This window comes from Caballeronia sp. LZ001 (assembly GCF_031450875.1).
GTDB lineage: Bacteria > Pseudomonadota > Gammaproteobacteria > Burkholderiales > Burkholderiaceae > Caballeronia.
Window position 1 is genome coordinate 56374 of the sequence record NZ_JARTVX010000006.1, and the last position, 57671, is coordinate 114044.

A 57671-nucleotide genomic window follows, 5' to 3' on the forward strand; every position below is an offset into this window, starting at 1 on the left:
GCAGTACCTCGCGGACCTCTGGCTGCGTTACGCTGATTATCAAGAATCAGTTATCCTCTACGATTCAGCCCGCGCGTTCCACTCTAGTCTAAATTCAAACATGGCCTGATAAGGGTAGTTATCCAAATGTCCGTGTTTTCACGTCGTCTGCGAAGGCCCGCCGCTCCGGGTCGCGACGAGGAATGGCCGGTATGGAAGCGTCGAAAGGCCAGCACGACCCGTCCTGGCCGGTCACGGTCGATAGGCCATGTCAACGCAGTCCGCATGCTGACGCGCAAACCGTCAGCCGCGCAGCCAAGGAACAAGGGATGCTGCGAGCACTTGTTTCTTCCAACTTCCGGACCGGCCATGAAAATCCAATTGAAGCATCTCGATCAACAGACGATCGTCCTCACCGGCGCGACGAGCGGGATTGGTCTAGCCACGGCGCGGCGCGCCGCGAAGGCAGGCGTGCGCCTTATGCTGATCGCCCGCGACGAGACAGCGCTCGCCGTGCTTGCCGACGAACTTACACGCGACGGTGCGCCCGCAGTTGCGTACACGCCCGCGGACGTCGCCGACGAAAGCCAGCTTCAGGCCGCCGCCGATGGCGCGATCGACCGATTCGGGAGCTTCGACACCTGGATCAACAACGCGGGCGTCTCGGTCTATGGCCGCATCGCCGATGTATCGCTCGAAGACCAACGTAAGCTCTTCGAGACAAACTTCTGGGGCGTCGTGAACGGCTCGCGCGTGGCTCTAAAGCATTTGCGTGAACGCGGCGGTGCGCTCATCAATCTGGGCAGCGAACTGTCGGACGTCGCGGTACCGCTGCAAGGTCCTTACGTCGCGTCGAAGCACGCGGTGAAGGGCTTCACGAACTCACTGCGCCTCGAATTGAAGAATGAAAAGGTGCCCGTTTCGGTGACGCTTATCAAACCGGCGGGCATCGACACGTTGTTCGTAGAGCATGCGAAGAATTACCTTGACGAAGAGCCGAAGCTGCCGCCGCCGGTCTATGCGCCGGATATCGTCGCAAAGGCGATCCTTCACGCGGCCGTGCATCCGGAGCGCGACATTTATGTTGGCGGCGCGTCGCGCGCGATGGCGGGCTTCGGCCAACGCGCGCCGCGTCTCTATGACGCAATCACGAGCCTGCTTGGCGTGAAGGCGCAATCGAAGGGCGAACCGAAACAAAGCGGCGACGCGCTCTATGAACGCGGCGGCGACTTGCGGGAACGCTCGGGCAAGAATGGCCGCGTACGCGAATTCAGCCTGTACACCGACGCGCGGCTGCAACCGGCGGGCGCGCGGGCTGCATTTGCCGGAGCGGCTGCCGTGCTGCTCGTGATGATGGCGCGGCGCTACGTGCGCCAGACGCGCGACGCCTATTGACCAATTAGGAGCTGATCACGCACCGACTGAGTCGCAGTACCGCCGCCGCAAGCCTCGCATTCGCATTCGTCGCGCGATCCTCGCTCGCACAAGAGCCACAGGGCGATGCAGCCGCGAGTGCGCGCGGCTGCGACTGGTCGCGTAATTCGAACATCAGTTCACGGGTCTAACGGTCTCGCCGACGGGCCGGATCTTCGTCAACTTCCCGCATTGACGGATGTGACCCAGGCCATCCACGAGCCCGCGTCGTCGCCAGCATCACTTCGTTGGTTAATCCCTTGCATGGCAGCTGGTGTACCGATTGCTCGAATGTACGCGCAGGACGGAATAAATCAAGAAGTCAGAGAGACAGATACATGGATATCCCGAGGCAGGTCGTTTCGTTCTTAACTTCACGAGGTCTCAAGCTGGCTACCGCCGAGTCCTGTACTGCAGGCTTAATTGCATCGCTTATATCGTCGGTGCCAGGCAGCGGTGCCTGCCTGGATGTTGGCTTCATTACCTATTCGCCTTCCGGTAAAGCGGGATTCCTCGACGTTCAGGAGTCGACAATGGACAGGTACGGCTTGACCAGTGAAGAAGTCGCAAAGGAGATGGCAGAAGGGGCACTTCGCCTTGAGGCGTGTTGTGCAGATGTTTCTGTCTCCAATACGGGGGTGGCCGATGGAAACGCGGGTGATGTTCCCGCACCCGGTACCCAGTGTTTCGGGTGGGCGTTCAAGTTCCAAAATGGCAAGATCGAGTGCGTGACTGAAACGAAGATTTTCAACGGCGAACGTAACGACGTTAGACGTGCTGCGGCGCTCTACGCCTTGTCACGCATCGAACACCACTTCAACGGCCTGTCGAGCAGCTCATAGGAGTTCGAAATGCAGCAAGAAGATAACGATTGGAGAGCTTGGCAAAAGGAAGTGATCACCGAGCTCAACGTTCCACAAGATTTCGACGAAGACCTTGAGCGTGAGCGACGCGTGACATTCTTGTCGAACTACCTCGCCTCGCAAGGCTTGAGAACATATGTGCTCGGGATCAGTGGGGGTGTCGACTCTTTGGTTGCCGGCCGATTAGCGCAGTTGAGCGTTGAACGCCTTCGGGCACGCCGATATGAAGCACATTTTGTTGCCGTCAGATTGCCGTATGGGGTTCAACGCGATGAGCATGACGCCCAACACGCATTGGAATTCGTTCGACCCGACGAAGTGCTCATCGTCAATATCCAAGGCTCGGCTGACGAGATGCTCCTATCGCTCGAGCATGCGGGCGCTCAATACGCTGATGAATATCAAAGGGACTTCGTGCTGGGCAACATCAAGGCCCGCGAGCGAATGATTGCTCAGTATGCAATCGCAGGCACTCGACAGGGCGTGGTAATCGGCACTGACCACGCCGCCGAATCGTTAATGGGCTTTTTCACTAAATATGGTGACGGGGCGGCCGATGTTTTGCCCCTTTCGGGTCTGACCAAGCGACGTGTGAGGGCACTGGCGCGGTCGATGGGCGCAGAAGAACGGCTTGTCAGCAAAGTTCCGACTGCCGACCTGGAAACACTTACGCCACAGCGTCCCGATGAAGACAGCTATGGCATCAGCTATGAGAATATCGATGATTTCCTGGAGGGCAGGGACGTCGGCTCTGAAGTCGTGGCCACAGTGCGCCGCTTTTATACCGCCACGCGACATAAACGCTCGCTGCCAATAACGGTACCTGCAGCATAAAGAGTAGTTCCCACGTTCGTTCGGATGACTTTCTGGCGGCTCAGCCGGATGTGTTCATTGTTCGGTGCACAGAAACGGACTCGATCCCAGGCAGGCTCATCGCTCGCGCGGCAAATCGTCTGAATCCAGACGATGCGCCTTCGCACTCGAACTCTAGCGCTTTGCTCTCGCGCCTGCAGACGAGTCCCTCTTCCGCCATCAGACACAGTAAGGTTGCTCTCAGAGCAGGCGTGCCGCTTGCCACACAAACGGCTACTTTTGCGCGCAGCATGGAACCTCCTCATCGAAGCTGAGTGCTGCGACTGACCCAATTTCCCCGTCACTCTGGTCTAGACGCTTCCGGCCGGCTGGCACCAGCTCCGGCGTCGCTGCGACAGGCGGGAGTGGCCTGAAGTCGCTTACTCGCTCGTTCAACGTCTGCTGGATAATCGATTTCGTCAGCCACCGGATCGAAACCAGCGCATCGGTATGCTTGCGTGTCTTGCTGGACCGCCTCGCGCGCCGACCTGCCGCCTGACGAACAGCCGCTCGCAGACAGGGCGCCCATGGCAAGGAAGCTGGCCATGACAAGCGTAAAGTTGCTTTGAAAGAAGTCGCTGCGACCGAACTCATTTAACGAAAACATATTCAGTGGTGGATCCGTTCGATTGAAATGAGATGCTCAACACGGCCACCGTTGCGGTCCGCCGATTCCACGCACCCGTGATAGACCATTGTCCATCCCTCGCGGAGATGGATCACAGGTCGATTGCCTTCCGCTCGACTGTCAATACCGCCGAGGCCACCGGCGGGCGCGGGAACGTTGTTCACCAATGTAGCGTTAGTGCCGATCACATTATCGTGTTGAGGCGATAGGTCTCGTTTTGCCTCGAGGCCCTTTCCGTCCGTGTCGACCGTGTCGTCGGATGCCTCCATATTTGCGTTATCGACAGAGACGACACGAGACTTGGCGCGCTCGATCGGGTCTGCTGACTGCGTGGTCACCGAGTCAAGATCAATTCCGGGTAGCGGATCGGACTCGCCATTTGCATATGAAGCAGGAGGGCTTTCTTTCCCCGCATGTTCATTTTTCATCACTTGCGGATCGGCGCGGGCGGTTTCTGTAGCAGGCGTCTCAGATGGCGTACGTGCCTGGATTTCCTTCTGCTGCGATTGAGTCGGATTCGATTCAGCGTTGTTCACGGGAATACCGCCGGTTGCATGAGGTTGCGGGAAAGAGAAGCTGAGCGGCTCGGTCGCCCGCTCGACGAAGAGTGAACAGCATTGCGTGTGCCGCAGACGATCATTTTCTAGAGTGTGGAGCGTTAGAGAACCCCTAGATCCCTACGGCACACCGGTTGCTCGTTAGAAGTGCTTCCAAACCGAACGCTAGGAGCTCAAAAGTGAAATTCAATATGGTCCATTTTGCGGCACTGATGTCTGCGCTTGTCGTTGCGGGACCTTCCGCGTTCGCGCAAACGCAGGCCGCCAGCACCACGCAGGCGAACGACCTTCCTGCGATCGATAAAGCCTTTGTGCAGGCGGCTTCCGAATCGAGCTCAACCGAAATCGACACGGCGAAGCTTGCGAGCAAGCAGTCGCAAGATAAAGACGTCAAGGACTTTGCGCATCACATGATGCTCGATCACACAAAACTGACCGTCCAGCTCAAAATGGCCGCGCCTCATGGCGTGGCGGTCCCGAAGGACAATTCGGACACGACGGTACTCGATACGCTGAAGCCGCTCAAGGGCAAAGCGTTCGATACGGCCTATATAAAAACCGTTGGCATCGAAGGACATGAGAAGGCCGTCGCCGCGTTCCAAAAGGAAGCCCAGGAAGGCCAAAACGCCGATTTGAAGAAAGCCGCGCAGAAAGCATTGCCCACTATTCAACATCACCTGGAGATGGCGCAGGCGCTTGCGGCCAAGAAGGGCGTGCAATAAACGGGAGGCGCTTCCAAGACGCTAGCTACTTTTTTATCGTCAACTGGGGGCAAGCAGGTGCTGCCCGCCAGTTACTCATTCGGAATGCATTCGCCGGGGTAACGCAATGTTATCGGCAAGCACACTTGAAACCGCGTTCGATATCGGCGGGGACTTTGCTTGGTTTGGGCGAACGCTAGATGCAGGCGTGCACGATCCCGCAGTACTTGAAGGGTTTGCTGCAGGACGCGAGCATTTCCGAGTTCCCCAACACCGCCCGGACCGGTTTGTGTCGAAGTGGCTGCAACTGCGCATCAATGCCTACAAACGGCGTCGTATCCTAGACGCAGGGGTAACACCTTCGTATCTGAGGCGAATTGACGTGCCTTTCTGCCCGATCACCTTATTGCCTCTCACACACGGAGCACTTTGCGATACAGATTGGTCAGTTGATCGTATTGACAACGATGGCGCGTATGCGCCGGGCAATCTGATGGTTATGTCAGTTAAAGCGAACAAGGCAAAAGGCGCAATGAGTTACCAAGCGGTAGCTGAGGTGGCCTCGGCATGCGCGACAGGCAATGCAGCTGCCGCAGACATACGTCGATTATCTGCATCGGGGTGGGCACGGCTCGCATGTCATGGTTGGCGCCGCCGATGTCGCCGAAGTCGAATCATCGCTTGGCCCCCTTTTAACGACAATTCCTGAAGACTCTCGTGTTCCACTTTACTATGTACTACAACAAATGCTGCTGCACTCCGCACTATGTGCATCAAAGCGTAATCAAGTTCTGAAAGACCTCAATCGTCTCCAGCCATCCGCGGAGCGGCGCCTAGCACTTCGCTGCGCAGCGGAACGGCTGTCGATCGCTTTGAAGTCTGTCGATTTCCCGTACGATGCGCTAGCCGACGCGCTCGTGCAGCGTCAACTTCGAGGATGGTTCCAGGCCGTACCTAGCGCCTGCCTACCGGCGCTACTGAAACTTTGCGCTTCCCATGGTGCCGAGCAATGCGAGCCGACGCTGCCAGCTGCTTGGTCAATACAGACACACGGCAAGTTCTAAAGCCGGGAATGAAGCGCGCGCTTCGCGGTTTATTTAGCCATGCGAATCGCTATTGCCGCGACGCGGCATGCGGATTGCAGTTACTGACGTGCTCTTACCCAAACCCTGTCTTGGAGAGAATCATGGCTGCTGCAACCACCCTTAACGACCTGTTTATTCATGCTTTGTCCGACGTTTACAGTGCAGAAAAGCAATTGACCAAGGCGCTTCCAAAGCTCGCGCGAGCGGCAACGAATCCAGACTTGGCCGCCGCGTTCAAGACGCACTTGGAAGAGACGCAGGGCCAGATTGATCGAATCGACCAAGTAGTCGAGCTATCTGCGGTCAAGCTCAAGCGCGTCAAGTGCGTCGCGATGGAGGGCTTAGTCGAAGAGGGGCAGGAACAGATTGAGGAAATCGAAAAGGGGCCGATCCTCGATGCGGCGCTCATTGCCGCTGCGCAAAAAGTCGAACACTACGAAATTGCGACCTACGGAACGCTTGCCGCGCTCGCCAAGAAGCTTGGCTACAACGATGGCATGAAGCTTCTTCTTGAAACGTTGGAAGAAGAAAAGGCGACGGACCAGAAGTTAACGCTGCTTGCAGAGCAAGAGCTTTCCGAAGAAGAAGTCGGCAAGTGAATCGTTGAGGCTAGTGGTCCTTGCAGGGCAGCTGCTGCGATGGGCAGCCAACGATGTCCAAGTACAGAGGGTGCTGGTTGACTCTGTTAAACAAACTAACCGTCGCCACCCCCAGCCAAAGACGAGACCATGCGCGTCATTGGCTTCATATCCGTGAAAGTTTGAGGAGCAAATTATGCCAACAGTGACATCGAACGGAACGGTAGTCGTACGTCGCAACCCGGTTGATTGGATTACCGGAGCTCTGGCGGTCATTGGAGCTATTAATTGGGGGTTAGTTGGGCTAGCGCACTTCGATCTGGTCGCCGCTATTTTTGGTGCCGGGTCTGCCGGCGCACGGATCGTTTATATCTTGGTGAGTCTGGCCGGGGTGTACTTACTCATTCGAGCATTTGTCCCGAACCGTAGCCATGCTCTCGCTAATCACTGAGCGAGCTTCAGTGCGCGCCCCAGCTGCCACTCTCTACGTATCTGTCAGCGCATCCCGTCTTGAGTGTCGGGGTGCATGATGCGAAGGTTTCGCCATCGTAATGGCGGGAGTGATGCGATGGACTACGACGTGATGGGGCGAGCTGTCATGCGAACGGGGGCTCGGCGCCCTCGCCAAGGCGAAGCATTCTGGCGAGATGGTCTCCGCATGGAAGATGAGCGGCGTTGGCACTCGGCGCTTCTGTCGCGAACAAGGTCTTGCCGTCAGCACTTTTGGATTGTGGCGCAAGAAGCTTACGGGCGGGACGTCTGCAACGAGTCCGCTGGCCGTGACGGCCGACGCCGCGTTCGTCATTGCTCGCCTCGAAGGTGAGCCTGCGGCGACACCATCATCTGCTTCCGCCGATACGCCATCGTTATCGACGCGTGCGCGATAACGTCACGCGATCATGAACGGCAGGCTACATGGCCTTACCGCGGCCATCAGCGTGAATGTTTCCAGTTCGTGATTCACGTTGTCCGCGCGTTCGAACAAACGCTGAAGATTCGGATGCGAGCCGGTGAAAGTGCCAAGCAGTTCTTCGCGGCTGCTCTTGGCGTTCCATCGACCCAGTTTTCCGTCTCCGCTACGGCGACGAGGTTCACCGCCTGTCCGCATCGCACGTAATAGGGTAGCTGGGCGACCATTGCAGCGCCTGTGCCGCAAGTCCCGGCCTGCTTTGGGTCTTGGCGATTTCAAAGAACCGACGGCGGCAATGCGCCCAACAACCGACCGCGATGATGTCGCCGGTCTCATAAAGGGCCTCGTGCTGCTGTATGCGTCGGCCTACAAGTAGCCCTAGTAAGTTTTCAGGTAACCCTGGGGATGCGAGCCCGCCCGATTCAGCGAACTCGAACACGACCGCCGGAGGGTGATCTCCCCAGACGCCATTCTCCTCGCGTCGGCCCGCACCCAGATAGCCCCATAATCGAGCGGTGCGGGTGGTCTTGCGGCCCTTCTCAAGTAAAGGCAGCGTCGTGTCGTCGACGTGCATGCGCGGCGCTTGGTGACCACGTGAGCATGCGGTCCCAACCAGAACGACGAATCCGGGCTGACGATGTGTTTTCCGCGCTACGTCTCGTGACTAGATTTCAACGCGGCCACCGCGGGCCTGCGCGTCAACCGATACCAAGGCTCTCTCATCGTCCGACATGTTTGCTTCTTTGGTTGGCATCGTAAAAGTTCCTTCATGGCGAGCGCAAGGCCTATCGCTTCGTTCTGTTCCGGCGTCAAGTTTCGAGCTCCGACGTGCTCTCGACGATAAAAAATCATTGTTGCGTAGACGTCTGCAACAGCCTTTCTTTTGGGCCGACAGCGAAGTCATCCGTCGCCCTCTGCCGTTCAATCTGCAGGTCCTTGCAGGGTCATCGCTCATCAGCGGGTATCAAAGAGACCGCGGTAGCAGACGAGGCGCATCGATTGCGGTATTGCGAGTTTGCCAGACGGAGAGTGCGCCATGCGTGTCCATCACCTCAATTGCGTGTCGAGCTGTCCGCTTGGCGGCAAGCTATTCGACGGCCAGACGCCGGGCCTGCTTCGGCGCGGCGAGCTGACGTGTCATTGTCTGCTGGTTGAATCGGATCATGGACTCGTCCTGATCGACACGGGCTTCGGCCTCCGCGACGTTGCGAATCCGCAAAGCCGTCTGAGCACCTTTTTCCTGGCAATGCTCAAGCCCGACTTTCGGGCCGAAATGACGGCGGTACGGCAAATTGAAAACTTGGGCTTCGGTGCATCCGACGTGCGTCACATCCTTCTTAGCCACCTTGATTTCGACCATGCCGGCGGACTCGACGATTTCCCGAATGCAGCGGTGCATATGTTGCAAACCGAACGCGATTACGCAGCCCGTCAGAAAACCTGGCTAGACCGTCAGCGCTTTCGTCCACAGCAATGGTCCACGCAACATAACTGGACGGTTCACAGGCAAAATGGTGGCGATGCATGGTACGGCTTCGAACGCGTGTTGCCGCTGGCAGATTTCGGCGACGACATTGCATTCATCCCGCTGCGCGGGCATACCTTTGGGCATGCGGGGATTGCGGTGCGAACGGACAACCGCTGGCTGTTGCTTGCGGCGGACGCCTACTTTTACAACACAGAAATGAATGCTCAACGGCCTCATTGCACACCGGGACTTGCGTTCTATCAATGGCTCATGGACAAGGATGGCGTTGCAAGGAGACGCAATCAGGCGCGCTTGCGTGCACTTTGCAACGATCCGTCCGCCAGCGACATTGAAGTGTTTTGCAGTCACGATCCAATCGAATTCGAACGATTGTCGGGCCGTTCACCGGGCGTGCCCGCCGAAGCGTGGATCGGACGATGAGTGCGCCAGCCGCGTCGACATCGATCGAAGACTCGATGCGTTACACCGTTTTTCGGCCGACGCGCACCTGATGCACGCGGGGTAACTAATGACCGGCGTCGGAGCCACGCGTGCAATGGCCATCGAGCTTTCTCCGGTGATGAAAACTCGCTACGAGAAAACCAGTTCTATTCTTCCTGGCCAACTGCCTCGGACACTTCCGCCGGCATTTCGAACTCCTGCTCGGTCAAATTATCCAGCTTGCCTAGCACTTCGTCGCTTGCTTCATTGCCACGGGCGGTCTTTTTTTCGCGGAGAACGCCCGCTCGTCCGTAGATGCAAGGATGATCAAGCATCCGGTTCAACCCTGTAACGGCGCATGTTAGGACGGAGACGGCGAGCAAGCGCGAAGACGCCCAGCGCGGCGATCGCTGCGGACGCAAACGGAAACGTTGCCGCCGTATTCACGGCGATTGCGGCTGGCTGGCTCCGAGCGACAAGCTGCATTCTGCGGGTCGTCATGCGTTGACCGAGTTGCGAGAGTTTCGGTCCGAGCGCGCGTTCAGCAGTCGGCAGCAGTACGGTTTCCTCGTCCGCCACATGGTGCATCACCTCGCGCATGAGTTTCATGAAGCCGGCATCGTAGGCAGCGTCGCCAGGATCCGTCGACCGCAGTCTCGCGATGTCCGCGCGCATCTCGTCATGCTCGGGCTTGCTCTTCGCGAGAACATCGTCGCCGGCGATCGCCGCGGCAAGCGCCGGATAGAAAATCTCTTCCTCGAGTTGCGCATGAATTCCAAGCGCGGTGCAGGCGAGTTCGACGATGGCCTGCTTGCGCCACGCGGGCGTATCGACGTGATAGCGATGAAATGCCGCCATCACGTGCGTGTGGTCCATGCGAATCATGGTCGTGATGGAAGGAGAAAAAGACGTGATCATTCTGGACTCCGTCGGGCGCGATGCGCCGCTGTTGTGGAAGAAGTTGCACCTGTCAGTGCTTGTCCGGTAGCGCGTAGGCAATGACATAATCGCCAAGTTTGGTCAGGAAGGAACCGTGACCGCCCGCCGCGATGACGACATACTGCCTGCCGTTCGCTTCGTAAGTCATCGGCGTCGCCTGACCTCCCGCCGGCAGTCGCGCTTGCCAGAGCTGCTCTCCGGTGTCGGTGCTGAACGCGCGTAGATAGTCGTCTGCCGTTGCGCCGATGAAGAACACGTGGCCGGCGGTCGTCACCGGTCCGCCAAGCATCGGCATTCCCATCCTGAACGGGACCGGAATAGGCGATGCATCGCGCGTGGTGCCTATACGCTTTTTCCAGATGACCTTGTTGGTGTTGAGATCTAGAGCGGCCACATAGCCCCACGCAGGCTGCTTGCAAGGCAGATTGATCGGTGAGAGGAACGGGTTGAGTTCCACGCCAAACGGCACGCCATATTGCGGCTGAATCCCGACCTCAGTACCGGTTCCAGCCTGCCCGGCCTGCGGAGGCGATACCGGGTTATGCGGGCCGCGCGGCACGAGTTTGGACACGAAGGGTAGTGCGATAGGATTGGCGATGACCAGTTTGCGGTCCGGGTCAACCGCGAGCCCACCCCATTCGAACATGCCGAGATTGCCAGGAAACACAAGCGTGCCCTGCTCGGAGGGGGGCGTAAAAATACCTTCGTAGCGCAGCCGATGAAACATCACCCGGCAAACGAGCTGATCGAACATCGTTGCGCCCCACATGTCCGCACCGGTCAGATTTTGCTTGGGCCGGAACGTCAGATCGGAGAACGGCTGCGTGGGCGAGACGTGGTCGCCCTTCGCGGCGCCCTGCGGCACGGGACGTTCAGGCGCGGGCACGATGGGTCTTCCGGTACGGCGATCGAGCACAAAGATATTGCCGGTCTTGGCGGGGGCATAGATCACAGGCAAAACTTGTCCGTTGGCATCGCGAATGTCCGCGATCGTTGGTTGAGCAGGCAGGTCCATGTCCCACAGATCATGATGGACTGTCTGATAGAACCAGGCGAGCTTTCCCGTTGTCGCATTGAGTGCGAGCAGGCCGCTTGCAAACTTCTCTTGCTCGCGAGTACGATTGCCGCCCCAGATGTCAGGCGTTGTAACGCCCATTGGCAGGTAGACGAGATCGAGTTGTGGATCATAAGCGGCCGGCGCCCAGGAGTTCGGAGAATTCGATGTATAGCTGGCCTGGTCACTTGGAATTGCGTTCGGCTCTTGCGCGCCCGGATCGAATGCCCACAGCAGTCTGCCTGACTCGACGTCGAAGCCCCGAATGACACCCGACGGCTCGCGATTGCTGTAGTTGTCCGTGACCGCGCCGGCGACGACGATCACTTTGGATGTGACGATGGGCGGCGAGGTCGGCTCGTACTGTCCGGGCGTCTTCACCGGCTGCAAATGCTGCAGATCGAGCATGCCGTCGCTGGCGAAGGCGTGGCAGCGCTTGCCCGTGTCCGCGTCGAGTTCGAACAGACGCCCGTCGTTGACTGGCAGGACGATGCGCCGAGCACAGATCGCGAGCCCCTTCGTGTTGCCTTGCCGCCGTCCCGATGTGCCAGCCGGCGTCTCATAGTAGGACACGCCGCGGCAGGTGACATGCTGGAAGCTGGGGTCAGGTTTGAGCTTCGGATCGAAGCGCCACAGCTCCTTCCCCGTTGCACCGTCGAGCGCGATGGCGTTTTGATGCGGCGTACAAAGATAAAGCGCGCCATCAACGGCGATGGGCGTCACCTCGTCGGTGATTTCGAGGGGATCGTCGAGGCCTTTTCTGTCTCCAGTGCGAAAACTCCATACTTGCTGCAAGTTCTGCGCGTTGTGCTGATCGATTTGCGTCAATGGCGAATAGCGCGTTCCGCCTTGAGTATTGCCATAAGCGAGCCAGTCGCCGGGACGATGCACCCGCGACGCATTCACTGCGTCCACTCGCACGGGCACGGCGGCCGATGCCTTTACGGTACCGTCGATCTGTTGCGGGTCGTTGAAGGCAGCCCACACCAGCGCAACGCCCGCCAATACGATGGAGCCGCCGAGCGCGAATCCGGCCTGCCGCGCCGGTGACCGGAAGCGACGAAATACGAAGGGCAACAGCAGCCATATGCCGACTAGCACCAGCACATCAAGACGCGGCGCGAGCGCCCAGAAGTCGAAGCCCGCTTCGACGACGGCCCAGATCAACGTGGCAATCAGCGTCAGCGCATAGAGCCACAATGCAAGCGCGCTTCTGCGCCTGATGAGCCAAGCGACGACTAGCATTACCACGCCGGCAACGACGTAATACGGCGTGCCGCCGACGACGACGAGCCAAGCGCCGCCGATGCCGAGATAAAGCCCTGCGAGCACGAAGAATGCCCATGTCAAATGGACAGACCATGACGGATGCATTGTTCCTGCCTGCCGGAGCGCAGCGCTTTCTTGATCGGTGCTCATGGATAGACTCTCGGAAATGACTCTGGCCAGCGAAGGTTATGTCCCGCGCAGATGAGAAGAGCAGTCGCTGTGCCGTCAGCGGCGCGTGCAGCACGGAATGCTCTGTCTGTGGCCAAGCCATCGCCACGACATGACGCTCAGTGCTTGCCCGCTCCCTGTTCGTCTCGCCGTCGACGTTGCTCGCTCCGGCGCGCTCGGACACCTCGCAACCGGCTTACCGACCACCGAAATTGTCGTGGGATGCTGGGGAGGTCGCTTACATCATTGATCCAGGTACAACTCGCGGGTATTCGCCTCGTGACATGAAAGCGATCCGCTTCGATCCACGTTGGCCGGTGCAACAGCCGTCGAATCGCGCGTGCATTTCGCTTCGCAATTCATCGAGGTGTTATGCCGACTCTGCTCTTTTTTATCCTGTTCCGCTCCTATCCCTACAACTGGAGAAGCATGGACGCTTCTTGCAACGTGCGAGCTTGTTTTGAGCTTTTTGCCGGTTCGTCGGACGGATGTTTCCTCGTTGCCATTCGGGCATCGTTGACCCGATCACGAGCCGCCGATCCCGATATGCATTCGACGTTTCCGGCTTTGAACGTCATCTGACAATGTATGGCGTCAAATGGTCCCGCAGCCGCACATTGCTGCTCCGGCTGACGGACATACTCGCCGCGCGAGGGCGTTGCGATCTCTCGTGCGGGTTGACCGGCGGCGTTCTAAACCACTCAGGTTTGACAATCGGACTTGCGCTGACGACGTCGGCTGTCGCGTCCGGATCGTGCGCGCCTGCTAGCTCGTACGGAAGCTCACTGCTCGGTGCCCGAGTTCATAATTCGATGGCGGCTCTGTTCGATTCCATCATTCTGGACGGCCTGTCTGTCTCGCTCCTGCGCAAACCAGCGGCATTTGGTTTGTCATTTGAACTAGTCGTCGACAGCTGAAGGATCGATACAGGCGAGGGCATGGTCGCATACCGTTGTACGCTGCGGCGTTTCAAGGTCGCGTGCGGATGCCGTTCGAATTCACCGTGTCGTCTACGGCGTGGACGCAGGGAGTGCTAGATCTCGGCGAAGAGGTTCGGAAGCATGCAAGCGCGAGCAGGGCAAACCGACGATCTCTGTTGGTCAAGCGGCGACATCGCGTGCGCCTTTCGTCCTTATGGGATGCAATACGTACAATTCGTATGGGGTACGAAAGAACGGAGGCCCGCCTGACAGGCGAAAGGGCTGCGCAAGGCACGCGCGTCGCGTCGTTCCTCTCGATGCACATTCCGTCGGGCTTACCCAATGCGGCAAAGTTATAACCCCACCCAGACGAGCGATAGCAATGGCAACCACAACAGGTAAGCGACCCAAGCTGATCCTGTTTCCGACCATGCCAAAACTGTCAATCCGCAGGCGCCCGAAACGATGATTTCGTCGTTTATACGTCGGACAGGGGCACACAGGCGAGCGGATTTTACTGGCACGTTGAAAGTGATTCGTGCTACGGATGATGCCGAGAGGCTGGGGGCCGCGATCGTCGCCGCTCTTCTCGCGTATCCGGAGCTGTAGCAGTGAACGAATAGAAAGCCGGGCGGGGCATTAGAGCGTCCGCATCCTTGCCGGATGCGAACAAAGCCACCAGTGCGACTGTATCGGGCTGCCCTAAAAATGGTCGTCCAGGCCGACGCAGGTCCCCTGGATCTGCAGGGAACCTCGCATCGAAACGATTTAAGGAAGGCACCGCGCCGATTTAGCATATCGTCCCGCAAAGCGAGTCTGTCCCAAACTCGCCGGCGCCGATGCAGGCGCTTTATCCAAGATAATGAGCGCGGCCCTTGAAATCAGAGCCGGCATCGTGCGTCTGTCAAGAGTCTGCAATCCCGGCTGGGTTGCAGGTCAAAAAACATGACCGTTCAAAATATCGAAGCCAAAGGTCAAAAAGCACGCGTTACGTACGCGAACGTTTTGTCCAACTGTTCGATAATATGGTTCGTTGCATAGATTCGTTCGAGCCTAGTCAATTTTCGAGGGTCAGTAATGGCCTCGATTGTGTATTGTCTTCAACGCAACGAAAGCGGTTTAGAGTTCGAGCGCGACTTGATCGATACTGATACGGCGGGATACCTCGTTGATATGAGTCTCGTATTCGTGGAACGGTGTTCCGTGAGCGTCGCTGCTGCCTCCCGACCAGCCTTCCAACGCGCTATGCGGCGAATTTTGCTTGGCGACTGTTTCATTACAACGGAGCTGTGGAGCTTCGGCAACAGCATTTCAGACGTCGTCAGTACCTTCGAGTTACTTTTGAATCGCGACATCCAAGTCATATGTCTTGCATACGGAAAAGAGGATTTGTGTGCGGCACAAAATTATGGTTTCCTGCACGCGCTGCGACTTGCGAACGATTTGGAACATAAGGCTCGTCAGGACCGCGGCCGAGAAGCAAGTCAAGCCAAAAAAGACGATGGCATCGTTCAAGGGCGTCCTCTCTCTCTTTCGCATGATCAAAGGCAACGCGCACTCGAGAGCCTTGCAATGGGCTCAACCGTTGCGGATGTAGCGCGCACATTCGAAACGTCGCGCCAGACCATCATGCGCCTGCGCGATGCGCTAAGAGACGCTGATTCGCTCCGGCAGATTGGCGCAACCAGTTAGTTACGGAACGCTTGGCTCGGTGCGAATTGAGAACAAAACCGGTCGTCCCCAAGCATGGAGTTTGTGAAATCGGTGCTTAAGGTGAGTAAGCTTTATCTCGTTCTTTGTCTGATTATCGAGGAGCTTCAATGGTTATCTTTCATCGTGATTTTGTGTTTGAACCTGTCGTTACCCGTCGAGGAACGGCTTTCATCGCTGCGGCGTCAATTTTTGAAGAAGATGGTCACCGGACGTCATTAAAAGATCTAGGTGTTTTCGCGAGTGAGAGTGGTGCCTATGAATTTTCAGTTTGCTGTGCGATGGCCTTTCTCGACGGCGAAAAAATGCCGCTTCCGCCTGTAGGACCAACGTGATTCGAACTTTTTGGGCATTTTGGTTCCCGTACGTACTGCACAATTGCTGCCCGAAGTCGCGTTCTCCAGGCACTGGTAAAAGTGGTACGTGCGCGCGCAATCGCGTGTTTTTGGCGATTTTTATGCCAGAAATGGGGATGCGAGGCGCGCGACTTCGTCAATTCATCGTCTCAATCGTTACTGAGCCATGGAAAGTGCCTGCAGCGGTGAGAGCTCTGATCTCCGCAGATGCTAGACTTAGGTCGTTGACCGATTCCTCAAATTGCGAGATAGGCGTTTGAGGCGAATTGCTCCAGGGTCGGCAGCCTGCCGACTCGAGCGCTCAAATTCACGGCAAGTCGCTGCTGACCGAAGCGGGGCGGTATGAATCGTTTCCTTCAATACCTGCAATCAGGGAATGCAAGGCGTTCTGGAAACGATCATGGTAGTTGCGACTATCGCTAAATTTATCGCATGAATGTGCTTTTTGAAGTTGGCCGTCACGCCAGTACTGCCGGCTAAAGGCGCATGCTTCTAACACGGGCAGGGAAAACCTCGATCCCGATGTAAGGATGCCGCCGTCGCTTTCCTGACTCTAACGCTGTACCCGATTCTGCGAAGTGGGCGGCGGTGCATCAAACACGAAACCAAGAACAGCGAGCAGCTATTGGCGAATATCCACGCGTGGGCGACAGCGCTCCGGGCACTGTACTGAACATCCTTATACCGTGCCTTCGCCGTTAGCATTTTGCCGATGGTCAGATAGAGGCGATATAACTCAGCGGCCTGAGTCGGCAAACCGATGACGTTGCGTTCCAACCATTGCCGGAAGTGCGCTAATACCGGCAAGGTCTCCGCTTGCCGCGCCGCATATTGCGGTCAGGTTGATTCGCGACTCAATGGCGTATAGCTGGGCGATCCATTGCAGCGCCTGTGCCGCGAGTCCCGGCTTGCTTTGGGTCTTGGCGATTTCAAAGAACCGACGGCGGCAATGCGCCCAACAACCGACCGCGATGATGTCGCCGGTCTCATAAAGGGCCTCGTGCCCGCTGTATGCGTCGGCCTGCAAGTAGCCCTAGTAAGTTTTTAGGTAGCCCTGCGGATGCGAGCCCGCGCGCGATTCAGCGAACTCGAACACGACCGCCGGAGGGTGATCTACCCAGACGCCATTCTCCTCGCGTTGGCCCGCACCCAGATAGCCCCATAATCGAGCAGTGCGGGTGGTCTTGCGGCCCTTCTCAAGTAAAGGCAGCGTCGTGTCGTCGACGTGCATGCGCGGCGCCTGTAACTGGTGCGCACGCAGCGGTGGCAGAAGCGCAGCGAGCAATTCTGCTGCGGCCAGCTTCCATTCGCACAGCGGGCCCGCGGCAGGTGAATACCACGGCGCGCATAGCGCGTCTCTTGCCGATTCAACGGCAGATGATCGACGTAGGTGCTCACCAGGATGTTTGCGAGCCGACTCGCGCTCGCATTACTCTTGGGCAGCGGCGAGGTCTGAGCGCTCGCCGTCACGACGGTCGACTCGCCATCCTTCTTCGCTGCATACCTGAAGCGGATATGTTCGATGACCGTGAGCCTTGACGGCTCGTAATGCAGCGTCTCACTACGCTCTTCGCCGATGCGCTCAAGCGCGTCGAATGCGGCCTTCTGTTCGTCGCTCAGATCATATTCGATGCGCGTGCGTGGCAAGTCCTTTGGCAGCGCGGGGCGTCCCTCGCGGCTGTGCCCTGTGACTTGAACCTTCGCCGGCTCGGGAGGAACGGGAATATCTATGGCGGCGTCAAACAGCTCGGCCTGACCAGCCAGGCGCTCAGAGCTCGACCCGAAGCGTGCGCGATTGAGTTGTGCAATCTGATGTAATGCAAAGAACGTTAAGCGGTTCGTCTGCCGTTTTGCATCGGCCTGATCGGGCGTGAATGGCTGTTGGACGCGTTTAAATCCCGGTTTCAATGCAGCGGCGAAGTGCATCGTCGAGTGTCGGCAGGACGGCCGCCCTCCGACTGGTAAGCGCGCGATAGAGAGGCTGCGGCGCGGCGGGATGCATCGCCTCGATGGTGCGCGCTTGTACGAGTCTCGGATCCCGACCCGCGATGTGTGCAGCTTGCACCGCAAATTCGAAGCAGGTGAGCGCGCCGCGGTTGGTCAGGTGCACGACACCAGATTCGCGATCGATCAGCAGATCGAGGCATGCGTGCGCGAGGTCCGGCGCATACGTCGGCGAGACGGTCACATCCTTTGCGGCCACATAGGCGCAGTCGTCGACGAGTGCGCGCAAGGCGCGGTCCAAAAAGCTCGGGCGCGTACAGAGCCCGAAGACAGGACCGGTTCGAACAACGAGCGCCTCCGGAAAGCACCGCAGCACTTCGCGCTCGGTTTGCGTCATGCAACGGCCCAGGCGATTGACCGGACTCACGTCGTCGGTCTCGACGTAGGGGTGCGTTGCGCGTCCGTCGAAGACGAGGTCACACGAAAACCCGAGATATTCGATGCCGTCTGCGGCGCACGCCTTGGCAAGCGCGGCTGCCGATTTCTTGATCGTTCCAAGATGATCAGCTGTACCGCGCTCGGCTTCTTCGACATCGACCGGATACATGGCGTTAATGACCGCCCAGGGTTTGAACTTGCCGATGGCATCGCTATCCAGCAAGTCGTCCGCTGACACGGTGGCGTATCGCAAGTCACGCTCCGCGCAGAGGGTGGCGAAGAGTTGCGCCAGCGCGCCGTCGCCGACGACGAGTATCGGTGCGGCCGCGTTCGTCTCGTCGCGCGAGCGCGCAGGTGCTGCATACTCTTCGAGGGCGCCGAATCCGTCGAACACGACTGGCTCGCAGAGAAAGCGCCCCGGCCGACGCCACCATCCCGTACCGTGCATGACGGGATGTTCGTGCGGACGACCAGCGGCAAGGTCGCGCATGAGCGCGGCGACGGCCGTTTCGCGCGGCGCGTGCGCGCGCACGTCGAATGCGCCGGATTCGTAATAGCCGCGCTCTTCGGTGACGAGGCAGTTCCAATCGTACGAACCGAGAAGTGCCCAGACCGTCACCGCGCGCACGTCGGCGCCTTGCGCGCGTGCCTCGCTAGCGGCAGTCCATATCTCGTACAGCCAGCGTAACTGGTCCTGACGCGTCGAGTCGATATGCGCTTCCGTGACTGCGAGCGGCAAGCGATACCGCTGCCACGCTTCGTCGATCACGGTCCGTATGCCCTGCGGGGGATGCGCGAGCGCGCGCGCCGCTTCGATGTCCGCGAAACGCTGGCCGTACCATTCGCACCGGTACGCCTGCGGATACTGATGCGTCCGGTGATCAAGCCAGCGCTCGCTCGTTATGTAGTAGTTGATGCCGACGATATCCGGCGGGCACGGATTGTCGACGAACCACAGCACGTCTTCTTCTTCGACGCCCGCATCCATGATGTATCGCCACAGCGCATGTTCGCGCGTCACCTTGCCGCAAAGCAGGTCCCACGAAAGCCAGCGGCGTTCGTTGTAAAAGTTGACGAGCTCGGTCATGGCCGGCGTGCCTTGCGTCTTGCCAAGATCGTCGGTCTGAACGAGCAACGCGCGCGGGTTGACCTTCCGCACTTCTCGCATCGCATGCACCGTCGCCTTGCACTGATTGATAAGCGCTTCGAGATATGTCCGGTCATTCGTGCCGTGCGGATGCCACACGCCGTACAGCCCGCTGAATCGCGCGGTGGTGTTCGGCTCGTTGACCGGCGTGTAGTACGAAAGCCACGGATAGCGCTCAGCGACCGCTCGTGCGAATTCCGCGAGCCTGCTGGCGAAGTGCGGGTCGAGCAGTCCGCCGGGCAGCGGCCCGCTTCCATGATGCAGGAGGCCCGCTATCGGCTCCACGCCCAATGCACGAAGCGTCGGCAAGCGCGCATCAAGCCATGACCAGTCGGCTTCGTCGATACTCGACGGCGCTGTTCTTTCCCACAGCACCGGATAGCGCAGCGCCCGTATGCCCAGCGACGCGAAGCGCTGCAGATCGTCCTCCCGCGTCGCATGTCCGTTACGGTCCAACTGGCTGAAGAAGGTATCCCGCACCCGGTTGACTGTGCATTCCAGTCCTCCCCACAGCACCAGCCGATCATCCATGTCCAGCATCCTGAAAATTAGTACGAGGTGAGAGCGTTCCCCGACGTATTCAAGCACTCGGTATGCCGTCGCCCTGCGCGATCAGTGTTTGCCCCGCGCACGCTCGCGCTGGAACAACGATTGCCGCTCATGTCGCAGATTTGTCAGCAAGCGCGACGACACGCGCATGAGTGCCTTGCCGGACTCTGCGTGCGAGCCGTCGCGTGCGATGCGTAGCGTCACCGGGCTTCAACGCGAGGCGAAAGCAGCCGAGCTTCGGATCTCACCGACGCAATGGATGAATGTCCGGGCGGATATCCGTCCGGCAGTGACTTCCGGAGGCACCCCCTTGCGTGAGACTCAAGCCCGATCAGAACCCGCAGCCGCCAGCGCGGCCGGGTCCGCAGACAGTCCGTCGACGCCCGCTCGCCCGCGCATGTCCATCGCGCGATCGGGCCTGCCGCGAACGTTCCTATGCCTCTCGCACCTGCGCTGGAACTTCGTGTATCAGCGACCGCAGCACTTGCTGTCGCGCATCGCGAAGCAGGCGGAAGTGCTCTTCTTCGAAGAGCCTCGACGAACAGATACCGCCGCGCCGTCCCTCGACGTTCGGACCGCTGACGAAGGCATTCGCGTGCTGACGCCATGCCTTCCGTCCGGATTCACGCAGGAAGAGAACGAGCACGCGCAACGCGCGCTGCTCGACGCGTATCTGGCGGACACGGGCACATGGGAACTCGGTCTCTGGTATTACTCGCCGATGACGCTCGCTTTTACCGATCATCTCGACGCGAGGCTTATCGTGTATGACTGCATGGACGAGCTCTCGGCGTTCAAGAACGCGCCGCAGCAACTCACGGAGCGCGAAACGCGGCTCATGCGCAAGGCGGATGTCGTCTTCACGGGCGGCCAGAGTCTCTATGAGTCGAAGCGGCGGTTTCACCATAACGTGCATGCGTTTCCGAGCAGTGTCGATGTCGCGCACTTCGAGAAGGCGCGCGCGCCGCTGACCGAGCCTCCGGACCAAACATCGATACCGCGCCCGCGACTCGGCTTTTACGGCGTGCTCGACGAGCGCTTCGACGCCGCGCTGATCGGCGCGCTCGCCGCCGCGAGGCCGGACTGGCAGTTCGTCATGCTCGGTCCCGTGGCGAAGATTCGGCCCGCTGATCTGCCGCAAGCACCGAACATCCACTATCTCGGCCAGAAGTCCTACGACGATCTGCCGCGCTATCTCGCCGGCTGGGACGTCGCGCTGATGCCTTTCGCGATCAACGAGGCCACGCGCTATATCAGCCCGACGAAGACGCCGGAATATCTCGCGGCCGGCCGCCCCGTGGTATCGACGCCCATTGTCGATGTGGTGTCGCGCTATGGCGAGAGCGGCGTGGTCCGCATCGCCGACGATGCAAGCGGCTTCGAGCGAGCCATCAAAAAGGCGCTGGAGGCAGCACAGGACCGCGCCGCATTCATCGGCCGCGTCGAAGCGGTGCTGGCCGGAACTTCGTGGGACAACACGTGCGCCGCAATGCTTGCCGAGGTGAAGAAATGCGCATCATAGAAACGACAGCAAATGGATCTTCCAGTTCCGGCTCGAGCGGTCATCCGTCGCAGCCCGATGCGCGCCCACAGCATCGCAAAGGCTTCGATTATCTGATCGTCGGCGCGGGCTTCGCGGGCAGCGTGATGGCCGAGAGACTCGCGAGCGAGTACGGCCAGCGAGTTCTTCTCATCGACCGGCGCCCGCATATTGCAGGCAATGCCTACGACGAGTACAACGCGGACGGCATTCTGATTCATCGTTACGGGCCGCATATCTTTCACACGAACGCGCGGCGCGTACTGGATTATCTATCGAAATTCACGGCATGGCGACCGTACCGGCATCGCGTGCTCGCGTCCGTGGACGGCATGCTGGTGCCCGTGCCGATCAATCTGACCACGCTTAATCGCCTCTATTCAATCGACCTTTCGCCGCAGCAGGCGGAGGCGTTTCTCGCGGCGCGCGCCGAGCCGCTCGAAGAAATCAGGACATCTGAAGATGTGGTGGTGAGCAAGATCGGCCGCGAACTGTACGAGAAGTTCTTCCGTGGATACACCCGCAAGCAGTGGGGCATGGACCCGTCGGAACTGGACCGGTCGGTGACTTCGCGCGTGCCGGTGCGCACGACGGCCGATGACGGCTACTTCAACGACGAGTATCAGTGCATGCCGCTTGAAGGATATACACGCATGTTCCAGAAGATGCTGGCGCATCCGAATATCAAGGTCATGCTCAATACAGACTATCGGGAGGTCCGCGAAGAGGTGACGTATCGCAGGCTCGTCTATACGGGACCCATCGACGAGTACTTCGATCACTGTCTCGGGAAACTGCCTTATCGATCGCTCGCGTTCCGGCACAAAACCGTCGACCAGGAGCACTTTCAGTCGCTTGCCGTGGTGAATTATCCGGCCGAGAACGTGCCCTTCACGCGCATCACCGAGTACAAGTATCTGACGGGCCAGCAACACGCGAAAACGAGCATAACGTACGAGTATCCGAGCGCCGAAGGCGACCCTTATTATCCGATTCCGCGGCCGGCGAACGCGGAGTTGTTCAAACGCTATGAGGCGCTGGCGCAGGCGCATCCGGAAGTCATCTTCGCGGGACGGCTCGGAAGCTACCGCTACTACAACATGGATCAGGTGGTGGCTCAGGCGTTGAGCCTCGTCAAGCGCATCGCCACGGCGGAAGGATTCCGGACTCGCGCCGAGGTCGCTGCCGTCTGATTCTTTCACGCAATAGAAAGGTATGTTTTACCGTGGTTTTTAGGGGGTTTTGTCTTGCAGGTAAGCGCCGATTAACACTACACTTTCGCCGCGATGGAGTTTCCGGGTATGGCCATCGCGATGGAAGTGAAATCGGCATTCCTTACCGAGGACGATCGAATCGTCGCCTCGCTCAGCGACGATGCACCGAGCATCACTGTCTGGCCCGGTGCCAGTCCGACACTGCAATGCGCGGTGCCGGACATCGATCATTCAACGCAAGACCATGTCGAAGCACGAGCAGGAAATGCTCCTCTTTGTCTCCCTGCAGGGAGCAATCGGGACGCTGGCCGGTTTTATCGGCTATTTCGTCGTCGGTGTCGATGAGATTGACGCCATGTTTCGCTTTACCGCCTACATGCTGTGCGACGCGAGCGGCGCAGCACTCTTCGTCTATTTGCTCGGCCCGCGCCTCGGACTCACCGGGCGGCGGCTGATGCGCCTCAGCTTTCTCGTGCCCGGCGCGCTGCTTCTCTGCGGCGGCGACTCCATTCCGGTGATGGCGGCCGTCTACGGCTTCTTCCTCGGACTCACGTGGAGCGCCCGCTACTGGCTCGAAATGAGCGTGCTGACCGACTCCGAACGCGATAGCTATGCCTCGCGCTCCGGCGCGCTCGCCGTTGCGGGCGGCATCATCGCGACGCTCGTCGCCACGCTCTGCCTCGCGAAGACGGACAACAGCAGTCACGTGCTGTACGCGGGGTATGGCGTCGTGTGCGTGGTCGCGGGCCTTGCGCTCGGGCGCCATGTCTCCGAAGCGCCGATGGTCCCCGCGACGAATCCGCTCGGCGTCATCGCGCAACCGGAATTCCGTGCGTGTTTGCCGCTCTTTTTCGTCGAGTCGGGACTGCTCGGCGTCGGCGGCGCGGTCGGGTCGGTCGGCGCGGCAATGTCGCTCGGTTCGGCGAGCGACCTCGGCTGGGTGTCCACCGTCGCGGGACTCGCGGGCGCAGTCGCGCTCTACATGACGCGCAAGAGCCGCGGCGTGCATAACCGCGCGGGCTGGCTCGGGTGGTCGTGCCTCGCCGTCGCCATTTCGTTCGTCCTGCTCGGCTTCAGCGCGTTGCTTCCGGCCTTGTTCGTCGCGCATTCGATCCTTCGCGCGGCTGCGGGTCCGTTCCTCAACGCGAGCGAGCATGTGCTCAATCAGCGCGCGCTGGACATACGCGGCCAGCTCGTGGACCGCATCGTCGCGCGAGATCTCGTGATGCTCGTCATGCGCATGGGCTCGCTGCTCGCGTTCTGGTGGCTGTCGAACGCGATGTCTCCGGCGCATCTGCTCGAACTCGGCTCAACCGTGCTCGCGCTCGGCGCCATCGCCGAACATCGCGTCGGGCAGAGTTGGTTCGGCGCCGCCACGCGCGGCCGGACCGCCGGGGCGGATAATCAACTGGGTGGCGCAGGTGGATGACGCCGGCGTGCGTTAGGAGGGGTTGACCCCGGCTGAGCGCCAGCAAACCACCCGTTTGCGGCACGTGCGTCGCCGCAGGAGATGTTTGCAAGGACGGAGCGCCGGCGGCACCGCTACATGTGTGCTGCGGTAGAGTCGCACGACTAGGGTGCTCGGGTGAGTCGTGCGGTCACTATCCTTGACGATGTGAGCGGAGCCTTCGCAGCGGCGACCGGTATAAGCCCAGTGTCTGTGACGTGCAGTACGCTGGGCCCATTCGGTTTGCGTCTGCCGGGCACGCGCAATGCGCTTGCGCTTCGGTCATCTCAGGATCAGGTGCATCCATGGCGTCCCGTCCGTTCAGTCTTACTGACTGGCATCGCTTTCTTTTCGGCAACGCCTCATGGAATTTCCTGCTCGAGGTGCTGCTGCGGACGGGCGTCACGTATGTGCTCCTCGTCATTGCCATGCGGCTGCTTGGTCGACGCGTCGCGGCCCAATACACCCTCTTTGAAATCTCCATAGTGGTGACCCTAGCGGCGGCGATCGGCGTGCCGCTGCAGGCGGCCAATCGGGGCATGTTGCCGCCGTTGGTGATTGCCTTAGTTGCAATTGGCCTGCAACGACTAATTGCGAAGGCAGGAATCAATTATCGGCAGGTCGAGACGATGGTGGCGACAGACGTCACACCGCTGGTCCGCGAAGGGCGATTGGAAGCCGCCGAACTTAAGCTGGCCGCAGTGCCGCGTGAAAAGATCTACGAGGTGATGCGCCTGGCGGGGTGGCAACACCTCGGCCAGGTCAGTCGGCTCTACATGGAGCCATCGGGATCGTTTTCTTTTATACCGGCACGCCCGGCCAAGCCCGGCTTATCTGTGCTGCCGGAAATAGACGACGAGCTACGCAACGAAGCGCGCGTCGACGGCTACCGCGCTTGCCTGAATTGCGGCAACACGGTAAGGGAGACGCATGCCGAAGAATTCAGCTGCAGCCATTGTGGCGCGCTCGCATGGACCTACGCGGTCACTGAGGTGGAGCGTCGATGAGATTTATAGAGCGGTTGTTGATCGGTGATGGCCCGTGGGCGTTCCTCGTGGAGATCATCCCGCGGGCCATAGTGATGTACTTGTTGCTACTGGTCGCGATGCGCATGATGGGCAAGCGTATGGCGGCACAGTTGAGCACGATCGAATTAGCCGTGATTCTGATGCTCGGCGCCGCAGTTGGTCTGCCGATCCAGGTGTCGTCGCAAGGCGTGCTCCCGGCTGCCATCGTGCTCCTGACAGTGGTCGCCCTTCAACGGCTCAGCGCGCAGGCCGGGTTGCGGTGGCGAAAGTTCGAAGTGTTGGAGCAGGGCGACGTTTCGATTGTCGTGAAGGACGGACGGATCTTGCTAAAAGAACTGGAGCGCGGACTGATTTCACGGGAAATGCTTCAATCTGAGCTCCGAGCCGCGAACGTCGCGCATCTCGGGCAACTGCGACGCGTCTATCTTGAGGCTTCCGGTTCGATGAGCATCGTCTGGAAGGCCGAGCAGTGTCCTGGGCTGGCGGTGCGGCCTGATATGGAAGAGTCGCTGCTCGGTGCTATCGGCGCTCGGGGCTACTTTTCGTGCTGGGGCTGCGCGTCCACGGTGCAGTCCGACGAGCGCCCGGCGACGGCCTGCCAGGCATGCGAGTTCAAGCGGTGGGAATCCTCTGTCAGGGTGCCGGTTGAGCGAACGACGGCTACAAACATTGAGACGTTCGGACGAGGCCAGGACGGTCTGTGACGCCTTATGGAATTTCCCTTGCAAGACCGTCGGCAATAATTTGTGATCGTGCGTACGGCGAAGCGGTGTTCGAGCCAACTGTCGGCCGCAGAAGGCGGCGCGGTAGGGCCGGCAGACCGCTTCAAGGGATCCGTCCACGCAGTGGTGACGGGGAGCATAAAGCGAATGAGTGACCTGATCGATAACCTCCTTGAATCGCGCGAGGTCGCCTCGGCGGCGGCCTTGTACTGTTGACAGAGAAACGATCTATCGAACCGGAACTTTTGCATGTGACCGCCGAAGTCCGTTTGGCATGGCCAGAGAGAACGATCGAAACGCAGCTGAACATTGAGCTCCCGTTCGAGGGCGATCACGCTCGCCTGAGTCAGCTGTTTTCGAATTTGCTGGGCAATGCAATTTCGCATCGCATGGAGCAAGCGATCAGCCCATCCGCGTTGTCGCGTCCAATGACTCAAAGGGCTTGCGACTGTCGGTGGCCGACGCCGGGCCGACGATTACGCCCGCAGCGTTGGAAAAACTTTCAGCCGTTTCAACGCGATGCGAAACGGCCAGCGCAAGGAGGGTTGGGCCTCGGCCAATACATTTCATCGCAGATTGCATTGGCACACGGAGGATCGCTGAACGTGACGTCCTATCATTAGATACGGTGTTCACACTGGACATTCCCGCCTAGTATGCCAAAACGGGTCTCACGCGCCATCCGGTCTCGGCGTTGCGTTGCCTGTCAGCCTCGTCCTCGAAGTCTCGTCGCAGGATCGGCAGTCGCACACAGACATAGAAAGGCGACATCGAATTCGAGAAACGCCTGGCTGCGCCCTTGATGTAGCGGCGACGCCTCGATATTGGCTTGGCGGCTGCCTAAGCAGCGCGGAAGACAAGGACAAGCACGCCCAGCGCTATCATCAAGCGAGGAACAAATGCAACGACGAGATATTGTAGTAGTAGCAACATCCACCGGCGGCCTGGAAGCGCTCAAGCAGTTGTTCAGTACGCTGCCAAGGGATCTGCCCGCCTCGGTGTTCGTGGTGATGCATATCGGTGCCTATCCGAGTGTTTTGCCAGCCATCTTACAAAGCGTGTGCGATTTGCCGGTAAGACATGCCGCAGACAATGAGCCTTTTGCACCATCGACAATTTACATCGCGCCGTCCGACCGTCACTTGTTGCTCTTGGACGGCAGAACTTTGCTTTCGAATGGACCAAAAGAGAACTTCACCCGCCCAGCGGCGGATCCTTTGTTTCGCTCAGCGGCTGTCACGTACGGCCATCGAGTGATCGGGGTTGTTCTGACCGGTGATCTCGACGACGGGGCCGCAGGGATGCGGGCGGTGCGCGCCTGCGGCGGGTACACCATCGTCCAGGATCCATCTGATTGCCGCTCGCCTAGCATGCCCATCAATGCGCTGCGATCCGCTACCGCTGACGTCGTGGCTCCCATTGCGGAGCTAGGCGCGGCCATCCGTCAAGCACTGGAGGCAATCATGACTACTCCAAAGGCACACAATCAAGCGGACGCATTGGCGGCCAAGTCGGAAGACAGAATGATGCGGACCGGGAATATCGAACTGGCTGATCTCGATGCCATTGGCGTGCGCAGTTCGCTGACCTGCCCAGACTGCGGCGGCGTGGTATGGCGCATCGGTAGCGGGATGCCGCTGCGCTACCGCTGTCACACCGGTCACGCTTTTTCCGCAGTGGCGCTGGAAGATGAGCAACGCCGGCAATCCGAGAATGCGATTTGGCAGGCGCTCCGGGCAATTGAAGAACGAATCTTCTTGGCACGCGAGCAACCCGAAGAGGGAAAGCTGGCCGGACATGACGTCTCGCATCTTGTTGCCCGAGTTGCCACGCTTGAGGAGGCAAAAGCGTCAACGATGCGCATTGTGCGAGAGGGCCTGATCAATACTTAAGGGTTGCGATGAGGGTGCACCTGAGGCGCGTGGATGGTGCTCGACAGGTAATTGTCCCGATATAAACGACCTATCCGTAATTCTGTGGGCGAGGCATATTATGAAAGGTAAAAGTCATGGATATGCCGATGAAGAAGAAACGCACCGTCGCTTCTCAGGCAGCGGCCCGAGGGCCGCTGCCTGCCCTTCCGGAAGGTCTGCTGGATGACCTGGTCAAAGGCCCGATGACGCCCACCGAGGTCCAGGACCTGATGCTGGCGTTCAACAAGGCACTCATCGAGCGCGCGATGGGCGCCGAGATGAAGATGCATCTGGGCTACCTGGCAGGGCAGCCGAAATCCGACGGCCAGGACAACGAACGTAATGGCGCCAGCGGCAAGACGCTCATCACCGATTATGGCCCGCTCAGGGTCGATCTGCCGCGTGATCGTGACGGCAGTTTTGAACCCATCCTGATTCCGAAACACGAGCGCCGTTTTACCGGTTTCGACGAGCGCATCATCGCCATGTACGCGCGCGGCATGAGTGTGCGCGAGATCCAGGCGTTTCTGGCCGAAGCCTATGGCACCGAGGTTTCGCCCGATTTCATCAGCTCGGTCACCGACGAAGTCATGGCTGAAGCGCTCGCCTGGCAAAGCCGTCCGCTTGAGCCGATGTACCCATGGTGTTCTTCGACGCGCTGCGTGTGAAGATCCGTGGCGACGGCGTGGTGAGCAACAAGGCGGTGTATCTGGCGCTGGGCATTCAGGCCGACGGCCAGCGCGATGTGCTCGGCCTGTGGATCGAACAGACCGAAGGTGCGAAGTTCTGGCTGAAAGTGTTCAACGAACTGAAGACCCGGGGCTGCCAGGACATCCTGATCGCGGTGGTCGACGGCCTGAAGGGACTGGCTGAGGCGATTGGCACGGCGTACCCGCGCACGGCCGTGCAGACCTGCATCGTGCATCTGTTCCGCAACAGTCTGGAGTACGCCAGCTACAAGGACCGCAAGAGCGTGGCCGCAGCGCTGCGCCCGGTCTATGCCGCCGCGAGTGAACAGGCCGCTCAGCAGGCCCCGGAGGCCTTTGCCGAAGGCCCGTGGGGTGCGAAGTATCCGACTATCGTGCAGTCGTGGCGACGGGCGTGGGAGAACGTCACACCGTTCTTCGTGTTTCCGCCGGACATACGCCGTGTCGTCTACACCACAAACGCCATTGAGAGTCTGAACATGCAACTACGCAAGATCATCAAGACACGCGGCCACTTTCCCAATGACGAGGCCGCCATCAAGCTGCTGTGGCTGGCATTGCGCAACGTGCTGGCAAAGTCAGTACGCGCGGCGTTCGACTGGTCGTCCGCGATGAACCAGTTTGCCATCCTGTTTGGAGAGCGTTTCACCAACGCACGCGGGTGACTCCGCTGACCGCCTCGCACACAAAAATGCGGACAGGTTCCGATATAGGGAACGACCTACAAACGACCCGCGCGTCTCTTGTCTTTCGCTCTCCGTCCTCCTTCTCTTACCTCGCCCTCCTGCGCGCCCCTCGGTCCTCCCCGCCTTCCTACCTCCCGAGTCCTCGTCAATGGCGAGACGAATGTAAGAAGGATTGTCGCTTGGGCGAACGGTCATCCAGGAACAGACGTGTTCTTCGTCCCTAAGGTATCCAAAACGTACGCGTCTTGCGTCTGATACTTCCGTCGAGAGCCTACGGGTGAGCGGGGCGGCCCTCGCATCGCCTGCGAGCGACCTTCGTTTCCCTGAGCAGGTGCCTGACCGCTTGGCTTGGGCAATGCTGAGATAGCTTGTCTCCACTCACATGGCCTTCACCAATGGCACACATTACAGGCAAACGACCCAAGCTGGTCCTTTATCCGAGCAAGCCCGTGCCACCGACAGCAGGCACAGGAGAGGGCGACTTCGTTGTCTATGCGTCGTACAGAGGCACGGAGGCAAGCGGTTTTTACGGCAAGTTGAAGGTTGTGCGTACGACCGACGGTCGGCTGTTGTATCCCTTCGACGGGGCAGCGCCGATTGGCCCATTTCCTACGAAACAAGAGGCATCCGTTGCGGCTGTAACGCTCGGGACGGAGATCGTTGCCGCTGATCTAGCTTATCCAGAGTTATAGGGGTTAGCGGCAGGGAAGCACGGGAATCGTTAGGACGCGGCGTACGCAACTCAGACGCGACCGCGTAAAAGTGTGAGAAACCGCAGTGTGGCCACCCGCACTTCTACGTGCCAATTGTGAACTTTCGCCGTTAAGGAGCCAAACCGTTTTCGGCATAAAGGCGCCAGGGAGTTTTCGGCGTTTAGGCGCCGCAAGTTTTTCGGCATATAGGCGCCAGTAGATTTTCGCCGTAAAGGCGCCACTGGCGTCTGAGTCGGGCGCTCGAACTTCACCAACCGCTACTCTGCCGGCACGCATTTGCTCCGGAGGGTGGCTTGAAGAGGAAGTTCGAGATGTACCAATATCGACAGGTTCTGGTGCGAATGCGCCAGGGTGACTCCGACCGGGATATCGACCGGTCGAAGATCATGGGCCGTAAGAAGCTGGCAGCCGTGCGGGAGATCGCAACCGAGCGCGGGTGGCTTTCTCCGGACAACGCTCTGCCGGATGACGCGCAGCTTGCTACAGCGTTCAGCCACAAGGAGTTCCTGCCCGCGAGCTGTATCTCGTCGGCCGAACCGTGGCGCGAACAGATTGCCCAGTGGCACGACGCGGGCGTCCCCGGCACGACGATTCACAGCGCGCTGGTGCGCAACCACGGCTACACGGGAAGCTACTCATCCGTCTACAGGCTACTTCAGCAATTGAAGGCGGAGCTCACGCCGGATGTTCCGATGCGGCTTGAGTTCAAACCCGCAGAAGCCGCGCAAGTTGATTTCGGCGCAGGTCCGACCATCACCGATGCACACACCGGTGAGGTCCACAAGACGTGGTTCTTCGTGATGACGTTGTGCTGGTCGCGGCATCAATACGTTGAGTTTGTCCGCGATCAGAGCGTCGACACATGGTTGCTATGTCACCGTCACGCCTTCGAGTGGTTCAATGGCGTAGTGGGCCGCGTCATCATCGATAACCCCAAGTGTGCCATCGTCAAGGCCTGCATCTACGAACCCGAAGTCCAGCGCGCTTACGCGCAATGCGCCGAAGGGTATTCGTTCAAGGTCGATCCGTGTCCGCCGAGGGACCCGGCTAAAAAAGGAATTGTCGAGTCGGGCGTCAAATACGTGAAGTCGAGTTTCCTTCCTCTTCGCGAATTCCGTGACCTTGACGACGCCAACCGGCAAGCGCGAGCCTGGGTGATGCACGAGGCCAGCACCCGGACGCATGGCACGACGCGCGAAGTGCCGCTCAAGCGTTTCGAGGATGTCGAACAGGCGCTGTTGCAGCCGCTTCCCGATGTGCCGCCCGAGCTGGCAACCTGGGCGCGCGTGAAGGTTCATCGCGACGCCCATGTGCAATTCGAGCGCGCCTACTATTCTGTGCCGTTCCGGCTTGCCGGTAAAGATCTGTGGCTCAAGGCGACCGCCACCATGGTGCAGCTCTACTACGAGCACGAACTGTCGGCATCGCATGTCCGCCAGACTACGCCAGGAACGCGTATCACTGTGGCCGATCACATGCCGCCAGCAGCACAGGCCTGGCAAATGCACGACACCCAATGGTGTCTGAGAGAAGCACAACGTATCGGGCCGTCATGCTACGCGCTTGTTCACACGCTCTTCGGCGATCAGGTTCTCATCAAGCTGCGCGCCGTCCAGGGCGTGCTGCGCTTCGCTCAGCAGTTCGGCGCATCGCGCCTGGAGGCGGCCTGCCGTCGCGCGAATCACTTCGGCACGCCGAGCTACAAAGCCGTCAAGCTGATCTTGCAGAAAGGCCTCGATCAGACCTGGCTGTCGATTGAACCTGTTGAGTCAGGCTCGACCACCTACACCCACGGCGGCCGCTTCTGCCGCGATACCCAGACTCTCCTGATCCATTGAACATGAATCCAATTCCCGAACTCACGTCTTCTCTTAAGCAATTGCGACTGTCCGGCATCCTCGACACGCTCGAAGCACGCAACCGTGAAGCCATCGACCGTAAGCTCGCCTATACCGATTTCCTGACGTTGCTTATCCAGGACGAGATCGCACGGCGCGATCATCGAAAGCTCGACGCCCGCATGCGCCGCGCGAACTTCCGTGGACAGAAGACACTGGAAGGTTTCGACTTCGACCGGCTACCCAATCTTAATCGCGCCGTCGTCCATGATCTCGCGACCTGTCGCTTCATCGATGAGAAGGTCAGCGTGCTGATCGCCGGTCCTTGCGGAACAGGCAAAAGCCATCTGGCGCAGGCACTGGGCCACTCCGCCGCCCGGCAAGGTCACGATGTCCTGTTCATGACTCAGACTCGGCTTCTCAGCACGCTACGCAACGCGCAAGCCGTGGGCTCCTACGAACGGCGATTCCAGGCGCTTGCCAAGGTGCCGTTGCTCATCATTGACGACTTTGGACTGAAACCCATGCGCACGCCCGAAGACGAAGACTTCCACCATCTGATTGCCGAGAGGTACGAGCGTACATCGACTGTCTTAACAAGTAATTTGGATTTTACGGAATGGGGCGACGCGTTCGCGACCAACAAAATGCTCGGCGCTGCAACGCTTGATCGCTTGCGACACGCGGCATACCGCGTCGTGCTCGACGGCGAGAGCTACCGTGTTCCACGCCCGATGCCCGAGAGCAACAAATCAGCACTTGCGAAAGGAGGTAAAAACAAGGATTCTTGATCCCCGTTCGAGCCCCGAATCAGGCGCCTTTCGCTGGCGCCATTGCGCCGAAAACACCCGGCCCCTTTACGGCGAAAAGCAACACCAATCAGGCGCCGTTACGCTCAATCATCTCAATCCCTACCCCAAAGCGCCTGTCTTACCGCAGTTTATGCATTCGCCGACCGCGCAGGTTTTGCGGTCCGAAAACCACCAATTCCTACTTGCACGTGGTAGTCCTGCTGCCGTAGGCTGTCCACATATTGTCCAAATCTACGAACGAACGAGGCGATAATGTCATATCTAGTCTATTTGGCCAGGGGCGATCCGCTCAACGAAAGGTATCTGGAGCAGATCGCGGCTGCTGGATTCCAATTTCATCCGGACGATCTGTATTACGAAAACGCGTGCTGCTCAACAGCAGCCGCCCAGCGACCCGGTCTGCAACGAGCCGTCCGTCACTTATGGCCCGTAGACGTGTTGATCGTCGTCGGTCTGAATGCGTTGGGCAACTGTGTTTCCGATGCTCTGACGACCTTGCGGGCAATAGAACGTGAAGGGGCCGCAACCATTTGCTTAGCGCCTAATCGAGAGAGATTCAGTGCTATCAGTGGCGCCGCGCTCATCGAGAGCCTCGAATTAGTTGTTGACTTCGAACGCGTGGTCCGCACGTTTCGAGGGCGGCACTCCCATGAGACCGCAAGCTTGCGTGGTTCGAAATCCGGCCGACCTTTTAGCATGACCGAGTCAGATCAAGCCCAGGCCTTACTTGCTCTTTCGAATGGTTGGACGGTCAGTCAGGTGGCGCGCAATTTCAATACGTCGCGGCAAACGATCATGCGCCTGCGCCGCGCCGCGAGGGGGTGCGAACATCCTTCCGATTCTGCTCCCGACCCCGCCTCGGAGCCGTCGACCCGTGTCGAGCGAGCCGAGCAATCGGTCGCGCCAGTGAAAGCAACATTATGATAGGTCGATGGCCACTGAGTTTGCTAGCGGGCGGGCGCACGCTTGAAATGCAAACATAAGACGCCGTCGAGAACAACGTGTCAAGCCGACGCAGCCGCAGGCCAGACTTGCACATCAGGATCTGCGCGCGGGCACGTCACGATGGAAGAGCACGTCGTTGCTCGACCGAGCTTCCGACCGAGGAGTCATGGAAAAAAACCAAATAAATGCCATTGATGGCCCCACCAGTTCGCTCCCGCAACTCCCCGATGCTCTGGCGAGACCGTTGGTCGTAGGCATAGGAGGCTCCGCCGGTGGACTGCAGGCGGCGATGGCGCTGCTCGAAACACTGGGCGCCGACGCTCCCGTCGCGATTGTCCTGGTGCTGCATCTTTCGCCAGATCACGAGAGCAGCGCGGCCGAGATATTGCAGCGGGTCGCACCGCTGACCGTCAGCCAGGTCCGCATCAGGACGCGCTTAGAAGCGGGTCACGTGTACGTCATTGCGCCTGCAACCAACCTCACCGACGACGGACATGTGCAGCCCGGTGAGGCGAGCCGTAACAGACCCTCGTCCGTCATCGATCTTTTCTTCCGAACCTTGGGGGAAGTGCATCAGGAACGCGCGATCGGCATCGTTTTGTCAGGAACGGGCCGGGACGGGTCCTTGGGACTCGCTTCCATCAAGGAGCGAGGAGGGCTCACGATTGCGCAGGAGCCGGACGACGCCGAGTACGCAGAGATGCCGCAAGCGGCGATTGCCACGGGAACGATCGACCTGGTCTTGAGTGCCAAGGAAATCGGCCGGCAGTTGGTCGACCTCGCAAAAGCCCCGCGCGCCCTTTCATCGGATTCTGATGCCGCCCTGGTAACGGACGCCGACGCCGAAGCCACGTTGGATGACGACAAATCTGACGAAAAGGCGCTGTACGACATTCTGGCGACACTTCGGAATCGAAATAAGCACGACTTCCGACATTACAAACGCGCCACGGTGCAACGTCGCATCGAGCGCAGAATGCGGGTGAACCGACTGGCCAGTATCGCGGAGTACCGAGATTTTGTACACAACAACTCGAGCGAGCTTGTTCCGCTGCTGGCCGATCTCCTCATCAGCGTGACCAGTTTCTTTCGCGACATTAAATCCTTTGCCGCTCTGCAAAACGACATCATTCCGCATTTGATGGACGGCGTCCCAGCGGGAGAAGAGGCGCGCATCTGGGTACCGGCTTGCGCATCGGGAGAGGAGAGTTACTCGGTCGCGATCCTGATTCAGGAATACGCAGACCGGATGCCGCAGCCGCCGCGGGTGCAGATCTTTGCAACTGACATCAATGAAGCGGCGCTTGAGGTAGCCCGAGCCGGCGTCTACCCGGCAAACATCTCGGCCGACGTGACTGAATCACGATTACTCGCCTACTTCGAGAAGGAGGAAGATCATCGGTATCGCGTGCACCCCAGTGTGCGACAGACGATCGTCTTCGCGCAGCATAACGTGCTAAGCGACCCGCCCTTTTCGCGCCTCGACCTGGTCTGTTGCCGCAATCTGCTGATCTACCTTGATCGTACCGCACAGGCGGTGGTTCTCGACATGTTCGCCTATGCATTGAAGCCGAGCGGCTATTTATTTCTCGGCAATGCGGAATCGATCGACATAATCAGCACGGCGTTCGAGACGATTAGCAAGGAGCACCGAATTCTTCGACTACGCGGTGACGCTGGCGCGAACGCCCGGGGCAGAATCCCATCGAGGTTGATTGCCACCGAAATCCATCCGCGGTCTGGTTCGCGAGGCAAACCGGTGACCCGCAGCTTCGATACGCCTCGTGGCAAGTCGCTTGAGGCGCTGCACGATCGTGCGCTCGCCGCCGCGTCGCCCCCCAGTGCGCTTATCAACGCCGATTATGAGATCGCACGAATCTCGCCAGGCGCCAGTGACTTTATCGTTTTCAGTGCAGGCGTGCCCACGCGTAATCTTCTGAACAATGTGGCACCGGACATTCGGCTGGAGCTGCGGGCGGCGTTGTATCGCGCGAGTGCCTCCCAGCAGCGCGTGAAGGCCGTGTTCAGTCGACGTGACCAAGAAGGCCGCGCCACCGGTCCCGTCATGACGCTTACCGTGGACCCTGCCAAGGCGGCCGACGAGGAGTCGACGTACTGGCTGGTACTCTTTGACCAACCGCCTGAGGCCAGTGCACCTCTGCCAGAGGCAAGTGGCCATGATGTCACCACCTACGAAGCGGCCATCCAGCGCCTGGAAGATGAGAACCGGGCATTGAAGTCGCATCTGCAGGACACGCTTGATCGCTCAGCCGTATCAAACGAAGAACTGAAAGCGTCGAACGAAGAACTTCAGGCGATCAATGAAGAGCTGCGTTCGGCCAAGGAAGAGCTGGAGACAAGTAAGGAGGAGCTGCAGTCCGCCAACGAGGAGTTGACCACAGTCAACTTCGAATTACGCATGAAGGTTGATGAGGCCGGGCGCAACAACGACGATCTGAGCAATTTGATGGAAGCGTCGGAAATCGCGACTGTCTTTGTTGACTCTGGGATGCCCGTGAAGCGTTTCACCCCGCAGGCGCGCCGCTTGTTTTCTCTCATCCCGTCGGATGTTTGGCCGGCCTCTCATGGATGTGACGAACCGGCTTCGTTACAACGAAATCGTGAAAGACGCAACGGCTGCATTCAGGCAGTTGGTGCCCATCGAGCGCAGCGTTACGAGCGTCGACGGCGAGCACTATCTTGCACGCATTCAGCCGTATCGCACGAGTCAGGACAAGATCGGGGGAGCGGTCTTGACCTTCATCGACGTGACCGAGCTGCGCGCGGCAGAAACCCGCGTTCAGCGCACCGAAGAGCGTCTTCGGGATGCAATTGCGTCGAGCAGAGATTTTGCCGTGTTGAGCACCGACCTGCACGGCGTCATCACGACCTGGAATGAAGGCGCAACAATAATCTTCGGCTATCCGCCGGAGAACATCCTTGGGAAATCGATTGATGTCCTTGGTGGCAAGTCGGCAGTCGTAGGAAAGGCTTAACTTCGGCATCGTGTTTGCTGCGTCGGTTTCCTTTCTCCCTTCTGGAAGCGAATCATGCCTGTTCTGCCGCTGTCTGAACCTCATGCTCAACCGCTACCTGGAACCGACGCGTCGGGGTTAGTCGTTCTCAATGCCAAAGCCATCGGATTTTGGTACAAGAAGAACCGGAGGTTTCACGGCGTCCTAGCTGCAATGGACGTTGGCTTCAACGCCGATAGTGAAAGCATGCTTATGAAGGCACTAGGCGACGCGTTGGATATCTCGCCATTAGGGCACTAACGCAGCAAATCTGATATGGAGGCGCCGGGAGCATCGCCTAGAGTTTCAACTAGCTAACGCGGGCTGCGGCAGCGTGACGAAAGATGACATGGGCAAGCTTGAATGTGTACGACAGGCCGCCTATGAGCAATCGGAGAATGAAGGACGGCCTGAGAGAAGTGCGGAAGAGAACTGGTATGCCGCACTCCAGATTGTGGCCCGACATCCACTCGTCGATGCGCCGCCTGTCCGTCTGCGCGCGAATAGCTTCTCGGAAGTACTTTCAGAGGGAACGTTTCGATACTGTAAAGACGTTTTGCCTCGCTATCTTTTCGAACGGCGTTGGTACTCTGCAGAAGACACGTGTTCATCGTTGACTTCGAGAGTGAGCCTGCCCGGTCCGCGGATGAGCGGCGCGCGAAAGTCCCACGACTTCGAGACGTGGCTGGGCTGCTCCGCGCCATTGCTCATGCTGCAACGTTTTCTACACAAGAGCATGACGACCCGACAACGAGCGATCGCGAAGCCCTAGGCTAGACGGTGAAAGCATCCCGTCTCGACGCCGGAAACACTTTTTGCAAAGCTATGCGTCGGCCGCGCCTAGTGATCGGTATCGAAGCATGTCACGGCTCGCACTTCTGGGCTCGCGAACTTACGTCTTTGGGACATTGCAGTGCGTTCATCGTATGCGTGAGCGGCTTGTTCACGAGCGAACAGCGAAGTCAAACCAAATACGGAGCATGTTTGCCGAAGAGGGATACATCTTTCCATTAGGCATTGTCCAGTTGAGGCAAGGCATTGTTGCTCTCGTCAACGATGCAGAAGCTCACATCACTATTCTGCTACGCCGGCTTGGTTCGATGTACCTCGAACAGTTGGCAGCGTTACAACGCTGGATCGACGAGCTTGCTTCTGAAATTGCCGATATATTCAAACGCAATGAGAGCTGCCAGCGTCTCGCCACAGTCCCTGGAATTGGCCGCTCGTAGCGACCGCATTGTGCAGCGGGGTAGGCGACCCACTGCAGTTCAAGAACGGGCGGCAATTCGCTGCATGGTTGGGTCTGACGCCTAAGCAGCGATCGAGTGGCGGCAAGTCAAGGCTGGGTGGCATCACAAAACACGGCGACACCTATCTCCGCACCCTTCTCGTCCAGGGAGCGCGGGCAGTGATGCGCTTCGTCGGGCGTCGAGATGACCGGCACAGTTGCTGGATCAAAGCGGTGATGCAACGCCGGCATATGAGCATCGCCGCAATCGCGCTTGCGAACAAGACCGCGCGAATAGCGTGGGCAATATTGGCCAGTAACGACAGCTTTAAGGTGGCTTAGCCATCTTGTAGAGAGTTGAGATTCATAACTCCATCCGCGATTGCGCAAGAAGCGGTAAGCATGGCGAACCGGTCGGACCGGCGCTTGCTGATCCTGATATATCCGGGCGCTGCTTTACGAAGCCAAAAGCCCGATGAGGGGCAAGCGCGCAAACTTCCATGATGGCTCGTGCCGATGGCAGGCACATCAGAAGCCGAATGTACGGACGCAGTCTAGACCTTCGAATTGCAACCCGATCTTGCTCATAGGCGGGAGTCCATGTACGGATATAGAGCTGCAACCATCCTGCCGTAGTCGAAACACACGAAAAGCTGTCGCAAAACGGGAGGTGTTCATATAGTTCGAGATGTACCAATATCGACAGGTTCTGGTGCGAATGCGCCAGGGTGACTCCGACCGGGATATCGACCGGTCGAAGATCATGGGCCGTAAAAAGCTGGCAGCCGTGCGGGAGATCGCAACCGAGCGCGGTGGCTTTCTCCGGACAACGCTCTGCCGGATGACGCGCAGCTTGCTACAGCGTTCAGCCACAAGGAGTTCCTGCCCGCGAGTTGTATCTCGTCGGCCGAACCGTGGCGCGAACAGATTGCCCAGTGGCACGACGCGGGCGTTAAGCGAAAGCCCCAGGCGTTCAGGGGGCTCGCGTTTCGCGACGCGCTGTTTCCGCGTGATGCCAATCGCCGGACCTGGGAAGCGCTGGAGGCGCAACTGACGCAACGCCAGGCCTGCAAAACCATCGTGGGCCTGCTTGAACTCGCCGCACATCACGGCGTCGAGGCAGTGCTGGCCGAACGGCTCGATGCACTGCTTGAGGTGGGTGAGCTCCCCGAGCTGAAGCAGTTGCGTGAGGAACTCGCACCGCGCGAGACTATCTGTCCTGAGGTGGTGGTCGAGATGCCATCCGCGGCGGTCTACGACGCACTGCTCAGCGAGGTGGCAGCATGAAGGCTCCCGCGCATGACAACGGCCGTTTGGGCCTGATGCTCAACGAGCTACGTCTGCCAACCATTGGCAGGTTGTGGCCAGAGTTTGCCGAACGTTCGGACAAGGAAGGCTGGCAGGCTTCGCGACTGCTAGGTGCACTGTTCGAGCATGAACTGGCCGAGCGTGCAAAACGGCGTATCGAGCGACATCGCAACGAGTCACATCTGGATCCGACCAAGACGTTTGCCACGTTTGAGTTCGGTCTGCTGCCAATGGTCTCCAAAGCGCATGTGACGGCTCTGGCCACCGGAGAGTCGTGGCTCGAGAAAGGCGCGACCATTCTCATGTTCGGGCCACCCGGGACCGGCAAGAGCCATTTGGGCTCAGCGATCGGTCATGCCCTGATCGACGTCGGCTATCGCGTGCTGTTCACGCAGACCAGTGAACTCGTTCAGAAACTGCAGGCTGCGCGCAAAAGCTTGCAGCTGCCCTCTGCACTCGCGAAGCTCGATCGTTTCGAACTCATCATTCTGGACGACCTGTCGTACGCGCGAAAGGACCAGGCCGAGACCAGCGTGCTGTTCGAACTGATCGCCGAGAGGTACGAACGCAAAAGCCTTCTGATCACAGCCAACCAGCCATTCTCCGGCTGGAATGACGTCTTCCCTGATCCGGGCATGACCGTGGCCGCCATTGACCGGCTTGTACACCATTCGACGATCTTCGAGCTCAACGTCGAAAGCTATCGTCGTCGTAAGGCCAGCGACAAACAAAGCACTCGCCAGCGACAATTACCCGAGCGGAATCAGGAAGGAAGCGCGACAACTATGAGTTAGCCAGCGACAATTAAACCCGCTGACCGGCCAAGTAATTGTCGCTGGGCGGCCGTGCCGCTTGACGCTGTCCATCCTGGATCTCGGCGGCACACCCGTTGCTTGTAAAAAATTGCTCTTCAAACTTTACGCGGGAGCGCGGATGCTCGTAGAAGTCGTGAAGGTCTTTATGGCGGGTTTAGTTATGTTTCGTTGCGTGCCCGTACGCGGCCTTTGGATAGTTGCCTATGTGTCGTGCTATATGTTGGCGGGCTGTGAATCCGATCCGATCGACTCCGTCAGTCAGTCTTCGATTCACGCCTCGAATCTATGCGAACTACAGGCGCTGGAAAGCGTGGGCTATCGTCCGACGGAGGATGATTTCTACTACCCGCGCAATCTGGAGGCGGCGCAGGCTCGCCTATCGGCGCAGAGGCGGGCCCGTGGTCTCGGCGACGCAGACACCTGTGGCAGCGCCAAACGATAGTTCCGAGAACGCCTTGGCGAGCGAGCTTCTCAATCCTGCATCGGACGCGCCATGCGTTGTCGAACAATCACTGGCGTTATGGATTGAGATCGCGCAGGCAAACTGACGAAGTCGGAAGAGACCTGGAACCGAGCGCAATATCAAACCGATTTGTAATAGGGATAGGAAGGCTGTTTTAGCTCGTCGTCGGCAGGCGAGGGGTCGGCGCTGATCATTGGAATTTTATCCCAGAGAAGAGCGCGTCCCTCCCGTTGCTCGTCATCGGTCTTTGGATGCTGCGCCTTATATAGGTTTAGAAACTGTTCGAAGCTCGAAACGTAATTACGGTCCATCTTGACTCTCGCATGGATTAGAACGATCGGGCACGAGACTGAGCGTCTCCGCCCGTCGTCCTCTTTTGGATAGCAGACCGCCAAGCTATCGGCGGCCCGCATTCGATTACAACTGGGTCGCCTGGCCTGCGCCGAGGTCGGCACCGGTCACGGGGTCGCTGGCTGGGTCGGATACTGTCCGGGCGGCCATTGCCTGTAGCACGCCTAAGTCCTCCTCGGCAACCGTGACCGTGGCAAGGCCGTCACCGCCGTCGACTGCCGGCTCAGGACTCTCCACAAACTTCCAGTCGCCGCCCTGGTTCCAAGGGCCCCGGACATCGTCCCCGCTCGACATATTGAAATACACGCTTGTGAATTCGGGCTTGCCGGGCAGCTTGCCTTGCGGGAAATTTGGCTGAATCGAGTGCAACGCTTTTTCGAAAGATTTCTGGTGCGCTATTTCACGCGTCATTAGAAATCCAAGGGCATCCTTGATACCCGGATCGTCTGTCACATTGATGAGACGCTCATACACGATCTTGGCGCGCGCCTCAGCCGCGATATTCGAGCGCAGATCTGCGGTCGGCTCGCTGATCGAGTCGATGTACGCTGCAGTCCACGGATAACCTGCCGAATTGGTCAGCGGTGCACCGCCACCGTATAGCACTTGCGTGACATGGGAGTCATTCCCTGCGCCCGTGAGCGCTCGATACATCTCCGCTTCCTGCTGCACGCCTTCGGCTAGCTGACCCTTAGCTCCCTTGTTCAGCATCGCGACTATCGAGCCGATGATCTCCAGATGGCTGAGTTCTTCCGTGGCGATATCGAACAGCAAGTCTTTGCGACCCGGATCATCTTCGGCTACCGCCTGCGTGAAATACCGCATTGCCGCTGAAAGCTCACCCTGCGGCCCGCCGAACTGTTCAAGTAGAAGGTTCGCGAGGCCCGGATCGGGGGCGCCGACGCGCACGGTGTATTGGAGACGTTTGTTATGAACGAACATAGTCATGCTCCTATGTAGGGATGTTCAAACCGTGATGTTTGGGACCGCGCGTCGACCGATCTCGATAAGTTCTGGTGCACGGCATGCGACGAGGCACTTACCTCAATTTGCAGAGATTGGCGTCGCGGTGCAAGTTGCTGAGCAACGCGTGTGCCCTGAAATAAGAGATCGAATGGAGAGACCTGATACCAGGTCATCAACCGTTCGAGTGGTTTCCGAACAGTTAAGCGCTAGCTCGTTTCATTCGACAGAGATGAAATACGCCTTCATCGACCAGAGCGACCGCTCTCGTTAGATAGCATTGACTGGCTGCGAGATGCGAATCGGGCAGAATCGCTTGTGAAGCTAGGCGGTGGCAATTACGATCGCAAAACAGAGTTACGAATGGCTTTGCTCAGCGCACGGGCAGTCGTGCCTGCGAGACAGCCAAAAAACTCCTTGCATAGGTCCGTCCATTGCTCGACAAGATGTCATCGAGATTAGCGACCCCTGTAGAGGATATATGACCGCAAAAAATCACCCCAAGCCGCCGTTTCCCGAACAGCAGCAGGAACACCGCCCCGGACTGACCCGGCTACTCGATCCACAGCCCGATCACGGCGAGGAGAGTTACAAAGGCAGCGGCAAACTTGCCGGCAAGATTGCGCTCATCACGGGTGGCGACAGCGGCATCGGGCGAGCGGTGGCGATTGCGTTCGCACGCGAAGGCGCAAGCGTGGCGATCTCTTATCTCGACGAACACGACGACGCCAGGGAGACCGCGCGCTGGGTGGAAGAAGCGGGACAAAAGGCGCTGCTGTTGCCGGGCGATATCACCGAGCGCGCGCATTGCCGCGAACTCGTCGCGAAGACGGTGGAGACGTTCGGCCATCTCGAAGTGCTGGTAAACAACGCCGCTTACCAGATGACCTACGACGGCCTCGAAGACATCAGCGACGACGAGTGGGACAAGACCTACTCGACGAACATCGGCGCGATGTTTCGCATCACCAAGGCGGCGCTACCGCATCTGAAGGAGGGCGCGGCGATCATCAACACGACGTCGGTGAATGCGGACGCGCCGAATCCCGGTTTGATCGCGTATGCGAGTACGAAGGGGGCAATCCAGAACTTCACGGGCGGCCTCGCGCTGCTGCTTGCCGAACGCGGTATTCGCGCGAATTGCGTGGCGCCGGGACCGATCTGGACGCCGCTCATTCCCTCGACGATGCCCGTCGAAAAGGTCAAGAATTTCGGTTCGCAAGTGCCGCTCAAGCGCGCCGGCCAGCCCGCGGAACTGGCCGCCGCTTACGTGCTGCTCGCCTCGGACGAGGCGAGCTACATCTCCGGCGCGACCGTCGCGGTGACGGGCGGCAAGCCCATCATCTGAAAGCCGCCTGTTTTTTGTCGATCTGCTGCCACGAGCCTTTGTGAAGAGGTCGATGGTGGACCCAAGGTCGGCCTGTAGTGCGCACGTGTGGAACCGGTGGAGCAACGCGGGGCAGCCTAGGATAGTCCGCCGGACGGGGCGCGCTGCTTGCTTCATCATGAATGGATTTTTGTCGAATGGCAGGGAACCAACCTAAGGAGTGAAGCATGGCAACATATGCAGGGCGTTCACAGGATGATCGAGTCGCTGCGGAGAAGGGACAGAAACTTCCGGCCCAGGAGCAGGCAGGCGGCGAGATGGCCGTCGAGGGAACACATGCAAGCAAAGATACGAGCAGTGGCGAACTGTCCGAGGCGGGAAAAGACATCTGGAGACAAGGCAGCACGATAGATGAAGAGGGGCCGGTGCCCGACGACTCACACAAAGGCGAGAAAACTTGAAAGCAGAGCACAGCCATGCGCACGTTGCGTTGACAGCGCGCCGCGACAGGCCAATTGTGTAATTTCACACGAACAGTCTTTTGATCCAAATCAAGGTTTTGACGGCCGACGTCATCTTGCCGGCCGACACGTCCGGAAGCGCTCCTCAGTGCTTTTGTTTTTTTCCTCCCCCCGCTCCGTGTCCGGTTCCCGCCTTGGTGTGACTGGCAGCATGCCTTCCTTCGGAAGGACGCGCGGCAGTAGTGTTAGTGTCTTTTGCTGGTTTGGACGCCTTTACATCCCGTTCAGTCTCATTGGTCGGCTTGGCTGTTTTCATCCTGATTCTCCTCTGGTGTGGCGCCACTGTGCATTCGCGCTGGCGCTCTTAGCACTTAGCCAGAGCTATACCCGAACTGCCTCAGGTCAGCATGCAAGACTATATGTGGCATCAGCAAAATACGGGTTGTCTAACGGGTGAAGCCAGGCATCACTTGTGTAGCGAATCGCGCAAGGTTGCGACGTCATTGGTCGTAACGGGGCGCGCGTCGTTTCCCCATGACGCGCGGATATAGGTAAGAACTTGCGCGAGTTGCAAGTCTTCCAGTCTGCCGGCGAATGCGGGCATCGCCTGACGTGCAGGCCCATGCGCGGTGGCGGGCGTGTTTCCGCCTTCCACAAGAAGCCGGATGAGCGATGTAGTGTCTTCGCTGATTACCGAAGGGTTGCCCGCAAGGCGCGGGAACATATCGGGCACGCCCGTGCCATCATCGCGATGACAGCTCGCGCAAAAAGCCGCATACACGTCACGCCCCTGAGCGGGCGGAATCTCGGGAGCGCGTGTCTTCATCCGTCCCGTTTGCATTGGGGCGGATTCGAATGCGCCGTCGGCGATGCCGGTTGGCGGCAGGCTCTTCAGATCACCGGCGATTGCACGGAGGTCGTCATCGCTCAGGTATTGCAGGCTGTCTTCAATGGCTTGCACCATGCTTCCGTACGCAGCCATTCCGGCGCCGTGTCCGGTTTTAAGGAACGAAGCAAGGTCTTCGGCACTGACACGACCAAGGCCCGAACCTGGATCGGCACGCAGATTCGGCGCGAACCAGTTGTCATTCACAGCGCCAGCAAGGAACGTTTTGGACGACTCGTCGTAACCGCGCTCTTGGTAGGCCATGCCGCGGGGCGTGTGACACGAACCGCAATGACCTAGCGATTGAATCAGATAAGCGCCACGGTTCCAGCTCGCATCGCGGTCGGCGTGCGGTTCGAACCGCTGCTTCGGAACGAATGCCGCGGTCCACAAGCGCAGCGCCCAGCGCTGGTTGAACGGAAATGGCACTTTCGTTTCGGGGGGCCGATGCTTGACCGCAGGCACGCCATGCATCATGTAGGCATATAGCGCGTGCATGTCCTCGTCGCCGATCTTGACGAAGGCGGGATAAGGCATGGCTGGATAGAGCGGCTTGCCGCCACGCGCCACGCCCTCGCGCAAAGCCTTCGCAAAATCGTCATAACTGTATGCGCCTATGCCCGTTTCCCGATCCGGCGTGATATTGCTGGTAAAGATCGTGCCGAAGGGCGAAGCCATCCCGAGTCCGCCGGCATAGGGTGCACCGTGCTTCGCGGCCGTATGACATCCTGCGCAGTCCGCTGCCTTGGCAAGATACGCGCCGCGTGCAATGAGTTCGGGAGATGGCGTGTCTTGGGCGGCGAATACACAAAGACTTTGCATCATCGCCAGCATTGCGAAGCTGAAAGTGAAGAGGCGTCGAGAGGGAGAGAACACTTCAACGCCCTCCGGCAACAGGGGGAGCGGACACTTTCGACGCTGGCCTGCGAGCAAGCCAGCGTGCGGCGACCATAAGCCCGGCAATGAAATAGGCAAGCCCGCCTGGCACCCACATGATGAGTCCGCCGAGTTGCTGATCCTGCAGCGGGTCGAAGCCCAACGCCAGGGTGCTTTCAATACAGGACGGATACCACACGCCTGGCGCAAGCGTCAGCAACGCCCCAAGGGCGCCGGTATGGACCATGGTCGTGAACAGGGAAAGCATGGCGTGTGCGCTCGTGATACCTTGGGCGGGCGATATCCGCCCGAATACAGTCCACCACAACAGCAACGCGCTGCCGAGAAAGCTCGCATGCTGGAGCGCATGGATGCCGGGACGCGCGAGCGCTGCCTCGAAGAAGCGCGGTGCGTGCCAGCACCAGAGCGCTGCCGCATGCAGGACCCAGGCGACGGCTGGCGCGGTCAGCCATCGCCAGGGATGCCTGAGCCAGCCCGAGCGCGTCGCGGCGCCGATCCGAAGGCGCGCATTAGAGGGAAACGCCCAGACGAAAATGGCGAGCGGCCGGCCGATGACGAGCAATGGCGCGGCCACGAGCATGAGCAGCTCGTGCTGCAGCATATGTGCCGAGAACAGGGCCTCGCTCAACGCATGCAGAGGCGAAACGAGCGCGACCGTCAGCGTCACCCAGCCGCCGATGAAGGCGGCGAGCCGCCATCTGCGCAGTGCGTGACCGCGCGCGCCACGCAGGCGCAAACGCGCGTAGCCGGTGAGATAGAGCGCCAGAGTCAGCACGAGCAACACCACTACCCACGGCTCGAAAGTCCAGCCGAGGTAGGGTGCGCCGGACGCATCGGCCGTGACTTCATGGCCCCACGCAAGGCATGGAACGATCAGGAAGGGCAGCGCTTTCAGCACGCGGGTAGTATCCATTGCGGAAGGGAAATGGCGACGAGCGCGACACACGAAAGGCTGCCGACGCCCGTGGCAACCGCGGCCATGAAGCTCGCGCGCGCCTGCCGCGCTGGGCTGTCGACGGCAACGCGGTGCTTCACACGCATATCCCGCCAGCGCAGCCCCGCGGACAGTGTTGCAAGAGCGCACGCAGCAAAGCCCGCGATGCTAACGCCATCGAGCGGCACCTGGCTCGCCAGATGGCAAGAGGGACCGACAAGCATGTAGTTCACGCTCAGACACGTCAGAACGATTGAAGGAGCGATGATAAGCGCGAGCCAGATCCGCATAAGCATCCTTAGAATCGTGGCGCGAGATAAATCACACCGTACATCGGCAGCCAGCTTAAAATCACGAAATACCAGTAGATGGCGTTCTCGCTGACATCCACGAAACGCTTGCCCTCGAAAGGGCCGGTGAACAGCAGCACGGCAAGCACCGCGGTATCGACGGTATCGGTGATGAGATGGGTCGTATGCAGACCGAGCAGCAGCCACACGACGGACCCATATGCATTCGCGTACCAGCTCACGTTGAGCGTCGCGAATTCCAGGCCGCGAATCACGAGGAACAGCAGCGACAGCACCACGCACACGCATAGCCACAGCCGTGCGCGTTCGCGCTCACCCCGCTCCGCAGCACGCTTGGCAAACTGATTGGGCACCAGGCTCACGATCAGCACCAGCGTGTTCGCGGTGCCCCAGCGCAGTTCGGGCGCCGCCGCTGCCATAGGCCAGGCGGAGGAGAGTGCGCGCAGATAGAAGTACATCATCACCGCGATGGCGAAGACGGTCCCCTCAATCAGCATCAGGCCCATCGTGCTCCACCACATAAGGCTGCGATGGCCGAAGGCGTAGGTCGGCAGTCCGGCGACATCGAGCACGAGCTGCTCTGCGGCGCCAGTTTCGGATGCCTGGCTGCGTACATGAGGCGCGTTCACGGACGATTCTCCCGCGCGAGCGCAATCCGGTTATCGCCGCGTTTTGGCCAGAACCACAGGATCATCGCGACCGCGACTGGCGCAGACGCCCATATTACAGCCCACGGCGTGTAGATGGAGCCGATGAACAGCACGGTCGTTGCCACCGCGCTCGCAAACGGCCAGACCGACGGCGAGGGAAACAGCGGCCGATGATCGGGCGTCGCATCGAGCACGCTCGTGACCAATACCTCGCGCGCGTCCACGGCAAGGCCCGCGACGCATGATGGCTGCGCGCCGGGTTCCCACAGCGGATCGCGTCCGTGGACCACGGGAATCACATCGAAATTATGCGCAGGCGGCGGAGACGGCACACTCCATTCGAGCGTGCCCGCGCCCCACGGATCGTCTGGCGCACGCGTCTGGCTGCGCAAACTGCGTATGACGTTCACGATAAAAAGCAGCACGCTCACGGCAATGATCCAGGCGCCGACGGTCGACATGAGATTCATGCCGTCCCAGCCGAGGCCATGCGGATAGGTCCATACGCGGCGCGGCATGCCGTAGAGGCCAAGCAGATGCATCGGGAAAAAAGTCACATTGAAACCAATGAAAAACAGCCAGAACTGCCAGCGCCCGAGGCGCTCGCTCAGCATGCGCCCGGCGAACTTGGGGAACCAGTAGAAGAACGCGCCGAACAGCGGAAATACTGCGCCACCGAGTAACACGTAATGCAGATGCGCGACGACGAAGTAAGTATCGTGCACCTGAAGATCGATCGGCACCGAGGCGACCATGATGCCCGTCAAGCCGCCGAGCACGAGGATGAAAAAGAACGCAAGCACGAACAGCAACGGCGTTCGGAGGTCTAGTTTGCCGGTCCAGAGCGTGCCGATCCAACAGCAGATCTGCAATGCCGACGGAATGGCGATCATCATGCTCGCGGCCGTGAAGAAGCTCTTGCCGAGTTCGGGGATGTTGGTCGCGAACATGTGATGCACCCAAAGCCCGAACGAAAGAAACGCAATGGCGATAAGCGCCAGCACCATCGCCGGATAGGCAAAGATCGGCCGGCGCGCGAAGGTCGGGATGATCGACGATATAAAGCCGAGCGGCGGGATGAAGATGAGATACACCTCGGGATGCCCGAAGAACCAAAAGAGGTGCTGCCACAGCAGAACGTCGCCACCTTTGGCGGGATTGTAGAAGTGCGTGCCGACTAACCGGTCGAGTATCAGGGCCGTGCTGCACAGCATGACCGAAGGCATCGCGAAGAGGACCATGACCTGCGTCACGAGCGTTGCCCAGACGAAGAGCGGCATACGGTTGAGTGACATGCCGGGTGCGCGCATCTTCAGGATGGTGACGATAAGAATGATCGCTTCGAGCAAGCCCGACAACTCGGTGAAGGTAATCATCTGTGCCCAAATGTCGGAGCCTTTACCGGGCGCATAATCGGGCCCCGCGAGCGGCACATAGCTGAACCATCCGGAAGCCGGCGCGCTGTTGAACAGGAGCGATGCAAACAGCAGCAAGCCGCCGAACAGAAACACCCAGTAGGCGTAAGCGTTCATGCGGGGAAACGCGATGCTGCGCGCGCCAATCATCAGCGGCACGAGGTAGGTGGCGACCGCTTGCATGACGGGCACGGCGAACAGGAACATCATCGTCGTGCCGTGCGTGGTGAAGAGCTGGTTGTAGAGATTCGGGCCGATCAGCTTTGCGTCCGGACGCGCAAGTTGCATGCGCATGGCCAGCGCCATCACGCCGCCAAGCACGAAGAATACAAAAGTTGTAACGATGAAGCGCCGCGCGATGGTCTTGTGATTGATCGCGCACAGTCTGCCGAGCAAGCCCGGTGGATCGCTCCAGGTCGCGGCAAGCGAGGCGCGGTCTGCATGGGCGGCGTGGCTCATCGCAAAGTCTCCAGCCAGGTTACGAGCGCCGTCATGTCGTCGGCGGCAAAGTGCGATGGCGGCATCAGCGCGCCGGGTTTCAGCGCGTCAGGATCGCGAATCCAGCGCGCAAGCGTGTCGTGGTCGTTGTCGAGGGTGCCGGCCGCGATCTTCGGGCGCGTCGCCAGATGCGTCAGGTCGGGCCCAAGCATGCCGCGCGCGGTCGTGCCGCGCACGGCATGGCAACGTGCGCAATCGTTTGACAGAAAGAGGTCGCGGCCACGCGTGGCGAGTTCGTTCGGCGGCGATGGCGCGTCGGCCCGCTGCCGGGCGGCCCACGCGTCGTAGTCGGCGGGTGACTGTGCGACGACCGAAAACGCCATCAACGCATGTTCCGCGCCGCAGAATTCGGCGCACTGTCCGCGATAAACGCCGGCCTTGTCAGCGCGAAATTCGATGGTGGTGTCACGCCCGGGAATCATGTCCTTCTTGCCATGCAGGTTTGGCGCCCAGAACGTATGGATCACGTCCGCGGCGGCTAGCGCGACGACCACCGGCCGTCCCACTGGCACGTGCAGTTCGTTGGCCAGCATGAAGCCGGGCGCGCCGCGGTCGGGAAGATAGCGCGCTTGCCACCACCATTGGTGTCCCGTCAATTCGATATGCAGCGCATCGGCGACCGGCAGGCGCGACAACGCGCGGTCAGTGAGGACATCGGCGAAGATGAGGCCGAAGAGCAGTACGGCAGACACGACTGTGCCGGTGATCACCGCGCGTCGCATGCGCGGTTCGGTATGTTCGGTCGAAGACAGGTCGGGGGTCAAGCCCCGCCGCGCCCGCTTTGCCCGCCATAACGCGATGACACAGGCGACGAGTATCGCCGCGAAGACGACGCAGCAAACCGCGAGCGTGAGATGCCAGAGCCGCAAGATCTGGCTCGCCTGAACTCCAGCCGGATTCAGTGCATCTTGCATAATGGCCTAGTCGATTTATGGGTGGGGAAGTTCAGCCGCGCATGAACGAGCAATCGCTATTCCAAACGTCCGCATGCAAGCAATTGCCAATAAGGTTCAAGCGGCATCGCGATTGCTCGCCAGTCAGCTCCTAGGGAATACTACACGCTGTCGTGGGGAGATTTCAGAGAGTCTTATGGACGAGATCGAGCGGTTGCGCCAAGTCGCATATGAACAATGGGAAAGGGAAGGACGGCCCGAGGGAAGGGCAGAAGGGCATTGGCAATTGGCGCTTGAGACCATGGCCAAGCATTCACATGCCAATTCGCCACGAGCCACCTTACGCGCGAGCAAGTTGTCTGACCTGCTTTCCGAGGCGAACATTACGGTGCTGGAGAAGCATGTGCTGCCTCGCTATCTGTCCGAGCGGCGCTGGTATTCCGCAAAGGACCGTGACATAGGCCAAATTCGGCTGACCGCCTCGCCGCCGTCGATCGACGACATCGGTGTGATGACGCAGGTCCGGGTCGGATTGGACGGAAACGAGGAGGTCTACTCTTTGCCGCTCGCGATAATCTGGGACGACCAGTGCGCGGGCGACGCAACGGAACTGGCGCGCAAGATGACGCTCGCGGAAATAGAGCATTTAGGCCGGACTGGCGTCGTGACCGATGCTTTTTTCGTTCCCGAATTCGTCCGCGCCCTGTTGCGTAACATCGGCGCAGGTCACTCCGTCGGCGCTCAAGATGGCGAAGCGTTGGACTTTTTTACGGAGGACGCCTTCCGCCTGAAACACAGAAGTGAGGAGGAGTTGCGGTGGCTGTCGGCGGAGCAGAGCAACAGCTCCGTCATTATCGGCGGCCACACCGTGCTCAAGCTAATGCGACGTCTGGAGGACGGCGTGCACCCCGAGCCGGAAATGTGTCGATTCCTGACTCGCGCCGGATACCGAAATTCCAGTCCTCTTTTCGCGGAAGTAATTCATTCGGATCGTGCGGAGCGTCAGCGCACACTCGCTGTCGCTCAGGGCTTTGTGCCGAACAGCGGCGACGCGTGGACTTTCGCCGTCGAGAAGTTCTGCGAAGGAGCGTCGCCCGGAGCGGCGGACCCCGACCGAGCTTCGTATGCGTCGGCAACGAATGCCATCGGCACCTTTGCAAGCGTACAGGCGATGACGCATGCCGTGGGTCTGCGCCTGGGCGAGCTTCATTCCGTGCTGGCCAACGGCCGAGGCGGGCCGGCGTTCGACCAGGAACCGGCAAGCGACCAAGATATTACGGTATGGAAAAACGCTGCGGTTGTGCAACTCAATAAGGCACTTGAGATAGTCTCCCAGCGCGGCAAAGCGCTGACGGGCGCATCTCTTGATGACGAGTCACTTCTCCGTTTATTTAGTCACCATCGCAACGAGATAATCACGACCATCGAAGATTCGACCTTCAGAAAAAATGGTAGCTCGAAAATCCGTATCCACGGCGACTTCCATCTCGGGCAGGTGCTTCTATCCGAGCAGGACGCATTCATCATCGATTTTGAAGGAGAGCCAGCCCGGCCGATGGATGAACGGCGAATGAAGTCCCATCCGCTTCGGGACGTGGCTGGGCTGCTCCGCTCCATTGCATATGCGGCGGCGTTTCATTTGAAGGAGAGAAGCGGGCAGACAAGGAGCAGTCACGAAAGCCTTGCGGCACAGGTTCAGGCGTCCCGCTCCGCCGCTGAAAACGCTTTCCTGCGGAGCTATGCGTCGGCTGCACCGCATGGCGCCGGCCTGGAAGACACGGACGAGGGCCCTGGCCTCCTTGACCTTTTTCTCGTCGAGAAGGCGGCATACGAGGTCTGTTATGGAGCAGCGAATCGTCCGGAATGGTTGCAAATTCCGTTACACGGGCTCATGGACGCATTGACGCGATTTCCTCCACTGAAAAAGTTGGGAGAAAAGCGTGAGAGGTCATGACCATTGGCGAAAAAGCCTCGCGTGAAGCGGTCAAGCATGTCAGCGTCCTTTCTTCCTGCCGAGGACGGGGTAATTCAAGCAATGTGCGATCGCGCAGAAGCGTCGCAACCGGCCCGCGCGCAAACGACGCCTGGTGTAGTGATTGCTGCGCTGGCTTCTGGCCGATTAAATCAAAAACTGAGAGAGACGGAAAAATGGATATCCCGAGGCAGGTCGTTTCGTTTTTGACTTTAAGAAGCCTTAAACTGGCCACCGCAGAATCGTGTACTGCAGGACTCATTGCATCGCTTATATCGTCGGTGCCGGGCAGCGGCGCCTGCCTGGACGTTGGCTTCATAACCTATTCGCCATCCGGTAAAGCGGGCTTCCTCGGAGTCAAGGAAGCAACGATGAACGAGCACGGCCTGACAAGCGAAGAAGTGGCGAAGGAAATGGCAGAAGGGGCACTTCGACTTGAGGCGTGTTGTGCTGATGTTTGTATTTCCAACACGGGCGTCGCCGATGGAAACGCCGGTGATGATCCAGCGCCCGGAACGCAGTGTTTCGGATGGGCGCTCAAGCTGCGTGATGGCAAAATCGTGAGCGTTACCGAGACTAAAATTTTCGACGGCGAGCGTAACGACGTCAGACGCGCCGCTGCGCTGTACGCGTTGTCGCGTATCGAGCACCACTTCAACAGCATACCGAAAGGCTGACGGGAGTTTGCAATGCAAGAAGGCAGCAGCGACTGGCAAGTTTGGCAAAAAGAAGTCATGACCGCGCTAGACGTTCAACCCGATTTCGACGAGGAAACCGAGCGTGAGCGGCGCGTGACTTTCTTGTCGCACTACCTGGTTTCTCAAGGTTTGAGAACGTATGTGCTAGGGATCAGTGGTGGTGTCGATTCTTCCGTGGCCGGCCGATTGGCACAGTTGACGGTTGAACGCCTTCGCGCGCGCGGATACGAAGCGCACTTTGTGGCGGTCAGACTGCCCTATGGCGTCCAGCGCGATGAGCAGGACGCCCAACATGCGCTCGAATTCATTCGGCCGGACGAAGTGCTCACCGTCAATATCCAGCGTTCATCCGATGAGATGCTTCTGTCGCTCGAGCAGGCGGGCGCTCAATACGTAGATGATTATCAAAGGGACTTCGTACTCGGCAACATCAAGGCGCGTGAACGCATGATCGCTCAATATGCGATTGCGGGCGCCAGACAGGGCGTAGTGATCGGTACTGACCATGCCGCCGAATCACTCATGGGTTTTTTCACCAAGTACGGTGACGGGGCGGCGGACATTCTGCCCCTTTCGGGTCTGACCAAGCGACGCGTGCGTGCACTAGCCCGCTTGATGGGTGCGGAAGAACGGCTTGTGATCAAAGTGCCGACCGCCGATCTGGAAACATTGACGCCGCAGCGTCCTGACGAGGACAGTTATGGTGTCAGCTACGAAAACATCGATGATTTTCTGGAGGGCAAGGACGAAGTGGTGGTGACCGTGCGGCGCTCTATATCGCTACGCAGCATAAACGCTCGCTTCCGGTGACAGTGCCTGTCGTCGCGCCACTTTGATCTTTAAGTTACGAGGAGCTGACTGCACCGTAGCTGGTGGCTTCACAAGGTGCTGCTATAGATTCGCGGCCCCGTCATGCTGCTGGCGGGGATCTACAGAGGTACTTGCTCCTGCACCGGCACCACGGTGGCAGTCCGGCTTACCTTGCAGCCGCTTGCTCGCTCGTCCTACGTCAGACGGGTAATCGATTTCGTCGGCTACAGGATCGAAACCGGCACAGCGATAGGCTTGCGTGTCCGCCTCTACTGCCTGACGCGTTGTGCTGCCGCTCGATGAACAGGCGCTGATCAAAAGCGGGACCGCGGCGAAAAGGCCAGCCATGTAAAGCGAGCTGTTGATAAAGCGGGTGGGCGCGCATTTGCGCTTTGCGGACGAGCACATGTTCAATGTCGTATTTGCTCGATGGAGATGGGATGCTCAACGCGGCCGCCGTTGCGGTCGGTCAGTTCAACGCACCGGTGATAAACCATGGTCCAGCCCGCGCGGAGACGTGTCACCGGCCGATTGCCTTCGGCTCGGCTGTCAATGCCGCCTAGTCCACGGGCGGGCGCGGGAACGTTGTTGTCCAGGGTGGCATTCGAGCCAACAACGTTATCGTGTTGAAGCGGTAGATCGCGCTTGGCTTCGAGCCCCTCTCCATCGGTGTCGACCGTATCATCGGACGCGTCCATATTCGCATTGTCGACAGAGACAATTCGGGACTGCGCGCGCTCGATCGGGTCTGCTGACTGCGCGGTGACCGAGTCGACATCTATTTCGGGCAGCGGGGCGCTCTCGTTGTTTGCGTAGGAAGTAGACGGGCTTTTCTTTCCCGCGTGGTCCTTGGCCATGACTTGCGCATCCGCTCGCGCAGTTTCGGTAGCAGGCGTCTCCGATGGCGTCTGCGCCTGAATTTCTTTTTGCTGCAATTGAGTGGGATTAGATTCGGCGTTATTCAAGGGATTACCTGCGGTAGCTCAGTTGTTGGAAGAGGAGAACGAATCGGAGTGCCTTTTCTGCCGTTCGACATCCCCTTAGGAGCATTGGGTGTGCCCCGGATATGTTTGTCTTGGACCCGATTCGTGCGGCACACCGGTTGCTTTATGGATCTGCAGTAAGACCCAATGCCAAGAGCATTAAAGTGAAAACGAATTCGATTCTTTTCGCGGCACTGACGTCCGCACTCATCGTTGCCGGACCCGCCGCATTCGCGCAAACGCAGGCCGCAAGCACCACGCAGGCAAACGACCTTCCTGCGGTCGATAAAGCGTTTGTGCAGGCCGCTTCCGAGTCGAGCTCGACTGAGATAGACACGTCAAAGCTGGCGAGCAAGCAGTCGCAAGATGAAGACGTGAAAGACTTCGCGCATCATATGATGCTCGACCACACCAAACTGACGGTCCAGCTCAAAATGGCTGCGCCCCATGGCATGGCGGTTCCTAAGGACAATTCGGACACATCGGTACTCGATAAGCTCAAGCCGCTCAGTGGAAAGGCGTTCGATACCGCGTATATAAAGACCGTCGGCATAGACGGGCACCAGAAGGCCGTTGCTGCTTTCCAAAAAGAAGCCTAGGAAGGTCAGAACGCGGATTTGAAGAAGGCTGCGCAAAAAGCGCTACCGACCATTCAGCATCATCTGGAGATGGCGCAAGCCCTTGCCGCAAAGAGGGGCGTGCAGTAACGAGAGGCTTCAACGCGAGTTTGCTCTGGCTCTTCGATCAGCGAGGGATGCGGCTTTCCCTGCCGATCGAGCCGTTCGAAGATGCATTTGCCGGAATAAACGCAATGGTATCGGCCAGTACACCTGAAACCGCGTTCGACATCGGCTGGGACTTCGCCCGCTTCGGGCGCGCGATGGATACGGCCGTGCGCGATCCCGCGGTACTTCAAGGGTTTGCGGCAGGACGCGAGCATTTCCGTGTTGCCCAACACCGGCCCGACCGATTCGTGTCGAAGTGGCTGCAACTTCGCATCAATGCATATAAACGGCGCCGTATATTGGACGCGCACGTCACGCCGTCCTATCTCAAGCGGATCGACTCTCTGGTTTGCCCGATCACTTTATCGCCTCTTACGCACGGCGCCCTTTGCGAGACGGACTGGTCCGTCGATCGCATCAACAACAACGGAGCGTATGCTCCCGGCACCTGATGGTTATGTCGGTCAAAGCAAACAAGGCAAAAGGCGCGAAGGATTACCGGGCGGTGGCTCATCTGGCATCGGCTTGTGCAACAGGAAATGCGGATGCCGCCGACTTGCGTGGGCTATCCCGTTCCGAATGGGCTCGGCTGGCATGTGTCATGGTTGGCGCAGCAGATGTCTCCGACGTCGAATCGTCGCTCAGCCCTCTTTTGACGAAGATTCCTGAAGACTCTCGTGTGCCCCTTTATTACGTCCTGCAACAAATGCTGCTCCATTCGGCACTGCATGCTTCGGAGCGCAACCGAATCCTGAAAGCGCTCAATCGCCTGCAGCCGTCTGCAGAGCGGCGTCTGAGCCTGCATTGCGCCGCAGAGCGACTATCCATTGCTTTGAAGCGTGCTGCTTTTCCTTACGATGCGCTGGCCGACGAGTCGGTGCAGCGCCAGCTTTGGGGCTGGTTTCAGGCTATACCTGGCGGCTACGTCCCCGGCCTGCTCGAAGTATGCGCATTTCATGGGGCCTAGCAATGTGAGCCGACGCTTCCAGCCGCCTCGTCGGTACAGACGCACGGCAAATTTTAAGCGGATTCATCAGCCTATGCACGACAGCCGCGCTGTTCAGTCATGCGAATTGCTGAACGCAGTTTCACGGCATGACGATTGCAATAGATGATGTGCTTTTAATCAACCAATATTTTTGGAGAAAATCATGGCCGCTGCGACCACCCTCAATGACCTGTTCATCCATGCCCTGTCGGACGTCTACAGTGCAGAGAAGCAACTGACAAAAGCGCTTCCGAAACTGGCCCGAGCGGCGACAAATCCTGATCTGGCGGCAGCGTTCAAAACGCACCTGGAAGAGACGCAGGGCCAGATTGAACGAATCGACCAGGTTGTCGAGTTATCTGCCATCAAACTAAAGCGCGTGAAGTGCGTTGCGATGGAGGGCCTCGTCGAAGAAGGACAGGAGCAAATCGAAGAGATCGAGAAAGGGCCGATTCTCGATGCCGCGCTGATTGCCGCTGCGCAAAAAGTCGAACACTACGAGATTGCGACATACGGAACGCTGGCTGCGCTTGCGAAGAAACTTGGATATAACGACGGTATGAAACTTCTTCTGGAGACCCTGGAAGAAGAGAAGGCGACGGACAAGAAGCTGACGCTGCTTGCCGAGCAAGAGCTATCCGAGGAAGAAGTCGGCAAGTGACCTGTCAAAGAACCGTGCTTTTTGTAGGGCGGCTTGCCAAGGTAAGCCGCCGCTACCTTCGAGCAAGCCGGTGTTCGAGTTCCCGCTAATAACCGGGGCAACGCCCGTTATATGCCCCGTTGAAGTCAAGCGCCCCTGACAAGGACAGCGCTGCGTCGGTTACGGTCGAAGACTTCCATCACGCTTGGCTGCCATGTTTTGAAGTACGGACAAGCATCGCGCTTGCTGCGCGGGGGGCATTGAGATGATGGCTCCGCACGGCACTGCACTATCGCGGATTTTCCGCCGGAAAGGTTGGCTTCCGCCTCTGTTGCTAGGATTCGGCATCTCAGGGCTCTTTGGCGGAATCGTCCTCCATCAGATTTTGCAGTGGCATCACTTGCTCAGTGGAGTTGAACAACCTTGGAGAAGGGATCTACGCGCTCAGATTTTTGCAGACGGGGTCTTCCACGCCGCATTGTGGCTCGTGGTACTTGCCGCTTCGATTGAATGTGGAGAGGCCGGCATTTGTCAAATGAAGGCCACTTCCAACAAGTTTTATCATCGGCGTTATTTGGATTCGCTTTATGGCACGGCTTGGATGCGGTTGTCGATCATTGGGTGTTGCAGATTCACCATATCAAAGACGACGCGGCGCAGCCGGTTCTCTGGGATGTGGTCTGGCTGGTGGTTTTCGGTATCGTCCCAGCCCTGGCTGCTTGGGCAATCGGGCGCAATGATAAAGGCGACGGAGTAGATGGCCGTTGTGCGGCGCCACCGGCACGTCCTACAGCCGACGTCGCAAATGAACAGCAGAGACCGATTAAAAGGCGAGCACGCCCTTGCGCACTGTCGTTGCTAGCAGTTGTTGCAGTGGTATTGGCAGCCGCCTATTCGCCTCAAAGCG

Annotated in this window: 53 protein-coding genes and 7 pseudogenes (1 of these 60 running past the window's edge); 43 read left to right on the forward strand and 17 right to left on the reverse strand. The window is 59.2% G+C overall.

The window, feature by feature from the left end; genetic code table 11:
• The first annotated feature begins 348 nt into the window (after positions 1-348).
• From P9292_RS40880 to nadE (P9292_RS40890), 3 genes are all read left to right on the forward strand, one after another.
• A complete protein-coding gene (locus P9292_RS40880; protein ID WP_309965597.1) occupies positions 349-1374 on the forward strand; it encodes an SDR family oxidoreductase in 1026 nt (341 codons plus the stop codon).
• A gap of 356 nt (positions 1375-1730) precedes the next feature.
• Positions 1731-2234, forward strand: a complete 504-nt coding sequence (locus P9292_RS40885) for a CinA family protein (protein WP_309851412.1) — start codon at positions 1731-1733, stop codon at positions 2232-2234.
• Positions 2235-2243: 9 nt separating this feature from the next.
• The gene (nadE, locus tag P9292_RS40890; RefSeq protein WP_309957879.1) at positions 2244-3089 is read left to right on the forward strand and encodes an ammonia-dependent NAD(+) synthetase; all 846 of its coding nucleotides are present in this window, start codon (positions 2244-2246) and stop codon (positions 3087-3089) included.
• Between the two features lie 627 nt (positions 3090-3716).
• Here the strand turns inward: nadE (P9292_RS40890) and P9292_RS40895 are convergent.
• Positions 3717-4271, reverse strand: coding sequence for a DUF3005 domain-containing protein (locus P9292_RS40895; protein ID WP_309957881.1), 555 nt, complete (start codon positions 4269-4271; stop codon positions 3717-3719).
• A 212-nt stretch (positions 4272-4483) separates the two neighbouring features.
• On the opposite strand from P9292_RS40895, the gene P9292_RS40900 reads away from it, so the two are divergent.
• The 4 genes from P9292_RS40900 to tnpA all read left to right on the forward strand — a co-directional run bounded on the left by P9292_RS40900 (position 4484) and on the right by tnpA (position 7543).
• Positions 4484-5014: a DUF4142 domain-containing protein gene (locus P9292_RS40900; RefSeq protein WP_309966471.1), complete on the forward strand. Its 531-nt coding sequence runs from the start codon at positions 4484-4486 to the stop codon at positions 5012-5014.
• A gap of 1165 nt (positions 5015-6179) precedes the next feature.
• A complete protein-coding gene (locus P9292_RS40905; protein WP_309965600.1) occupies positions 6180-6677 on the forward strand; it encodes a DUF892 family protein in 498 nt (165 codons plus the stop codon).
• A 175-nt stretch (positions 6678-6852) separates the two neighbouring features.
• Positions 6853-7107: a DUF378 domain-containing protein gene (locus P9292_RS40910; RefSeq protein WP_309853570.1), complete on the forward strand. Its 255-nt coding sequence runs from the start codon at positions 6853-6855 to the stop codon at positions 7105-7107.
• A gap of 214 nt (positions 7108-7321) precedes the next feature.
• The gene (gene tnpA, locus P9292_RS43415) at positions 7322-7543 is read left to right on the forward strand and encodes an IS66 family insertion sequence element accessory protein TnpA (RefSeq protein WP_409015632.1); all 222 of its coding nucleotides are present in this window, start codon (positions 7322-7324) and stop codon (positions 7541-7543) included.
• Between the two features lie 204 nt (positions 7544-7747).
• Here the strand turns inward: tnpA and P9292_RS40915 are convergent, their stop codons facing one another.
• Together P9292_RS40915 and P9292_RS40920 are read right to left on the reverse strand one after the other, a co-directional pair.
• A complete protein-coding gene (locus P9292_RS40915) occupies positions 7748-8182 on the reverse strand; it encodes a transposase (RefSeq protein ID WP_309966475.1) in 435 nt (144 codons plus the stop codon).
• A 35-nt stretch (positions 8183-8217) separates the two neighbouring features.
• Positions 8218-8418 (reverse strand): hypothetical protein, encoded by a 201-nt coding sequence (locus P9292_RS40920; protein ID WP_309853573.1) that lies wholly within the window; start codon positions 8416-8418, stop codon positions 8218-8220.
• A gap of 184 nt (positions 8419-8602) precedes the next feature.
• On the opposite strand from P9292_RS40920, the gene P9292_RS40925 reads away from it, so the two are divergent.
• On the forward strand, positions 8603-9475 hold the full coding sequence (locus tag P9292_RS40925) for an MBL fold metallo-hydrolase (RefSeq protein WP_309965603.1): 873 nt from the start codon (positions 8603-8605) through the stop codon (positions 9473-9475).
• 167 nt (positions 9476-9642) lie between these two features.
• Here P9292_RS40925 and P9292_RS40930 read toward each other — a convergent pair whose 3' ends face one another.
• The 3 genes from P9292_RS40930 to P9292_RS40940 are packed head-to-tail and all read right to left on the reverse strand — an operon-like array spanning position 9643 to position 12842.
• Entirely contained in the window at positions 9643-9810 is a 168-nt protein-coding gene (locus tag P9292_RS40930; RefSeq protein ID WP_309965606.1) for a hypothetical protein, read from the reverse strand.
• Complete coding sequence (locus P9292_RS40935; RefSeq protein WP_309853583.1) at positions 9803-10393, reverse strand: hemerythrin domain-containing protein; 591 nt, start codon at positions 10391-10393, stop codon at positions 9803-9805. The genes P9292_RS40930 and P9292_RS40935 overlap by 8 nt, the downstream gene beginning before the upstream one ends.
• Positions 10394-10445: 52 nt before the next feature.
• Positions 10446-12842, reverse strand: coding sequence for a glucose/quinate/shikimate family membrane-bound PQQ-dependent dehydrogenase (locus tag P9292_RS40940; protein ID WP_309966478.1), 2397 nt, complete (start codon positions 12840-12842; stop codon positions 10446-10448).
• A gap of 435 nt (positions 12843-13277) precedes the next feature.
• On the opposite strand from P9292_RS40940, the gene P9292_RS40945 reads away from it, so the two are divergent.
• From P9292_RS40945 to P9292_RS40955, 3 genes are all read left to right on the forward strand, one after another.
• Positions 13278-13487: a hypothetical protein gene (locus tag P9292_RS40945; protein ID WP_309936385.1), complete on the forward strand. Its 210-nt coding sequence runs from the start codon at positions 13278-13280 to the stop codon at positions 13485-13487.
• Between the two features lie 1415 nt (positions 13488-14902).
• Positions 14903-15517, forward strand: a complete 615-nt coding sequence (locus P9292_RS40950; RefSeq protein WP_309965609.1) for a recombinase family protein — start codon at positions 14903-14905, stop codon at positions 15515-15517.
• 128 nt (positions 15518-15645) lie between these two features.
• Positions 15646-15870, forward strand: coding sequence for a hypothetical protein (locus tag P9292_RS40955; protein ID WP_309965613.1), 225 nt, complete (start codon positions 15646-15648; stop codon positions 15868-15870).
• Between the two features lie 757 nt (positions 15871-16627).
• Here P9292_RS40955 and tnpC read toward each other — a convergent pair.
• Both tnpC and P9292_RS40970 read right to left on the reverse strand, forming a co-directional pair.
• Positions 16628-17817: pseudogene (tnpC, locus tag P9292_RS43420) on the reverse strand (IS66 family transposase).
• Entirely contained in the window at positions 17783-19951 is a 2169-nt protein-coding gene (locus P9292_RS40970) for a family 1 glycosylhydrolase (protein WP_309965616.1), read from the reverse strand. Before P9292_RS40970 ends, tnpC begins: the two are co-directional and overlap by 35 nt.
• Before the next feature lie 415 nt (positions 19952-20366).
• Between P9292_RS40970 and P9292_RS40975 the strand changes: the two genes are divergently transcribed.
• From P9292_RS40975 to P9292_RS41065, 21 genes and pseudogenes are all read left to right on the forward strand, one after another.
• The gene (locus P9292_RS40975) at positions 20367-21491 is read left to right on the forward strand and encodes a glycosyltransferase family 1 protein (RefSeq protein ID WP_309965618.1); all 1125 of its coding nucleotides are present in this window, start codon (positions 20367-20369) and stop codon (positions 21489-21491) included.
• On the forward strand, positions 21479-22702 hold the full coding sequence (glf, locus tag P9292_RS40980) for a UDP-galactopyranose mutase (protein ID WP_309965622.1): 1224 nt from the start codon (positions 21479-21481) through the stop codon (positions 22700-22702). Before P9292_RS40975 ends, glf begins: the two co-directional genes overlap by 13 nt.
• Positions 22703-22967: 265 nt before the next feature.
• Positions 22968-24152 carry a hypothetical protein gene (locus tag P9292_RS40985; RefSeq protein ID WP_309965624.1) on the forward strand — a complete coding sequence of 395 codons (1185 nt, stop codon included), beginning with the start codon at positions 22968-22970 and terminating at the stop codon, positions 24150-24152.
• Between the two features lie 323 nt (positions 24153-24475).
• Entirely contained in the window at positions 24476-25177 is a 702-nt protein-coding gene (locus P9292_RS40990) for a YetF domain-containing protein (RefSeq protein WP_309965627.1), read from the forward strand.
• Positions 25174-25902: a YetF domain-containing protein gene (locus P9292_RS40995; RefSeq protein WP_309853610.1), complete on the forward strand. Its 729-nt coding sequence runs from the start codon at positions 25174-25176 to the stop codon at positions 25900-25902. The genes P9292_RS40990 and P9292_RS40995 overlap by 4 nt, the downstream gene beginning before the upstream one ends.
• 269 nt (positions 25903-26171) lie before the next feature.
• Complete coding sequence (locus tag P9292_RS43425) at positions 26172-26543, forward strand: ATP-binding protein (protein WP_409015579.1); 372 nt, start codon at positions 26172-26174, stop codon at positions 26541-26543.
• A 276-nt stretch (positions 26544-26819) separates the two neighbouring features.
• A complete protein-coding gene (locus P9292_RS41000; RefSeq protein ID WP_309965630.1) occupies positions 26820-27812 on the forward strand; it encodes a chemotaxis protein CheB in 993 nt (330 codons plus the stop codon).
• Between the two features lie 122 nt (positions 27813-27934).
• Positions 27935-29205, forward strand: a pseudogene (locus tag P9292_RS41005) (IS256 family transposase).
• Positions 29206-29621: 416 nt separating this feature from the next.
• On the forward strand, positions 29622-29918 hold the full coding sequence (locus P9292_RS41010; RefSeq protein ID WP_309936411.1) for a DUF6723 family protein: 297 nt from the start codon (positions 29622-29624) through the stop codon (positions 29916-29918).
• A gap of 332 nt (positions 29919-30250) precedes the next feature.
• Positions 30251-31777 carry an IS21 family transposase gene (gene istA / locus P9292_RS41015; protein WP_309957873.1) on the forward strand — a complete coding sequence of 509 codons (1527 nt, stop codon included), beginning with the start codon at positions 30251-30253 and terminating at the stop codon, positions 31775-31777.
• Between the two features lie 2 nt (positions 31778-31779).
• The gene (gene istB, locus P9292_RS41020; RefSeq protein ID WP_309962218.1) at positions 31780-32568 is read left to right on the forward strand and encodes an IS21-like element helper ATPase IstB; all 789 of its coding nucleotides are present in this window, start codon (positions 31780-31782) and stop codon (positions 32566-32568) included.
• Positions 32569-32841: 273 nt separating this feature from the next.
• Positions 32842-33513 (forward strand): helix-turn-helix domain-containing protein, encoded by a 672-nt coding sequence (locus P9292_RS41025; RefSeq protein WP_309965633.1) that lies wholly within the window; start codon positions 32842-32844, stop codon positions 33511-33513.
• Positions 33514-33700: 187 nt separating this feature from the next.
• A pseudogene (locus tag P9292_RS41030) lies at positions 33701-36088 on the forward strand (CheR family methyltransferase); the annotation flags it as partial.
• A 31-nt stretch (positions 36089-36119) separates the two neighbouring features.
• On the forward strand, positions 36120-36530 hold the full coding sequence (locus P9292_RS43430; protein ID WP_409015634.1) for a PAS domain S-box protein: 411 nt from the start codon (positions 36120-36122) through the stop codon (positions 36528-36530).
• Positions 36531-36584: 54 nt separating this feature from the next.
• Positions 36585-36809, forward strand: a complete 225-nt coding sequence (locus tag P9292_RS41035) for a hypothetical protein (RefSeq protein ID WP_309965640.1) — start codon at positions 36585-36587, stop codon at positions 36807-36809.
• Positions 36810-36897: 88 nt separating this feature from the next.
• Complete coding sequence (locus P9292_RS43435) at positions 36898-37320, forward strand: DUF2934 domain-containing protein (protein WP_409015581.1); 423 nt, start codon at positions 36898-36900, stop codon at positions 37318-37320.
• Between the two features lie 208 nt (positions 37321-37528).
• Complete coding sequence (locus P9292_RS41040; protein WP_309965643.1) at positions 37529-37777, forward strand: hypothetical protein; 249 nt, start codon at positions 37529-37531, stop codon at positions 37775-37777.
• 8 nt (positions 37778-37785) lie between these two features.
• Complete coding sequence (locus tag P9292_RS41045) at positions 37786-38118, forward strand: transposase (RefSeq protein ID WP_309965646.1); 333 nt, start codon at positions 37786-37788, stop codon at positions 38116-38118.
• Positions 38119-38727: 609 nt separating this feature from the next.
• Positions 38728-39063 (forward strand): annotated as a pseudogene (locus P9292_RS41055) (IS21 family transposase); the annotation flags it as partial.
• Complete coding sequence (gene istB / locus P9292_RS41060) at positions 39060-39878, forward strand: IS21-like element helper ATPase IstB (RefSeq protein WP_309965649.1); 819 nt, start codon at positions 39060-39062, stop codon at positions 39876-39878. The pseudogene P9292_RS41055 and the gene istB (P9292_RS41060), both read left to right, overlap by 4 nt.
• A gap of 58 nt (positions 39879-39936) precedes the next feature.
• Complete coding sequence (locus tag P9292_RS41065; protein ID WP_309965652.1) at positions 39937-40341, forward strand: hypothetical protein; 405 nt, start codon at positions 39937-39939, stop codon at positions 40339-40341.
• Between the two features lie 140 nt (positions 40342-40481).
• On the opposite strand, the gene P9292_RS41070 is transcribed toward P9292_RS41065, so the two are convergent.
• On the reverse strand, positions 40482-40673 hold the full coding sequence (locus P9292_RS41070) for a DUF3460 family protein (RefSeq protein WP_309965655.1): 192 nt from the start codon (positions 40671-40673) through the stop codon (positions 40482-40484).
• A gap of 106 nt (positions 40674-40779) precedes the next feature.
• Entirely contained in the window at positions 40780-41655 is an 876-nt protein-coding gene (locus tag P9292_RS41075) for a manganese catalase family protein (RefSeq protein ID WP_309965659.1), read from the reverse strand.
• A 502-nt stretch (positions 41656-42157) separates the two neighbouring features.
• On the opposite strand from P9292_RS41075, the gene P9292_RS41080 reads away from it, so the two are divergent.
• Positions 42158-43024: an SDR family oxidoreductase gene (locus P9292_RS41080; RefSeq protein ID WP_309965662.1), complete on the forward strand. Its 867-nt coding sequence runs from the start codon at positions 42158-42160 to the stop codon at positions 43022-43024.
• A 206-nt stretch (positions 43025-43230) separates the two neighbouring features.
• On the forward strand, positions 43231-43464 hold the full coding sequence (locus P9292_RS41085; RefSeq protein WP_309965665.1) for a hypothetical protein: 234 nt from the start codon (positions 43231-43233) through the stop codon (positions 43462-43464).
• A 466-nt stretch (positions 43465-43930) separates the two neighbouring features.
• Here the strand turns inward: P9292_RS41085 and P9292_RS41090 are convergent, their stop codons facing one another.
• The 6 genes from P9292_RS41090 to coxB all read right to left on the reverse strand — a co-directional run bounded on the left by P9292_RS41090 (position 43931) and on the right by coxB (position 49969).
• Positions 43931-45175 carry a cytochrome c gene (locus tag P9292_RS41090; protein ID WP_309966481.1) on the reverse strand — a complete coding sequence of 415 codons (1245 nt, stop codon included), beginning with the start codon at positions 45173-45175 and terminating at the stop codon, positions 43931-43933.
• 52 nt (positions 45176-45227) lie between these two features.
• Positions 45228-46145 (reverse strand): cytochrome c oxidase assembly protein, encoded by a 918-nt coding sequence (locus P9292_RS41095; protein ID WP_309965668.1) that lies wholly within the window; start codon positions 46143-46145, stop codon positions 45228-45230.
• Positions 46139-46405 (reverse strand): hypothetical protein, encoded by a 267-nt coding sequence (locus tag P9292_RS41100; RefSeq protein ID WP_309966485.1) that lies wholly within the window; start codon positions 46403-46405, stop codon positions 46139-46141. The genes P9292_RS41095 and P9292_RS41100 overlap by 7 nt, the downstream gene beginning before the upstream one ends.
• Positions 46406-46479: 74 nt before the next feature.
• The gene (locus tag P9292_RS41105; protein WP_309853299.1) at positions 46480-47121 is read right to left on the reverse strand and encodes a cytochrome c oxidase subunit 3; all 642 of its coding nucleotides are present in this window, start codon (positions 47119-47121) and stop codon (positions 46480-46482) included.
• Complete coding sequence (ctaD, locus tag P9292_RS41110; protein ID WP_309965671.1) at positions 47118-49016, reverse strand: cytochrome c oxidase subunit I; 1899 nt, start codon at positions 49014-49016, stop codon at positions 47118-47120. Before ctaD ends, P9292_RS41105 begins: the two co-directional genes overlap by 4 nt.
• Positions 49013-49969 (reverse strand): cytochrome c oxidase subunit II, encoded by a 957-nt coding sequence (gene coxB / locus P9292_RS41115; RefSeq protein ID WP_309965674.1) that lies wholly within the window; start codon positions 49967-49969, stop codon positions 49013-49015. Before coxB ends, ctaD begins: the two co-directional genes overlap by 4 nt.
• A gap of 175 nt (positions 49970-50144) precedes the next feature.
• Here coxB and P9292_RS41120 point away from each other — a divergent pair, with 175 nt between their 5' ends.
• The 3 genes and pseudogenes from P9292_RS41120 to nadE (P9292_RS41130) all read left to right on the forward strand — a co-directional run bounded on the left by P9292_RS41120 (position 50145) and on the right by nadE (P9292_RS41130) (position 53454).
• Positions 50145-51902, forward strand: coding sequence for a putative maltokinase (locus P9292_RS41120; RefSeq protein WP_309965677.1), 1758 nt, complete (start codon positions 50145-50147; stop codon positions 51900-51902).
• 194 nt (positions 51903-52096) lie between these two features.
• Positions 52097-52597 (forward strand): CinA family protein, encoded by a 501-nt coding sequence (locus tag P9292_RS41125; RefSeq protein WP_309966491.1) that lies wholly within the window; start codon positions 52097-52099, stop codon positions 52595-52597.
• A gap of 12 nt (positions 52598-52609) precedes the next feature.
• Positions 52610-53454, forward strand: a pseudogene (gene nadE / locus P9292_RS41130) (ammonia-dependent NAD(+) synthetase).
• Between the two features lie 384 nt (positions 53455-53838).
• Here the strand turns inward: nadE (P9292_RS41130) and P9292_RS41135 are convergent.
• A complete protein-coding gene (locus tag P9292_RS41135) occupies positions 53839-54393 on the reverse strand; it encodes a DUF3005 domain-containing protein (protein WP_309965679.1) in 555 nt (184 codons plus the stop codon).
• Positions 54394-54590: 197 nt separating this feature from the next.
• Between P9292_RS41135 and P9292_RS41140 the strand changes: the two are divergent.
• From P9292_RS41140 to P9292_RS41160, 6 genes and pseudogenes are all read left to right on the forward strand, one after another.
• A pseudogene (locus tag P9292_RS41140) lies at positions 54591-55118 on the forward strand (DUF4142 domain-containing protein).
• Positions 55119-55165: 47 nt separating this feature from the next.
• On the forward strand, positions 55166-55588 hold the full coding sequence (locus tag P9292_RS41145; protein ID WP_309853309.1) for a hypothetical protein: 423 nt from the start codon (positions 55166-55168) through the stop codon (positions 55586-55588).
• Positions 55589-55593: 5 nt separating this feature from the next.
• Positions 55594-56103 (forward strand): hypothetical protein, encoded by a 510-nt coding sequence (locus P9292_RS41150; protein WP_309965683.1) that lies wholly within the window; start codon positions 55594-55596, stop codon positions 56101-56103.
• Between the two features lie 184 nt (positions 56104-56287).
• On the forward strand, positions 56288-56785 hold the full coding sequence (locus P9292_RS41155) for a DUF892 family protein (RefSeq protein WP_309853313.1): 498 nt from the start codon (positions 56288-56290) through the stop codon (positions 56783-56785).
• A gap of 247 nt (positions 56786-57032) precedes the next feature.
• Positions 57033-57260, forward strand: a pseudogene (locus tag P9292_RS43440) (DUF2243 domain-containing protein); the annotation flags it as partial.
• A gap of 32 nt (positions 57261-57292) precedes the next feature.
• On the forward strand, positions 57293-57671 hold the 5' portion of the coding sequence (locus P9292_RS41160; RefSeq protein ID WP_309965686.1) for a DUF2243 domain-containing protein. 215 nt of this gene lie beyond the right edge of the window; only the first 379 of its 594 coding nucleotides appear in the window; it begins with the start codon at positions 57293-57295; its stop codon lies off the right edge, out of view.

Coding starts and splice junctions, on each gene's coding strand:
- P9292_RS41125 (WP_309966491.1), top strand. CDS start 52,097: ATGGATATCCCGAGGCAGGTCGTTTCGTTTTTGACTTTAAGAAGCCTT.
- P9292_RS43435 (WP_409015581.1), top strand. CDS start 36,898: ATGGGCAAGCTTGAATGTGTACGACAGGCCGCCTATGAGCAATCGGAG.
- P9292_RS41100 (WP_309966485.1), bottom strand. CDS start 46,405: ATGCTTGTCGGTCCCTCTTGCCATCTGGCGAGCCAGGTGCCGCTCGAT.
- P9292_RS40910 (WP_309853570.1), top strand. CDS start 6,853: ATGCCAACAGTGACATCGAACGGAACGGTAGTCGTACGTCGCAACCCG.
- P9292_RS41025 (WP_309965633.1), top strand. CDS start 32,842: ATGTCATATCTAGTCTATTTGGCCAGGGGCGATCCGCTCAACGAAAGG.
- P9292_RS40955 (WP_309965613.1), top strand. CDS start 15,646: ATGGTTATCTTTCATCGTGATTTTGTGTTTGAACCTGTCGTTACCCGT.
- P9292_RS41075 (WP_309965659.1), bottom strand. CDS start 41,655: ATGTTCGTTCATAACAAACGTCTCCAATACACCGTGCGCGTCGGCGCC.
- P9292_RS40945 (WP_309936385.1), top strand. CDS start 13,278: ATGCCGACTCTGCTCTTTTTTATCCTGTTCCGCTCCTATCCCTACAAC.
- P9292_RS40985 (WP_309965624.1), top strand. CDS start 22,968: ATGTCGAAGCACGAGCAGGAAATGCTCCTCTTTGTCTCCCTGCAGGGA.
- glf (WP_309965622.1), top strand. CDS start 21,479: ATGCGCATCATAGAAACGACAGCAAATGGATCTTCCAGTTCCGGCTCG.
- P9292_RS40995 (WP_309853610.1), top strand. CDS start 25,174: ATGAGATTTATAGAGCGGTTGTTGATCGGTGATGGCCCGTGGGCGTTC.
- P9292_RS41085 (WP_309965665.1), top strand. CDS start 43,231: ATGGCAACATATGCAGGGCGTTCACAGGATGATCGAGTCGCTGCGGAG.
- P9292_RS40975 (WP_309965618.1), top strand. CDS start 20,367: ATGTCCATCGCGCGATCGGGCCTGCCGCGAACGTTCCTATGCCTCTCG.
- P9292_RS40905 (WP_309965600.1), top strand. CDS start 6,180: ATGGCTGCTGCAACCACCCTTAACGACCTGTTTATTCATGCTTTGTCC.
- P9292_RS40885 (WP_309851412.1), top strand. CDS start 1,731: ATGGATATCCCGAGGCAGGTCGTTTCGTTCTTAACTTCACGAGGTCTC.
- P9292_RS43430 (WP_409015634.1), top strand. CDS start 36,120: ATGGATGTGACGAACCGGCTTCGTTACAACGAAATCGTGAAAGACGCA.
- istB (WP_309962218.1), top strand. CDS start 31,780: ATGAATCCAATTCCCGAACTCACGTCTTCTCTTAAGCAATTGCGACTG.
- P9292_RS40940 (WP_309966478.1), bottom strand. CDS start 12,842: ATGCATCCGTCATGGTCTGTCCATTTGACATGGGCATTCTTCGTGCTC.
- istA (WP_309957873.1), top strand. CDS start 30,251: ATGTACCAATATCGACAGGTTCTGGTGCGAATGCGCCAGGGTGACTCC.
- P9292_RS40990 (WP_309965627.1), top strand. CDS start 24,476: ATGGCGTCCCGTCCGTTCAGTCTTACTGACTGGCATCGCTTTCTTTTC.
- P9292_RS40925 (WP_309965603.1), top strand. CDS start 8,603: ATGCGTGTCCATCACCTCAATTGCGTGTCGAGCTGTCCGCTTGGCGGC.
- P9292_RS41155 (WP_309853313.1), top strand. CDS start 56,288: ATGGCCGCTGCGACCACCCTCAATGACCTGTTCATCCATGCCCTGTCG.
- P9292_RS41010 (WP_309936411.1), top strand. CDS start 29,622: ATGGCACACATTACAGGCAAACGACCCAAGCTGGTCCTTTATCCGAGC.
- P9292_RS41150 (WP_309965683.1), top strand. CDS start 55,594: ATGTCGGTCAAAGCAAACAAGGCAAAAGGCGCGAAGGATTACCGGGCG.
- P9292_RS41090 (WP_309966481.1), bottom strand. CDS start 45,175: ATGATGCAAAGTCTTTGTGTATTCGCCGCCCAAGACACGCCATCTCCC.
- P9292_RS41080 (WP_309965662.1), top strand. CDS start 42,158: ATGACCGCAAAAAATCACCCCAAGCCGCCGTTTCCCGAACAGCAGCAG.
- tnpA (WP_409015632.1), top strand. CDS start 7,322: ATGAGCGGCGTTGGCACTCGGCGCTTCTGTCGCGAACAAGGTCTTGCC.
- P9292_RS41040 (WP_309965643.1), top strand. CDS start 37,529: ATGTTTGCCGAAGAGGGATACATCTTTCCATTAGGCATTGTCCAGTTG.
- coxB (WP_309965674.1), bottom strand. CDS start 49,969: ATGCAAGATGCACTGAATCCGGCTGGAGTTCAGGCGAGCCAGATCTTG.
- P9292_RS40970 (WP_309965616.1), bottom strand. CDS start 19,951: ATGGATGATCGGCTGGTGCTGTGGGGAGGACTGGAATGCACAGTCAAC.
- P9292_RS40900 (WP_309966471.1), top strand. CDS start 4,484: ATGGTCCATTTTGCGGCACTGATGTCTGCGCTTGTCGTTGCGGGACCT.
- P9292_RS41000 (WP_309965630.1), top strand. CDS start 26,820: ATGCAACGACGAGATATTGTAGTAGTAGCAACATCCACCGGCGGCCTG.
- nadE (WP_309957879.1), top strand. CDS start 2,244: ATGCAGCAAGAAGATAACGATTGGAGAGCTTGGCAAAAGGAAGTGATC.
- ctaD (WP_309965671.1), bottom strand. CDS start 49,016: ATGAGCCACGCCGCCCATGCAGACCGCGCCTCGCTTGCCGCGACCTGG.
- P9292_RS40920 (WP_309853573.1), bottom strand. CDS start 8,418: ATGATTTTTTATCGTCGAGAGCACGTCGGAGCTCGAAACTTGACGCCG.
- P9292_RS41145 (WP_309853309.1), top strand. CDS start 55,166: ATGCGGCTTTCCCTGCCGATCGAGCCGTTCGAAGATGCATTTGCCGGA.
- P9292_RS40950 (WP_309965609.1), top strand. CDS start 14,903: ATGGCCTCGATTGTGTATTGTCTTCAACGCAACGAAAGCGGTTTAGAG.
- P9292_RS40880 (WP_309965597.1), top strand. CDS start 349: ATGAAAATCCAATTGAAGCATCTCGATCAACAGACGATCGTCCTCACC.
- P9292_RS41120 (WP_309965677.1), top strand. CDS start 50,145: ATGGACGAGATCGAGCGGTTGCGCCAAGTCGCATATGAACAATGGGAA.
- P9292_RS41070 (WP_309965655.1), bottom strand. CDS start 40,673: ATGGACCGTAATTACGTTTCGAGCTTCGAACAGTTTCTAAACCTATAT.
- P9292_RS40930 (WP_309965606.1), bottom strand. CDS start 9,810: ATGCTTGATCATCCTTGCATCTACGGACGAGCGGGCGTTCTCCGCGAA.
- P9292_RS40935 (WP_309853583.1), bottom strand. CDS start 10,393: ATGATCACGTCTTTTTCTCCTTCCATCACGACCATGATTCGCATGGAC.
- P9292_RS41035 (WP_309965640.1), top strand. CDS start 36,585: ATGCCTGTTCTGCCGCTGTCTGAACCTCATGCTCAACCGCTACCTGGA.
- istB (WP_309965649.1), top strand. CDS start 39,060: ATGAAGGCTCCCGCGCATGACAACGGCCGTTTGGGCCTGATGCTCAAC.